Source organism: Clostridium sp. AF37-5 (assembly GCF_003477605.1).
Classification (GTDB): Bacteria; Bacillota; Clostridia; order Lachnospirales; family Lachnospiraceae; genus Eubacterium_F.
Map to the genome: position 1 here is coordinate 42292 of NZ_QUDR01000013.1, position 46551 is coordinate 88842.

62 protein-coding genes are annotated in these 46551 nt (G+C 40.6%); 5 read left to right on the forward strand and 57 right to left on the reverse strand.

All coding sequences use genetic code 11. The features are described from left to right. Nucleotides 1–202: 202 nt before the first annotated feature. From DW019_RS09285 to DW019_RS09320, 8 genes are all read right to left on the reverse strand, one after another. Nucleotides 203–1369 (reverse strand): restriction endonuclease subunit S, encoded by a 1167-nt coding sequence (locus tag DW019_RS09285; protein ID WP_182431082.1) that lies wholly within the window; start codon nt 1367–1369, stop codon nt 203–205. Between the two features lie 597 nt (nt 1370–1966). Next, nucleotides 1967–2935: a site-specific tyrosine recombinase/integron integrase gene (xerA, locus tag DW019_RS09290; RefSeq protein ID WP_118443195.1), complete on the reverse strand. Its 969-nt coding sequence runs from the start codon at nt 2933–2935 to the stop codon at nt 1967–1969. A 199-nt stretch (nt 2936–3134) separates the two neighbouring features. Then, a complete protein-coding gene (locus DW019_RS09295; protein ID WP_118443196.1) occupies nt 3135–4325 on the reverse strand; it encodes a restriction endonuclease subunit S in 1191 nt (396 codons plus the stop codon). A 42-nt stretch (nt 4326–4367) separates the two neighbouring features. Then, nucleotides 4368–5837 carry a class I SAM-dependent DNA methyltransferase gene (locus DW019_RS09300; RefSeq protein WP_117478733.1) on the reverse strand — a complete coding sequence of 490 codons (1470 nt, stop codon included), beginning with the start codon at nt 5835–5837 and terminating at the stop codon, nt 4368–4370. Nucleotides 5838–6750: 913 nt separating this feature from the next. Next, entirely contained in the window at nt 6751–7692 is a 942-nt protein-coding gene (locus DW019_RS09305) for a thiamine pyrophosphate-dependent enzyme (protein WP_117478732.1), read from the reverse strand. Nucleotides 7693–7704: 12 nt separating this feature from the next. After that, complete coding sequence (porA, locus tag DW019_RS09310; RefSeq protein ID WP_118443197.1) at nt 7705–8886, reverse strand: pyruvate ferredoxin oxidoreductase; 1182 nt, start codon at nt 8884–8886, stop codon at nt 7705–7707. Next, on the reverse strand, nt 8886–9191 hold the full coding sequence (locus tag DW019_RS09315; RefSeq protein WP_022377270.1) for a 4Fe-4S binding protein: 306 nt from the start codon (nt 9189–9191) through the stop codon (nt 8886–8888). The genes porA and DW019_RS09315 overlap by 1 nt, the downstream gene beginning before the upstream one ends. After that, the gene (locus tag DW019_RS09320; RefSeq protein ID WP_022377269.1) at nt 9188–9793 is read right to left on the reverse strand and encodes a 2-oxoacid:acceptor oxidoreductase family protein; all 606 of its coding nucleotides are present in this window, start codon (nt 9791–9793) and stop codon (nt 9188–9190) included. Before DW019_RS09320 ends, DW019_RS09315 begins: the two co-directional genes overlap by 4 nt. 246 nt (nt 9794–10039) lie before the next feature. Between DW019_RS09320 and DW019_RS09325 the strand changes: the two genes are divergently transcribed. Next, nucleotides 10040–11143 carry an HD-GYP domain-containing protein gene (locus DW019_RS09325; protein WP_242989384.1) on the forward strand — a complete coding sequence of 368 codons (1104 nt, stop codon included), beginning with the start codon at nt 10040–10042 and terminating at the stop codon, nt 11141–11143. A gap of 12 nt (nt 11144–11155) precedes the next feature. Here the strand turns inward: DW019_RS09325 and DW019_RS09330 are convergent, their stop codons facing one another. From DW019_RS09330 to DW019_RS09345, 4 genes are all read right to left on the reverse strand, one after another. After that, a complete protein-coding gene (locus DW019_RS09330) occupies nt 11156–11824 on the reverse strand; it encodes a peptidylprolyl isomerase (protein WP_118443198.1) in 669 nt (222 codons plus the stop codon). Nucleotides 11825–11942: 118 nt separating this feature from the next. Further along, a complete protein-coding gene (locus DW019_RS09335) occupies nt 11943–12242 on the reverse strand; it encodes a Dabb family protein (RefSeq protein ID WP_118443199.1) in 300 nt (99 codons plus the stop codon). Beyond that, on the reverse strand, nt 12239–13063 hold the full coding sequence (locus DW019_RS09340) for an RNA methyltransferase (RefSeq protein ID WP_118443200.1): 825 nt from the start codon (nt 13061–13063) through the stop codon (nt 12239–12241). The genes DW019_RS09335 and DW019_RS09340 overlap by 4 nt, the downstream gene beginning before the upstream one ends. 19 nt (nt 13064–13082) lie before the next feature. Continuing rightward, the gene (locus DW019_RS09345; protein WP_118443201.1) at nt 13083–13535 is read right to left on the reverse strand and encodes a lysozyme inhibitor LprI family protein; all 453 of its coding nucleotides are present in this window, start codon (nt 13533–13535) and stop codon (nt 13083–13085) included. 371 nt (nt 13536–13906) lie between these two features. Here DW019_RS09345 and DW019_RS09350 point away from each other — a divergent pair, with 371 nt between their 5' ends. Together DW019_RS09350 and DW019_RS09355 are read left to right on the forward strand one after the other, a co-directional pair. Next, a complete protein-coding gene (locus DW019_RS09350) occupies nt 13907–14620 on the forward strand; it encodes a LytTR family DNA-binding domain-containing protein (RefSeq protein ID WP_118443202.1) in 714 nt (237 codons plus the stop codon). Further along, nucleotides 14617–15951, forward strand: a complete 1335-nt coding sequence (locus DW019_RS09355; RefSeq protein WP_243024137.1) for a sensor histidine kinase — start codon at nt 14617–14619, stop codon at nt 15949–15951. The genes DW019_RS09350 and DW019_RS09355 overlap by 4 nt, the downstream gene beginning before the upstream one ends. Here DW019_RS09355 and DW019_RS09360 read toward each other — a convergent pair. The 5 genes from DW019_RS09360 to rplM form a co-directional block, all read right to left on the reverse strand. Beyond that, nucleotides 15918–16751, reverse strand: a complete 834-nt coding sequence (locus tag DW019_RS09360) for an AraC family transcriptional regulator (protein ID WP_182431083.1) — start codon at nt 16749–16751, stop codon at nt 15918–15920. The genes DW019_RS09355 and DW019_RS09360 overlap by 34 nt on opposite strands. Before the next feature lie 82 nt (nt 16752–16833). Continuing rightward, nucleotides 16834–17325 (reverse strand): NUDIX domain-containing protein, encoded by a 492-nt coding sequence (locus DW019_RS09365; RefSeq protein ID WP_022377260.1) that lies wholly within the window; start codon nt 17323–17325, stop codon nt 16834–16836. Nucleotides 17326–17410: 85 nt separating this feature from the next. After that, the gene (locus tag DW019_RS09370; protein ID WP_118443204.1) at nt 17411–18199 is read right to left on the reverse strand and encodes a hypothetical protein; all 789 of its coding nucleotides are present in this window, start codon (nt 18197–18199) and stop codon (nt 17411–17413) included. Nucleotides 18200–18587: 388 nt separating this feature from the next. Next, nucleotides 18588–18980 carry a 30S ribosomal protein S9 gene (gene rpsI, locus DW019_RS09375; protein ID WP_022377258.1) on the reverse strand — a complete coding sequence of 131 codons (393 nt, stop codon included), beginning with the start codon at nt 18978–18980 and terminating at the stop codon, nt 18588–18590. A 25-nt stretch (nt 18981–19005) separates the two neighbouring features. Beyond that, nucleotides 19006–19434 (reverse strand): 50S ribosomal protein L13, encoded by a 429-nt coding sequence (gene rplM / locus DW019_RS09380; protein WP_022377257.1) that lies wholly within the window; start codon nt 19432–19434, stop codon nt 19006–19008. Between the two features lie 329 nt (nt 19435–19763). Here rplM and DW019_RS09385 point away from each other — a divergent pair, with 329 nt between their 5' ends. After that, entirely contained in the window at nt 19764–20273 is a 510-nt protein-coding gene (locus DW019_RS09385) for an RNA polymerase sigma factor (protein WP_022377256.1), read from the forward strand. Nucleotides 20274–20290: 17 nt separating this feature from the next. Then, nucleotides 20291–22180 carry a beta-propeller domain-containing protein gene (locus DW019_RS09390; protein ID WP_118443205.1) on the forward strand — a complete coding sequence of 630 codons (1890 nt, stop codon included), beginning with the start codon at nt 20291–20293 and terminating at the stop codon, nt 22178–22180. Nucleotides 22181–22189: 9 nt separating this feature from the next. Here the strand turns inward: DW019_RS09390 and truA are convergent, their stop codons facing one another. The 40 genes from truA to DW019_RS15285 form a co-directional block, all read right to left on the reverse strand. Beyond that, nucleotides 22190–22951 carry a tRNA pseudouridine(38-40) synthase TruA gene (truA, locus tag DW019_RS09395; protein WP_118443206.1) on the reverse strand — a complete coding sequence of 254 codons (762 nt, stop codon included), beginning with the start codon at nt 22949–22951 and terminating at the stop codon, nt 22190–22192. A 9-nt stretch (nt 22952–22960) separates the two neighbouring features. After that, on the reverse strand, nt 22961–23767 hold the full coding sequence (locus DW019_RS09400; RefSeq protein WP_117478719.1) for an energy-coupling factor transporter transmembrane component T: 807 nt from the start codon (nt 23765–23767) through the stop codon (nt 22961–22963). A 17-nt stretch (nt 23768–23784) separates the two neighbouring features. Beyond that, nucleotides 23785–24627, reverse strand: coding sequence for an energy-coupling factor transporter ATPase (locus tag DW019_RS09405; protein WP_022377252.1), 843 nt, complete (start codon nt 24625–24627; stop codon nt 23785–23787). A 9-nt stretch (nt 24628–24636) separates the two neighbouring features. Next, on the reverse strand, nt 24637–25488 hold the full coding sequence (locus tag DW019_RS09410; protein WP_243024138.1) for an energy-coupling factor transporter ATPase: 852 nt from the start codon (nt 25486–25488) through the stop codon (nt 24637–24639). A gap of 76 nt (nt 25489–25564) precedes the next feature. Further along, the gene (locus tag DW019_RS09415; protein ID WP_022377250.1) at nt 25565–26101 is read right to left on the reverse strand and encodes a L17 family ribosomal protein; all 537 of its coding nucleotides are present in this window, start codon (nt 26099–26101) and stop codon (nt 25565–25567) included. Nucleotides 26102–26125: 24 nt separating this feature from the next. Next, a complete protein-coding gene (locus tag DW019_RS09420) occupies nt 26126–27091 on the reverse strand; it encodes a DNA-directed RNA polymerase subunit alpha (RefSeq protein ID WP_117478716.1) in 966 nt (321 codons plus the stop codon). Nucleotides 27092–27120: 29 nt separating this feature from the next. Beyond that, the gene (gene rpsD / locus DW019_RS09425; protein WP_022377248.1) at nt 27121–27714 is read right to left on the reverse strand and encodes a 30S ribosomal protein S4; all 594 of its coding nucleotides are present in this window, start codon (nt 27712–27714) and stop codon (nt 27121–27123) included. Nucleotides 27715–27739: 25 nt separating this feature from the next. Further along, nucleotides 27740–28135, reverse strand: a complete 396-nt coding sequence (gene rpsK, locus DW019_RS09430) for a 30S ribosomal protein S11 (RefSeq protein WP_022377247.1) — start codon at nt 28133–28135, stop codon at nt 27740–27742. A gap of 17 nt (nt 28136–28152) precedes the next feature. After that, nucleotides 28153–28521 (reverse strand): 30S ribosomal protein S13, encoded by a 369-nt coding sequence (rpsM, locus tag DW019_RS09435; protein ID WP_022377246.1) that lies wholly within the window; start codon nt 28519–28521, stop codon nt 28153–28155. 359 nt (nt 28522–28880) lie between these two features. Continuing rightward, a complete protein-coding gene (gene rpmJ / locus DW019_RS09440; protein WP_117478715.1) occupies nt 28881–28994 on the reverse strand; it encodes a 50S ribosomal protein L36 in 114 nt (37 codons plus the stop codon). A 93-nt stretch (nt 28995–29087) separates the two neighbouring features. Then, a complete protein-coding gene (gene infA, locus DW019_RS09445) occupies nt 29088–29306 on the reverse strand; it encodes a translation initiation factor IF-1 (RefSeq protein WP_022377245.1) in 219 nt (72 codons plus the stop codon). Between the two features lie 10 nt (nt 29307–29316). Beyond that, nucleotides 29317–30072, reverse strand: a complete 756-nt coding sequence (gene map / locus DW019_RS09450; RefSeq protein ID WP_118443208.1) for a type I methionyl aminopeptidase — start codon at nt 30070–30072, stop codon at nt 29317–29319. Between the two features lie 38 nt (nt 30073–30110). After that, on the reverse strand, nt 30111–30752 hold the full coding sequence (locus tag DW019_RS09455; RefSeq protein WP_022377243.1) for an adenylate kinase: 642 nt from the start codon (nt 30750–30752) through the stop codon (nt 30111–30113). 109 nt (nt 30753–30861) lie between these two features. Next, nucleotides 30862–32211, reverse strand: a complete 1350-nt coding sequence (gene secY, locus DW019_RS09460; RefSeq protein ID WP_022377242.1) for a preprotein translocase subunit SecY — start codon at nt 32209–32211, stop codon at nt 30862–30864. After that, entirely contained in the window at nt 32211–32651 is a 441-nt protein-coding gene (rplO, locus tag DW019_RS09465; protein ID WP_022377241.1) for a 50S ribosomal protein L15, read from the reverse strand. The genes secY and rplO overlap by 1 nt, the downstream gene beginning before the upstream one ends. Nucleotides 32652–32668: 17 nt before the next feature. After that, nucleotides 32669–32851, reverse strand: a complete 183-nt coding sequence (gene rpmD, locus DW019_RS09470) for a 50S ribosomal protein L30 (protein WP_022377240.1) — start codon at nt 32849–32851, stop codon at nt 32669–32671. 13 nt (nt 32852–32864) lie between these two features. Continuing rightward, complete coding sequence (gene rpsE / locus DW019_RS09475; RefSeq protein WP_022377239.1) at nt 32865–33374, reverse strand: 30S ribosomal protein S5; 510 nt, start codon at nt 33372–33374, stop codon at nt 32865–32867. Nucleotides 33375–33390: 16 nt separating this feature from the next. Further along, on the reverse strand, nt 33391–33759 hold the full coding sequence (gene rplR, locus DW019_RS09480; protein ID WP_022377238.1) for a 50S ribosomal protein L18: 369 nt from the start codon (nt 33757–33759) through the stop codon (nt 33391–33393). Between the two features lie 17 nt (nt 33760–33776). After that, entirely contained in the window at nt 33777–34319 is a 543-nt protein-coding gene (rplF, locus tag DW019_RS09485; protein WP_022377237.1) for a 50S ribosomal protein L6, read from the reverse strand. A gap of 44 nt (nt 34320–34363) precedes the next feature. Further along, the gene (gene rpsH / locus DW019_RS09490; RefSeq protein ID WP_022377236.1) at nt 34364–34765 is read right to left on the reverse strand and encodes a 30S ribosomal protein S8; all 402 of its coding nucleotides are present in this window, start codon (nt 34763–34765) and stop codon (nt 34364–34366) included. A 13-nt stretch (nt 34766–34778) separates the two neighbouring features. Continuing rightward, entirely contained in the window at nt 34779–34964 is a 186-nt protein-coding gene (locus tag DW019_RS09495) for a type Z 30S ribosomal protein S14 (protein WP_022377235.1), read from the reverse strand. A gap of 15 nt (nt 34965–34979) precedes the next feature. Further along, nucleotides 34980–35519 (reverse strand): 50S ribosomal protein L5, encoded by a 540-nt coding sequence (gene rplE / locus DW019_RS09500; RefSeq protein ID WP_022377234.1) that lies wholly within the window; start codon nt 35517–35519, stop codon nt 34980–34982. Nucleotides 35520–35542: 23 nt separating this feature from the next. Further along, complete coding sequence (rplX, locus tag DW019_RS09505; protein WP_022377233.1) at nt 35543–35851, reverse strand: 50S ribosomal protein L24; 309 nt, start codon at nt 35849–35851, stop codon at nt 35543–35545. Nucleotides 35852–35865: 14 nt separating this feature from the next. Beyond that, nucleotides 35866–36234: a 50S ribosomal protein L14 gene (gene rplN / locus DW019_RS09510; protein WP_022341223.1), complete on the reverse strand. Its 369-nt coding sequence runs from the start codon at nt 36232–36234 to the stop codon at nt 35866–35868. A gap of 26 nt (nt 36235–36260) precedes the next feature. After that, complete coding sequence (rpsQ, locus tag DW019_RS09515; protein WP_022377232.1) at nt 36261–36515, reverse strand: 30S ribosomal protein S17; 255 nt, start codon at nt 36513–36515, stop codon at nt 36261–36263. A 23-nt stretch (nt 36516–36538) separates the two neighbouring features. Further along, nucleotides 36539–36727 carry a 50S ribosomal protein L29 gene (gene rpmC, locus DW019_RS09520; RefSeq protein WP_118443217.1) on the reverse strand — a complete coding sequence of 63 codons (189 nt, stop codon included), beginning with the start codon at nt 36725–36727 and terminating at the stop codon, nt 36539–36541. Between the two features lie 7 nt (nt 36728–36734). After that, on the reverse strand, nt 36735–37172 hold the full coding sequence (gene rplP, locus DW019_RS09525; protein WP_022377230.1) for a 50S ribosomal protein L16: 438 nt from the start codon (nt 37170–37172) through the stop codon (nt 36735–36737). Continuing rightward, entirely contained in the window at nt 37172–37852 is a 681-nt protein-coding gene (gene rpsC, locus DW019_RS09530; RefSeq protein WP_022377229.1) for a 30S ribosomal protein S3, read from the reverse strand. Before rpsC ends, rplP begins: the two co-directional genes overlap by 1 nt. A 15-nt stretch (nt 37853–37867) precedes the next feature. Continuing rightward, complete coding sequence (gene rplV / locus DW019_RS09535; protein ID WP_022377228.1) at nt 37868–38254, reverse strand: 50S ribosomal protein L22; 387 nt, start codon at nt 38252–38254, stop codon at nt 37868–37870. 75 nt (nt 38255–38329) lie between these two features. Then, complete coding sequence (gene rpsS, locus DW019_RS09540) at nt 38330–38602, reverse strand: 30S ribosomal protein S19 (protein ID WP_022377227.1); 273 nt, start codon at nt 38600–38602, stop codon at nt 38330–38332. Between the two features lie 36 nt (nt 38603–38638). Beyond that, on the reverse strand, nt 38639–39484 hold the full coding sequence (rplB, locus tag DW019_RS09545) for a 50S ribosomal protein L2 (RefSeq protein ID WP_118443209.1): 846 nt from the start codon (nt 39482–39484) through the stop codon (nt 38639–38641). 19 nt (nt 39485–39503) lie between these two features. Then, nucleotides 39504–39803, reverse strand: a complete 300-nt coding sequence (gene rplW / locus DW019_RS09550) for a 50S ribosomal protein L23 (protein WP_022377225.1) — start codon at nt 39801–39803, stop codon at nt 39504–39506. Continuing rightward, the gene (rplD, locus tag DW019_RS09555; RefSeq protein ID WP_022377224.1) at nt 39803–40423 is read right to left on the reverse strand and encodes a 50S ribosomal protein L4; all 621 of its coding nucleotides are present in this window, start codon (nt 40421–40423) and stop codon (nt 39803–39805) included. The genes rplW and rplD overlap by 1 nt, the downstream gene beginning before the upstream one ends. A 25-nt stretch (nt 40424–40448) precedes the next feature. After that, nucleotides 40449–41078: a 50S ribosomal protein L3 gene (gene rplC, locus DW019_RS09560; protein WP_118443210.1), complete on the reverse strand. Its 630-nt coding sequence runs from the start codon at nt 41076–41078 to the stop codon at nt 40449–40451. 109 nt (nt 41079–41187) lie between these two features. Then, nucleotides 41188–41508 (reverse strand): 30S ribosomal protein S10, encoded by a 321-nt coding sequence (rpsJ, locus tag DW019_RS09565; RefSeq protein WP_022377222.1) that lies wholly within the window; start codon nt 41506–41508, stop codon nt 41188–41190. 833 nt (nt 41509–42341) lie between these two features. Then, nucleotides 42342–43130 carry a hypothetical protein gene (locus tag DW019_RS09575; RefSeq protein ID WP_118443212.1) on the reverse strand — a complete coding sequence of 263 codons (789 nt, stop codon included), beginning with the start codon at nt 43128–43130 and terminating at the stop codon, nt 42342–42344. 110 nt (nt 43131–43240) lie between these two features. Then, nucleotides 43241–44242 (reverse strand): leucine-rich repeat domain-containing protein, encoded by a 1002-nt coding sequence (locus tag DW019_RS09580; protein ID WP_118443213.1) that lies wholly within the window; start codon nt 44240–44242, stop codon nt 43241–43243. A gap of 97 nt (nt 44243–44339) precedes the next feature. Then, nucleotides 44340–45494: a leucine-rich repeat domain-containing protein gene (locus DW019_RS09585; RefSeq protein WP_118443214.1), complete on the reverse strand. Its 1155-nt coding sequence runs from the start codon at nt 45492–45494 to the stop codon at nt 44340–44342. Nucleotides 45495–45578: 84 nt separating this feature from the next. Beyond that, nucleotides 45579–46247 (reverse strand): ABC transporter ATP-binding protein, encoded by a 669-nt coding sequence (locus DW019_RS09590; protein WP_118443215.1) that lies wholly within the window; start codon nt 46245–46247, stop codon nt 45579–45581. A 1-nt stretch (nt 46248) separates the two neighbouring features. Beyond that, nucleotides 46249–46551 (reverse strand): hypothetical protein (locus DW019_RS15285; protein WP_207663926.1); only part of this gene is annotated, 303 nt, incomplete at its 5' end.

Sequence of the window (46551 nt, forward strand, 5' to 3'; positions counted from 1 at the left end):
TCTTTGCGTCTCGTGGGCACAAAGTTTTTCTACGGAATTACTGGAATCCAAAGGAACCGGCAGCGAACATTTGTCACAAACCCAATCCTTCCAAACTTAGTTTTTCATTGTATTTGAGAATATAGAACCGCTTACTTTCGCGCAAAAAAAACAATTTGTATTGCACCTATCAAATTATATGACTACAAATTTTGATTTGTACTTAAATATTTCCTGCTTTTTGCCGTAAAATGTTTAATTTTTGATGTAACTTTTGAAACATCAATTTTGATTTGTCGACTTGGCGAACGAAGTCGGCAAATTGGTTTTGTAAATCCATCGGCGGAACATGCACATAAATCTGTTTTAATTTGGTAACATTCACTCCCGCCATAATTGCACCAGAACTCACTAATTCAATCTGTCTTGTAACAAATCCGCTAAAATGTAGCTGACACACCATAAATGCAGGATTTAGTCTTTCACGATCCACACGAATTCTCAAAACATCTGAATGAATAATTCCATCTGGATAATCATTAGGAAAAAGTGCACATTTTCCAACATTTCCCTTTCGTGACATCGCAATATCTCCAGGAATGATTGTATATGAATTTAACTGCTCGGCCTTCTCTTCTGTTAAAAAATGTGTCGGCTCAGACAAAAACGCTGTGTTAATCTGTGGAATCTCCCATACAGCAATTCCAGATGTCGTATATTCATCCTTGCTTAATTGAGTACCAAATGGTCCACATTTTATATCATCTTTATCCGCACAAGCATCTACAAATTTACACTTATCCCATGAACATTCTGGATTTGCCAGATCCCCAAACATCTCGACAAATCGGGCTTTGATAAGGTCGTCAAGCAGCAAGAGTTCACTCTTTCTCCCAGCCAAACTGCCCATTATTTTATCTAATACCTTTACAATTTCCTTTTGTTTTTCTAGAGAGCACAACTCTATTTCAATCTCCGACAATGTAGCCTTATTTAAAGTTTTTCCCATTACAGCTTTATTACTTCCTTTATCCCAATCTCTGTACTTAAACAAATAAAAAATGTATTTAGGTAACATATCAACAACATGCTTGTCATGAAAAGCCATTATTGCTTCGTTAGAATACATATCCTCTGCTGTTATCGCAGTTTTTCCAATAGATAATTTAAAACTCATAACTACTGTATTTCGAGGAATTAATTTTATTCTACTTTCCTGAACAGCTTTTTCAGAAAGATGTTCTTTAGTATTTGAAATATACATTTCGGTTGTAGATAAATCTCCAATTGAGATCCACTTATAACCATTTGTATTCCAATAATCTACATTATCCCTTGATGGCGTTTTTCCCATCTGCAAATCAAATATATCTTTCAATTTATATTTCATCTTCCTCATGCCTCTACAGGCTACGAACAATATTCTTTACCGTTTTATCAAATTGTATTGTAAACAGAACATATGTTTGTTATAATATAATTGGTGCTACCTTTACGGTAGGCGGTTAGTCCTTTTGCAGAGGACTGTGACCTCTGATTACATAGAAATCTTTTTACAGAAATCTACCAAAGGAGGATTTTATTATGCTTACAACGGAACTTTTTATAGCCATCATCAGCTTATGTATCACTTGCTTTGCCCTTGGTTATACCGTTGGTTGTAAAAGCAATGATAAAGCACAAAAATAACCGCCCAGTCCAGTAAACTTTGGCGGTTATTTTTATAAAACCAAATTGATATTGGGCTAACCATCTATCGGTAGCACCTCTATGTTTATATTAGCATCTAACCGCTTTTATGTCAAACATGTATTCTGTTTTTTAACTTTTTTGATAACTACTCGTAGCACTGCAAACCTCAATTTGTCTCTTGCAGCTAAAGGAACTTCTCATTATTAATCTAAAAACAAGCGTGACCGCCAAACAGACAGATATTTGCGCGGTCACTGCTTATTAAATGCATCAGGCACACTGACTCATTTCTCATTTAGCCCATATATTTCTGATGTGATGTCTTCACATTGCTCTGATTTACCATCGCATATTGCATCGTTGTATCAATTTGCGAATGTCCCAAAATTTTCTGCACCTGTTCAATTGGCATTCCTTTGTCAATTGCTCTCGTTGCCATAGTCCGCCTAAATTTATGTGGGTGAATTCTTTCCAAATCAAGCCGGCGTCCGAGTTTGCGAAGTCGGATTTCTACACCACTTATTTTCAATCTATCATGCGGCGCATCAAGCGTCACAAATAATGCCTCATTTTGGTCGGTTCGCCTCTCTATGTATTCCTTCAAATGAACTTTCGCCTTTGCATCAAAATAAACTTTTCGCTCTTTGTCACCTTTTCCGTACACAACACATTCCCGCCCTTCCAAATCAATATCATCAATATTTAAATTAACAAGCTCTCCCACTCGAATCCCCGTTGAATACAGCAAATCGATAATTGCCAAATCGCGAATTTCTTCACAATTATCTCTTAGTTTTTCGATTCCTTCATCTGTTATTACATTTTTAACAACAGTCTTGGTTTTAATTTTATGTATCCTTCGCATCGGACTTTTCAGAACATAATCCTCTTCTTCCAACCACGAAAAAAAGCTGGATATATTTCTTCGGATATTGTCAATTGTTACATTAGAACAACAATTTAATCGCTGATAATCTGCCAAATACGCTCTTATTTCTTCTGTTGTTATTTTACGCACTTCTGTTTCAATGCAAGACAACATATGCTCCACCGTCACACGATAATATTGAATTGTCCGCTCTGAACACCCCTCAATCTTTTTTGCATCCAAAAACATCTGCAAAAATTCTTTGTTCTCAATTTTCTTGGTGTCTGCTTGATTTTCCGCAAATGTGTTAACCATTACTTCCTGCAGCTTTTTCATCTGCGGTATCGATAGATACTCCGACATCTCATTTAAAATTGTAACTACTTTCTCTTCCATATTGGTACCTCCTTATTTTGGTACCCACATCCATCCCCTGCACTTACAATTCATATTTAAAATTCCATGTTTTGCGCTTATATTATGCGCAAAATAAGCACGAAGGTCAAGTATCCAGAAAAAACAAATGTGCTAATATTACAAATAATATTAACACACTTGCATAATTCCAGAATTTAACTATTTTATTTTCTTATACTCAGCCAAAGTATTCCTGCATTAATGAATCAAACAATGTTTGCGTTTCATCCAATGCCTTTTGCACTGCAACTTTTGATTTGTCGACTTGGCGAACGAAGTCGGCAAATTGGTTTTGAAGTTCGATGGGTGGTAAAATTATCTTTAACCGCTCAACTTGCTGTTTAGTTATTGCCTCTCTTGTAGCTCCACTGCCCGCAATTTCCCAAAGTAATTTTTGATAATTGTCATCAATCAATAGTCTATTCAAAAATATTGGTTCAATACACTCTTTACATCTAATAATGCAAACATGCTGATTTACTCTTGCTGGCAATATTTGATTGGGCACAACACACGAACGAGCAACTGATGCCCCAGTTATATTCAGCAAAACATCACTTTCTTTTATAATAACATTATCAAGTTTGGCTGCCTGTTCATCCGAAATATGAGCCAAATCTTTATATTCAAATTTACCATTGTAAACATTCATACTTCGTATAAGAGCAATACCTTCCTCTTGATATGCTTCCCTACCTCCTTTAGGTGTTGCTCCAGAACCAATCTTCAATGTAAGTTGAGCTAATAAATTACTTTCCCATCCTTTTTCATTAAGCACAGGATTTCCAAAGAGTTCCACAAATCGGGCTTTGATAAGATCATCCAATAGCCGTAATTGCTGTTTCATTTCGTTGATAATTACATATAATTTATCAAGCTTATCGCATACAGAAATTTGTTCTTCCTTAACTATTTCATTCACTTCATATTGGGATATATAATGAGCAAGCTTTAAATTATGAATTCCCGTAGTTTTATTCTCAAACATCCTCGTTCCACCACGCCTATAATTTGCAAACAAAGAATAAAATACATATCTAGGATACCATATTTCCTGATTTTTAACTCGTAGTAATCCTGTAAAATTATTAAACAAATAAGTATTATCCTCACCCTCAAAATATATAACTCTTCCAACAGGAAACTTATCACTTCCACCTGATTTCTCAATAATAATGTCACCTTTTCGAAGAAACTTTTCTTCTATATTTTTTTTGGTTATTGTCCTAGTAACTACATTTTTATAATCAACCACTCCTTCATTGGTAAAATTAGTAGTTCTAAGAACTGGAATTCCCTCACCAGTCTGATCATCAATTCCCCATTCACCAGACAAAGCTTTACCTGTAATTTCAATTAATTTCGCCATCTCTTGTCCCTGCAAACCTCAATTTGTGAGGTCCTTTCTTTCTTATTTTGCAAGCATTTCGCGCAATTCTTTCGTTTCCTTCGCAATCTGCTCGTTCAACTGTTCAATCTCAGCAAGAATCTCCTCTGTCGGCGGATATTCCACTGGGATATACTCAATTTTCTTATATTTATTAATCGATAAATCATAATCATTGTCGGCAATTTCCTGCTTGTCAACCAAGAAGCTCTGCTCCGTTCTTTCGCGAGTTTCCTCGTTATCTTTATGATGGAATCTCTCAATAATATCCGGAATGTCATTTTCCTCAATTGGCTGACGCTTATCATCCAGCGAATGACCATCAGCCTTCATATCGTAAAACCAAACTTTTTCGGTACCCCCGGCATTTGTTTTCGTAAAAATCAAAATAGCGGTAGACACCCCTGCATACGGCTTAAATACACCGGATGGCATGGAAATAACACCTTCCAAGTATTGATTTTCCACCAATTCTTTACGTAGATTTTTATGAGCCTTTGAAGAACCAAACAAAACACCATCTGGCACAATGCAGGCACATCTGCCACCTACCCGAAGCAGACGAATAAACAGTGCAACAAACAACAATTCAGTCTTCGTTGTACTAGTAATTGCAGACAGTGATTCACTAATATTTTCCTTGTTTAATGTTCCCTTAAAAGGTGGGTTGGCAAGGACTAAATCGTAGGTATCTTTCACCATGTAATCTTTTGACACACTATCCTGCTTATTCAACTGTGGATTCGTAACCGAATGAAGCATCAGATTCATGCAGGACAAACGACACATAGTTTCATCCGTATCAAATCCCGTAAATGTTTCCGTTGCGTATTTTTTCCATTGCTCCTCGGTCATTTTATTTCCATAGTGAGTTCGTATGTATTCTGCCGAAGAAATCAAAAAACCTGCCGTACCACACGCTGGGTCACAAATTTTCATATCCGGTGTTGGCTGCATAAGATTTACCATCATATCACGAATATGCTTCGGTGTTCGAAATGCACCAAGCCGCCCCGCAGAATTTAATTTTCCAAGCATATGCTCGTATAAATCTCCCTGCATATCTAAACCTTTAATGTCATTTTCAAAGAGGTCATCTAAGCCAATAATAACTTTTTGTAATGCCAATGGTTCATTAATTTTGAATGTTGCATGTTTCAAATATCTTGAAAACGCGGAATTTTCATCCTGATTCAAATTGATTAGAAAAATAAAGACATGTTCAACAAAATGTTTGTGAAGTTCTCTAGCTTCCATCCCTTTAAAATTTCTCCACCGCAATGCCTGTTCTTCTTTAGAATCCCCAAAAATATGTTTCTGTGGTTCCCCTGAAAGCAATTCGGCAGTTTCAATATCTGCTTCATGCTCATCAAGTTGTTTTGCAAACATAAGATATGTTAACTGCTCAATAACTTCGGTCGGCTGTGATACTCCTCCCGCAATGACATCAAGCCATATCTGTTCAATTTTGTTTTTCACTACTGCTGGTAACATGTTTTCCTCCTCACGTGTTCTTTCGCTTTACTCGATTTTTATACTACTATATTAACGATTTTTAACAGTAACGTCAATTATTACTTCATTTTCGTCGCAAGCTACAGTTATCTCATATTATAAATAGAATCACACAAAGGATTGATTTTTATTCACATGTTTGATAAGATATTGTCAGTGCTACCCTATTCGGTAGGCGGTTCGCCTTCGTCGCAAGAGTATTAGCTTGCGTTTACATAGAAATCCTTTGCGGAAATCTCATGAGGAGGATTGTGCTTATGCTTACAACGGAACTCTTTATAGCCATAATCAGCTTATGTATTACTTGCTTTGCTCTTGGTTATACCGTTGGTTCCAAGAGCAATAATAAAACACAAGAGTAACCGCCTGGTCTGCAAACTTTGGCAGTTACTCTTGTAACCAAAAAATCAGGCTAACCGTCTATATGCGGTAGCACATTTTCTATCACTATATTAGCATCAAATTATATTTATGTCAAACATTCCTGCAAGACAATTCTCCCCCCAAAGCAACGCTTTTCCCAAACTTTCTGCCTTATGGTTGCTTTGCTTACAACTATTTTTCTATTTCATGCAACTCTTTCTTAAAAATCCAGAAAAAAGCGTTGTTTTTCTCGGAAAAATTGAGATAAATCCGACAAAATGGGGGTGAATATGCAACGTTTTTTGGCTTTGGAGCAAGTTAGCGTTGTTTTAGCAAGTTGCCAGCCCTTCTTCCGGCGAACATGCCTTGTAATGACCGCCAGAATCCTTCCTAAGCCGTGAGCGCCTATCTCTTCGCGATAGGCGCTCACGGGCTGCGCCCTATAATAATAAAAATACCGACACCTACACACTTTTGTGCAAGCACAAGTATGCAGGTGACGGTATTTTCCTTATTGCACGGCTTAAGCCTAACGTGCACATTTATACTGTAGGTCTTCCCAGCGGCGGTCTACTTCTGCCTGGAATTGCTCGATTAGGTGTTCGTTGCCTTTTTTGAAGAGGTGTTTGAAACGTCCCTGAACACGAAGGAAGTCTTCGATTGGGAGTTTCTTCTTTGGCTCATAGGAAAGAATCCATTTGCCATGGTCTACCTCAAAAAGCGGCCAGTAGCAGGTTTCTACGGCAAGTTTACAGATGTTCATGATATCTGCTGTGTCGTAACGCCAGCCACGTGGGCATGGTGTCATTACATTCAGAAAACTTGCGCCTTCTGTGTAGATGGCTTTTTCGGATTTACGATGCAAATCTTTAAAATCCGTTGTCATTGTTGTCTGTGCAACATAAGCAACGTCGTGGTCTGCAATGATGCTTGCCAAGTCTTTGCGGTTCTGCATTTTACCTACGGACTGCTTGCCAACCGGCGTTGTCGTTGTGTCCGCATACATAGGTGTTGCCGAAGAACGCTGGATACCGGTGTTCATATAGGCACCATTGTCATAGCAGACATAAACCATGTCATGTCCACGCTCCATCGCACCGGACAAGGACTGGAAACCGATGTCGTAAGTTCCGCCATCTCCACCAAATGTAATAAATTTAAATGTTTCGTCTTCCGGCAGTCTGCCGCGTTTTTTCAAGGCACGGTAAGCAGTCTCAACACCACTCAATGTGGCACCTGCATTTTCAAATGCATTATGTATGTAACTGTCCTCCCATGCGGTGTATGGATACATAAAAGAAGAAACTTCCAGACATCCGGTCGCATTACCAATGACTGCGTGGTCTCCCTCATGCAGAGCACGAAGTACGGCACGTACAGCGATTGTTGCACCACAGCCGGCACACATACGATGTCCCGGAGCCAATCTCTCTGGTTTTTCCATCATAGTTTTTAAACGATAATCACTCATACTATCCTCCGTTTATCCTCTCAGTCTGATATACTGGTACTGTTCTACTGTCTTGCCATTTTCAATCATATCCTCTAATTCCGCGAATACATCTTTTACATCTTTGATGGTAAAATCACGTCCGGCCAGACCGTATATGTAATTTACTGCTTCAATCATAACTTTATTTTTGAACAAGGCTGCCGGCACCTCACTGCCAAGCGGTCCGCCATTGCCATTGTAGCTCTCACAACGGTCCATAACGGCAACTGCTTTGCAATTTGCTAAAGCTTTTGCAATTTCCTCTGAAGGGAATGGACGGAATACACGAAGTTTGAGTACACCGACTTTTTTGCCTTCTGCCCGAAGTTCATCCACAGCCTCTTTCGCAGTTCCTGCTGCCGAACCCATAATCAACATAATGTAATCGGCATCTTTCGTTTTATATTCCTCAAAAAGCTCAAAACCACGTCCGGTCAGCTCTTTGTATTTTTTTGCAACTTCCTTAATAACTTCTTTTGAATTTTCAAGTGCCACTTCCTGATTTTTCTTTGCTTCCATCGCATAATTGGAAACAGAATACGGTCCTACCGCAATTGGTTTGCCGGGATTTAACAAAAATTCTTCCGGATGATACTCACCAACAAAATCTTTGACCGCTTCATCTTCCAAAAGCGTAATATTTTCCACAGCGTGGCTTGTAATAAATCCATCCTGACAAATCATAACCGGAAGATGTACTCTCGTATCTTCGGCAATCGGATATGCCTGAATAAAGTTGTCATACGCTTCCTGATTATTTTCTGCGTAAATCTGAATCCAGCCGGTATCTCTTGCGCCCATACCATCGGAGTGGTCGCAGTTAATGTTAATCGGACCGGATAATGTACGGTTTACCAACGCCATAACAAGTGGCAGACGGTTCGATGCAGCAAGAAGAAGTTCTTCCCACATAAGTGCGAGTCCTGCAGAAGAAGTAGCCGTCAAACTTCTCGCACCTGCTGCCTCGGCCCCAATCGTTGCACTCATGGAAGAATGTTCACTCTCCACCGGGATAAACTCGGTATCCATCTCACCATTTGCAATATAGGTAGAAACCATCTGTGGAATCTCCGTTGAAGGAGTAATTGGAAATGCCGGCATGACATCCGGATTAATCTGGCGGATTGCATACGATACCGCTTCATTTCCTGACATACGTTCTTTAATTGCCATTAGATATTTCCCTCCTTCATCTCAATTGCGCCAAATGGGCATACTTTAGCACAAATGCCGCAGCCCTTACAATGGTCATAGTCAAATTCGCCACGCTTTCCATCTTTAACCGGAATACTGCAGTCCGGGCAAACCGGGGTGCAGAGCAGGCATTGTTTACATTTATCTGCAACATAAATCGGGGTATTCGTGCGCCACTCACCGGTATTAAAAAGTTTTGAAGTGCCACCCGCAAAAACCATCAAGCCTTCTGTCAAATCCTGATGTGGTGTTTTTTCGTTGATTTTTGTAACATCTGTTCTCACGCCATTGCCTCCTTATCTTTCTGAATATCGATGGAAACAACGTCAAAGGCACGCTCCAACGCTTCCATATTACCGTCAATTACTTCTGGTTTTTTTGCAAATTTATGTTCATAAGAAGCTCTCATTTCATGAATAAAAGTCTCTTTTTCCATTACTTCACTGACCGCTACCGTAGCTGCTAACATCGGTGAATTCGGAAAATTCTTTCCTAATGTCTCCACGGAAATATGTCTGGCATCAATCGCATAAACACGACCTTTGTAGCCATTGAGTTTCGGAATCATGTCCTCTCTCTTTTTCGGTGTATTAATAATAATTGCACCGGTTTCCTTCAAACCGGCTGTCACATCAACCGAATCCAAAAGCGTCTCATCTACAACCACCACATAATCCGGGTGGTAAATGTTTGAATGTACGCGAATCACATCGGAACTGATGCGGTTGTACGCCGTAATCGGTGCTCCCATACGCTCCGGACCATATTCCGGAAATCCCTGCACGTTCTGACCCGTTTTGAACGCTACATCCGCAAGCAAAAGTGCTGCCGTCTTGGCACCTTGGCCGCCGCGGCCGTGCCATCTGATTTCGATACCGTTCTTCATCGTTCTCAAATCTCCTTCTATCCTTCATCCATTGGGTGCAAAATTTTCTCAATAACGTTTTGACCCAGCATATCCTATTATATCGTAGGAAAAACAAATGTAAAGCGAAAATGTTTAATTTTGTTCACTTTTGAAGTGAATTATTTTCATTATCTGTTTTTTTCAACTTTCTCCGGGCAAACAGTTGGAACAAGCCCCCATTTATGTTATACTACTAACAGAAACATTAAAGGAGATTGGATTTCATTGATTAAGCGATTTTATGTACCAACTTCCAAACTAGAAGAGGGCATGCAGATTGACCAGGTTATCAAAGACAGACTGGACCGTACACTCATTGCCCGTGGCTCTGCTTTGGATGCTTATTTGATTGAAGGCCTGAAAAAACGAGGCATACACGGAGTATACATAAAGACAGGTGAGGAAGACCCGGAGGAAAAACCGGAGGAAGAAACACTCACCCCTTTTGTACGCAATAAAATCGAAAAATACCGCACAGAAGATCCAAGAAAAGTTTATTTATCAGAGAGTGTTAAAAAACGCGTGTCCGAGGGAATCCAGTATTTATATAACAATTCAGACTCACCGGAATTCACAAACACTTCCGCAAAAATTACAAATGACTTAATTCACGCCATTGACCACAACGACGCTTTGGCGGTTGATATCAGTGCACTCAAAACAAGCGATGAATATACGTTTAAGCACAGTGTGGATGTCGCTACCATCTCCATGATTATTGCCAGAAACTTGGGCATGTCAAGCAAAGATGTTTATAATATCGGTATCGCCGGACTTTTACACGATATGGGAAAATCAAAAATCCCATCCGAAATTTTAAACAAGCCGGCTCGCTTAACCGATGAAGAATTTGCTATTATGAAACAGCACTCCGAGCTTGGCTATAACATATTAAAAGAGAAAAAAGAATTTCACGGTGCCATTTCGCTTGCCGTGCTGCAGCATCATGAAAAAATGAACGGAACCGGATATCCATTTGGATACGCTTCCGATAAAATTGTACCTTATGCAAAAATTCTGTCCATTGCGGACGTTTACGACGCTCTAGTAACCGAGCGTCCTTACAAAAAATCATTTTCCCAGCGCACCGCCGTGGAAATGATTATGTCAATGACCGCCGAGTTAGATATCACTGCCATGCGCAGTTTCATGGAGAGCGTCATTCTCTATCCGGTTGATACAACGGTTTCACTGAGCAATGGCGAACAGGCCCGCGTTGTCGAAAATAAACCAAATGCCGTCCTTCGTCCCACCGTCGTAGGACTAAAGAGCGGCATTGTTTACAATCTTTCGGAAGACTTAACCTGTGCTTCCATCGTTATTCAATAGACACGATTTTATTTAATCCACCATACGAATACTTTCAATGACCGGCTGGTCTGCTTTTTCAATCGTTCCGTTACCGTCAGTCGGAGTGGCATCTTCACAAATCTTATCGACAACTTTCATTCCCTTTGTCACTTTTCCAAAAGCAGCATACTCACCATCCAAATAGGTTGAATCCTGATGCATAATGAAGAACTGGGAACTTGCGCTGTCCGGGTCTGACGAACGCGCCATGGAAATCACACCTCTTTTATGAGATATGTTATTCTCTACTCCATTGGAAGAAAATTCACCTTTAATCGTCTCATCTGAACCACCGGTTCCGTTTCCTAACGGATCACCGCCCTGAATCATAAAACCGGACATAATGCGGTGAAATGTCAAACCATCATAAAACTTTTCATTCACCAATTTGATAAAGTTTGCAACCGTAATCGGTGCCGTATCACCGTCTAACTCCACCTCAATCATGCCATAATCTTTCACTTTGATTTTTGCGTGATGCTTTCCTTTTGTATCGGTTGTTTTTGATTCCGGCTTTCTTGTTGCCTCGGCTGTCTCCGTAGCTTTTGGTGCCTTTGTCGCCTTTGTCTCGCTCGTTGTGTCAGATTTTGAACCTCCACATGCACTAAGCCCCATTACAAGAACTGCCAATACAAGCAGAAAACTAAATTTCTTTTTCATGTTACTAAATTCTCCTTTCAAACGTCATTGTCCCCATTATAGCGAATCGATACCTTTTATGCAAGTTCGGAAAAGCATGTTATGTTCTTTTGCTTTTCCTTCTTACGTGTCGTCTTCTCTATTCACTGACGATATCGCCACATAACCGGTCAGTCACAATTTCCTTGCATTTTTCTCTATGTGCCACATGAAGTGGGTGGTTCATAAACTTCTTTAACGATTCCTCATCTGCAAATTCTGCATAAAAAACAAGGTCATAGCCACCGGCAAAATTGCGGTTTATCTCTGCATGCAAAAGCCCCTCTATATTTCCATTCATCGTAGCCACTGACTGCTGCATAAAACGAAGGGATTCCTCCTGTGTATGCTCCTCTTTCACTTTCTCCGTGAAATTCCAAAATAAAATATGTCTTATCATCGTTTTACCTCCTTATTTCCTAACTCCCAAAAAGCGACTGCACTCGCCGCGGCTACATTCAGCGAATCAACGCCATGTGCCATCGGTATTTTGATGGTGTAATCACTTTGTTTTATTGTCTGCGGCATGAGACCTTCTCCTTCGGTTCCTAAAATGATGGCAAGTTTTTCTTCTTCTTTCAGTTTCTCATCCGCAATTGAAACCGTATCCTCACACAGTGCCATTGCCGCCGTTTTATAGCCAAGTTTGTGCAGCCTGCTCACATAGGTTTCACCATCCGGCAGAAAACTCCACGGAATCTGAAACACGGTTCCCATACTTACTCGCACCGCACGGCGGTATAAGGGGTCGCTGCAATCCGGAGTAAGCAGGACAGCATCCATTGAAAGCGCTGCTGCCGAACGGAAAATCGCACCTACATTGGTTGGATTCACCACGTTTTCCAGAACTGCTATCCGTCTTGCCAGCCGGCACACACTTTCAATCGATGGAAGTTCTTTGCGATACATCGCACAAAGCATCCCTCTCGTGAGTTTAAAACCTGTAATTTTTGTCAACACATCAAACGGTGCTGTAAAAATTGGAATCTCCGGGTATTTTGCAATAAATTCCTGCCCCTGCTTTTCGATGTGCGCTTCTTCCATGAGAAATGATACCGGCTCATACCCAGCTGCCAGTGCTCTCTCAATGACAATCGGACTCTCCGCAATAAACATCCCCCTGCCATGCGCCGGGCGGTGTTTTAACTGCGCCTCTTTTTCACGCACATAAAAATCAAGTGCCTCATCTGAAAAATCCGCAATCTTAATTATGTTTGCCATCGTTTCTATGTGCTCCTTCTTATGCGTAAGTTCGAATCAGCCAGCGTAAACGCTTCTTGGTCTCTGTAATCAACACCATATTACGTGCCAACGGCTGTCCGCTTCCGCCAGCCCATTGTGCCGCTTCCTTGGCTGCTTCCTTTTCTTTTTTCTTTATCCAGCGAATCTGTTTTTTCTTTAACACTTTTTTCTGCTTTGCCGACAACCCTTTATAAAGCAGTTTGTATACACGATTGAGTTCTTTGTCCCAGATTTTGAATTCTTTGTAAGAATCTTGATTCATTTCAAGCTGCGGACCATCATACTTAAAGTTCTTTTTGCATTTGCGGTATATTTTATTGTAGCTTCGAATCAATGTCACCTGTCTTTTGCTCTGCCTTTTCACCGCCGCCGATGCAGGAACCGCCATAGAAACTGCAGCCGTTGTAATTAACATCGTAAATATCATAACATATGTGATTATTTTTTTCATAAGTCAAGCACTCTCCTTTTTCTATTGATATTTCTTCTTTTATCATAGAATGTTATGTGCGTGACGTCAAGGTCAAGTGTTCTCTGCATGCCAAACGGCAGCCTATTACAGACTGCCGTTTGCTTTCCCTCTCTGTTTGCCTTCGTCTTTCCCTTTCGTGTTTACCCTTGTGTTCACATATCCTCCTGTTATGTCTTTAGCCGTAACACAAATCTTACCCGAACTTTTTACAAATAGCAACCACTTTGGCACAAGCGGTAAAAAAATTACACAAACGGTAAAAATATTCTTTTATGCTTCTTTGTTTTTGTGTCAAAATATGCTACAATAAGGAAAATTTGTAAAACTTTTGGATTATAAGGAGATTAACTTTGAGAATTGCGATTGTGGATGATGATATACAAATGTGTGAACAGTTGCGCACTTTGTTAAATGAATTTCTCGGAGATTCTTCAGAAATATCGGATTATCGAAGTGGCGAAGAGTTTCTGAGTGCTTGGGAGACCGCGGATTTTGACCTTATTATTTTAGATATTTTTATGGACAAACTGACCGGCGTGGATGTTGCCCGTAAAATCAGGGAACGAGACAGCAATGTAAAAATTGTTTTCAGTACAACGAGCAATGAATTTGCCAGTGAAAGTTATGAGGTAAATGCCTGCTATTATCTGCGCAAACCATTTGGGCGCGACAAAGTAAAGGTTATGTTAGACCGGCTTAACCTCGCAGAAATTGAGAAGATGCGTACGGTAAAACTTCCCGATGGCACCAGTGCCATCCTGCGCAATATTATTTATGTTGATTTTTCTTCACACCGGGTCACCCTTCACTGCAAATACGACGTTGACACAATTGTGCGGACTTCTTTTTCCGAAATTGAATCGCTCTTATGTGCCTATCCGTATTTTTCCAGCCCGACAAAAGGTATGTTGATTAATTTTTATGAAGTTGCTTCCCAGACCAATGATGTTTTTGTCATGAGCGATGGAAAAAGTATCCCTATTAGCAGACGTAAATCCAAAGAAGTTTTAGATGCCTATTTTACGTTCCGGTTTGAAATGTTACGAAATGGAGGTGGCAAATGATGCTGTCTTTTTATCGATTGGCGGAAGTCGCCATTTATTCCCTGCTGAATTTTCTTCCTTTTCTTGCCCTGGCACTTTATCCGTTCCGGCACAGTCTTCGTTTTTCGATAAAAACAACGTTTTTTTTGATTGTTCTTGTGACAATTTTGCAGCTTTTTCTCGGTGCATGGGCTGCCTTTGCTCCCGGAAACAACACCGGAACCATCAGTGCAGTAAGCACCATCCTGTATGCTGCTTTTTATTTTCTTGCCATAAAAAAACACTTTGGCAAAACGTTTTTTACACTTTTAATGATTTCAAATCTTGCGAGCCTCGCTGTGATTTCATCAAAGACCATAGAAAATCTTTTCTTCCCTGACCTCGCCGTACAAAGTTACCGCTGGTCTTTTTCTCTCATGCTTGCTGTGGTAGAAATAATTCTTGCTATTCCTCTGTTTTTCTATATGAAAAAAATATATACACCGGCAGTAGAAAAGGAGCCATCCGGCTTTGAGTGGCGGTATTTGTGGGTAATTCCTGCCACCTTTTATGTGATGTGGTATTATGCGTTCTACGGAAATGCTTCCAAATCAAGTCTTGAAATTGCCCTGCGTCCGAAAAACACGATGTTTTTATTTATTATCAATGTCGGTGCCATTTTCATTTACTATGTCGTTACACGCCTGATTTTGGAGCAGACCAAAACCCTCCTGCTGACGGAACGCAACCATGAATTGACCATGCAGACGGTACAATACGAAAATTTGCAAGAGAAAATCACAGAGGTGCGCCGAGCCAAGCACGATGTCCGCCACCATATCACACTTATGCAGGAATACCTGAATACGAGAAACTATACTGCTCTAAGTGAGTATCTAAAACAGTACAGAATGAGTTTACCAGACGATACGCCGGTACAGTTCTGCGCAAATCCTGCCGCCAATGCCGTACTTGTATATTTTGCACAACAGGCCAAAGAGCAGGGTATTACCTATCTCGTAAAAACAGAAATTCCGGAAAAAATCAACATTCCGGAAACCGACATTTCGGTTCTCCTCGGCAACCTGTTGGAAAACGCTGTAGATGCCTGCAAATCGGAACAAACACCGGGCAAAAAAATCATCGTCCGCGCAAATACTGACGGCGGCTCACTCTGTATCACCGTAGATAACACTTTCACCGGAACGCTTGCACATACCCCAGATGGGAATCTTGTTTCCACCAAACATAAAGGACTTGGGCTTGGAACCCGCTCCGTAAAAAATATTGCGAATCAGCATGGCGGCATATGCCGGTTTGAAACGAAGGATGGGATGTTTTACGCTTCTGTGCTGTGCCAGATAGGGGAGTGAGGAGGGCTATCAACTTGAGGCACTTTTATATATCCCACTTTCTTGCTCTCATCAATATAATCAATCGTCCGCATATTATGAAATCTTTCTGCGAGTTTAATAAGAATGGCTTCCTCTGTATTTTTGTGTTCAATCTGTCGGATTATTTTTAATACGCCATTCGGCAACTCATTTGCCAAATTAGTATCATTTCCTTTTTCCTTCACATCACAAAACAATCCTGCCAGAACCGTATCACGCTCAGCACCTAATTCTGCTAACAGTATTGCAACATTTATAGGGTGTGTAACGTATTCCTCTCCCGAATATCTTCTTTTCCCATTATACGCCTTGCATGCCGTCAAATAAACATCATGTAATACCTTATCTTCAATTTCAATATCATTTTTTTCTATCGTTTCTTTTAATACCTCAAATAGCTTTTCTTTAGAGGTTCCTACCTCTGTTGTTTTCAAGAAAATCGGCTCCATATAACTACCTCCTAGACATTTAAATTGTAATTTCATTGCTCTAAGAAGTGATGGTGGGAAACCAAACTCTCTACGAAATGATTGTGTAAAAGCGCTATGTGACTTCCATCCGTATTTCACAGCTACATCAATGAGACGCATTCCGGAACTAATATCATCGCATGATTTAATCAGCCTCCTCCTGCAAATATAATCCATTACCGTTTGATTTGTATAGGATTTGAAAATACGAATAAAATGACATTCGGAATATCCTACTGCATCCGCCAACTGCTTTACACTCAAGTCCTCTTCAAGATGTTCTTCAATATACTGTATGATTTGATTCATAACCATCACCTTCCATTCCACGTGGTAGTTATACTATAAAACAAATTGCTAGCGTTTGCTGTTTCTAAATTGCTGTTTTCATCTAAAATTCTGGCATATTAACAAATACTATTTTTTCTCCATCAGCAATTCCTGCATATATATCATGATTTTTACAGCCAATTTCTAAATAATGTTTTACCACATACTTTGATGTAAATGGCATTTCTAAAGAATTCAATTCTGACAAGTCAAACCACCTGCTGATTCCTTCACTCGAATGAAAATTGACATCAACTTCATCTTTAAGGTCTGCAAAAAAATAATAATTCTGTCTGATTTCTCCGTTACATCTTCGTAATGTTACATACCGCAGTTCCAGATGAGATAAATCTTTTTCCGCAAGTTCTAATTCTTCATTTAATTCCCGCAACACGCATGCTTTTGCATCATTTAATTCTTCCGGTTCAAAATGTCCTCCAGCAGAGCCTATCCACATATCGTTAACAACTCTGCTGCCCTGTCGATACAAAAGCAGCGCCTTATCACCTTTAAAAATGTACAATGATGTCATATTTCTTAGTTTTGCCGTCACACTATCACCCTCCGGTTATTGTCTTTATTACTATTTTTAATTAAAGTAGCATACCAAGCATATTGAGTCAAGAATAAAACTACCTCTACACCAAATATTTTTCCACCAGTTCTTCAACAATCTGAGAATTCAAAACTGTCAACTCTGTTTCAAAAGTAAGTATCAGACGTTCTCCCAGATGAATTCCATTTCTCTGATAAGATTCTATTTTCTTTACAGCAGATTTGGCATACTCCGGTTTGTCCATCATACCTTCATGCTCCCAGTAAATTTCTTTCCGCGTTTTTTTCGATAAAAATGTAAAATCCGGGTATACCGTACCATATCCTTTCAAATATAGGGGTCTTTCATACTGATATAAAATGTTGTTTCTGTAGAAATAATCCGCAAGAATCTTCTCTGACTTTGACCTGACACGCTCACCTTTTTCTGTCACAATTTCAGCGGTTCCCTCGTAAAATTCTTTGCCATGATATTCGCTGTCATACCACCGAACAAGTTCTTTCTCCCATATTGGCTCAATCGGTGTAACCAATAACTGCCTTTGTGTATGCATCGATGTATAAATCTTTTCAATTTCATCATCGGAATAGTCCCTCGTTATCCTTTCTATCTGCCGAAGTCTTGCTTTAGCTTTTTTCAGCACACTCTGATTATACTTCTTTTGAGCAAGCAGCTTTGGCAGTTCGGAATCTATTTTTGAAATATAAGTTCCTTCATTATCTTCTACACAATGGTAATATCGAATCTTATTTTTGTCTTTCGATATCCGCAGATTTCCTTTCGGTACAGATTTCAATTCGTTCTCTACCTTGCTGCAAATCATTTCTAATTCTTTTTGCTCCTTTAATAACAATTTTTTCAATCCTTGCATTTATCCACCTCTTTCATATGACTTTATTTACAAAATACTTAAATCCAGTCAACTGATATATCTATTTTTGTTGACCTTTTCTCGCTTTTCTATTATTTTAGTCAACTATTTTATTAACTAAAATGACTTGTTTGGGAAAAAATATGATTCCAGTCAACCATTTTACATTCAAAAGTTGACCGCTATCGCAAATATGCAATTTTAAGTCACCAATTCCCCCAAAAATGGTTGACCGCCATCGCAAATACTCAAATTCCAGTCACCACATCCATCAAAAATGGTTGACCGTAATACAGAAAATTAGAATCTAAGTCACCTAAGACCAAAATATAGAAAAACACCGGGAACAATTCTGTTCCCGATGTTGTAATAATCTTGTTTCCAAAAACTAACGTTTGGAGAACTGTGGTGCACGACGAGCTTTCTTCAAGCCGTATTTCTTTCTTTCCTTCATACGTGAATCACGAGTAAGGAATCCGGCCTTTTTAAGAATCGGTCTGAAATCAGCATCTGCCTCATTCAAAGCACGAGCGATACCATGACGGATAGCGCCTGCCTGACCTGTGAAACCGCCACCTTTAACAGTAACTTTTACATCGTATTTGTCAGCAGTGTTTGTAGCTTCCAAAGGCTGACGAGCGATGATTTTCAAAGTCTCAAGACCAAAATAATCGTCAATATCTTTTTTATTAATTGTCACTTTACCGGTACCTGGTGTAAGGTATACACGAGCGATACTGGATTTTCTTCTTCCTGTTCCGTAAAATGTTGAACTAGCCAATGTTATCTCTCCTTTCTACACCTCATTAAATGTCCAATGTTTCCGGTTTCTGTGCTGCATGGTTGTGCTCCGGTCCTGCATATACGTGCAGTTTCTTAAGCATCTGGCGTCCCAAAGGTCCCTTTGGAAGCATACCCTTTACAGCGTGAGTAATTACAAATTCCGGTTTCTTCTGCATCATTTCTCTCAATGTAGCTTCTTTCATTCCGCCTACATATTCAGAGTGATGATAGTAAATCTTCTGATCCAGTTTCTTACCTGTAACCTGAATCTTCTCTGCATTTACTACGATTACATAATCGCCTGTGTCAATGTGCGGTGTGTAAGTTGGTTTGTTTTTACCTCTTAATACATTCGCAACTTCTGATGCAAGACGTCCCAAAGTTTTTCCTTCAGCGTCTACAACATACCATTTTCTTTCCACTGTGGATGGACTTGCCATAAAACTTTTCATCCTTGGAATCCTCCTTATTTAGTTCTTGCTTACTAGGTTTTGCAAAACAAAACTGGTTCGGCTGTTTTCCTTGTTACATGCGTATTCTCGTTACCGGGGCATGGAACGACAAAACACGCCATACTCGTATAGTATACGATACCAAAGTGCCTCTGTCAAGATTTTTTTCTTGACGCAGACCATTTCTTAAGGCCATAATAAAAACAGTATAAAAAAATGAAATAAATGCAACACTTTGACACCAAAATCAATCTAATTATTAGCTGTGAGGGATTTCACAGAGAACTGTATACAGTATATTCGCACAAATGTGCAGATTGGAGGCACCCGTGACAAAAACAGACTGGATTTTCGTACAGCAGGCAAAAAAGGGCGATTCCCATGCTTTTGCCAGACTTTACGAAATCTATTACAAAGACTTATACCATTTTGCCCTTTATTATACGAAGGACAGTATAACCGCCGAGGACGCCGTCAGTTCAGCCGTTTTAAAAGCATTTGAGCAATTACATAAACTGCGGAAAAACGATGCGTTCAAGAGCTGGCTGTTCCAGATTACGGCAAACGAATGTAAAAAATTATTAAAACAAAAATCCATTTATTTGAGCGATGCGTCATGGCAGGAACCGGCTGCCGCCGAAGATGGCTACCTGACACCGGAAATTCAGGACGAACTTTCACAGCTAAGTGAGCCGGAACGGCGCGTCATCACCTTATCCGTGTTTGGCGGCTATACCAGCAGAGAAATCGCGGGCATCCTAAAAAAACGGGAAGGCTCCATCCGTTCCATCAAAAGCCGGGCACTTGCAAAACTCCGCGAGAAAAATGCGGACTTATAAACATAAGGAGGTCAATTATGAGCGATAAAAATTTTGAAGAAAAACTCAAACAGCATTGGCGCGAAGAAGCGGATTCCATTCCGGTTCCGGATTCTCTGCACCCTGCAAAAATAGAAGAAATGATAGATAAAAAAATGGAAGTTCCTAAAAAACGCACCCACAAAAAATTGTATGCCGGCATTACTGCGGCAGCTGCTTGTCTTGCGCTTCTTATTGCCGGCACAGCTTATTACTTTAACACCGGACGGCAATCAGAAAAAGGAACCCCTGTTGCCAATTCGAAGCAAACCACCTCGGGCAGACACGAGTTTGTTGGCAATACCAGTTATTCAGAAATTTATGACCTGATTCAAAAATATCATGACAAGCAATCCATGTCCGATATTGCCGCAGAAGATTCAGCATCCACCGGAGCAAAATCCTCGACAGGAGCCGAAGACACAACAGCCACCCCCGACTATTCAGAAACGGATCTTCAGGTAAAAGATGTCATGGAAGGCGACATCGTCAAAACAGACGGTTCCTTTATCTATACCATGTTAAATAACAACAATTGTGCCAAAATCTGCATATATTCTGTGGAGGGAAAAACTATAGAATTAGTTAAGCAATTTACCCTAAAAAAAAGATGGGTAGAGGAATTGTATTTAGAAAACAGTAAATTAATTATACTTTCCTCAGACAGCATTGAAGATAATTCAAATGCCACTTGCGGCGTTGCTGATGATTGCATTACTTTGAATGAAACCACCTATATAGATATTTACGATGTCAGTACACCGCAAAATGCAAAAAAAATCAAAAGCCTGTCGCAAAGCGGAATTTATAAAACTTCCCGCTTTACAAATGGATATCTCTACACTTTTTCTGCCCACTTAATCATGGGTGAATGCAAAAGCGAAAAAAAGATATCTGAATATATACCTTCCGTAAACGGCAAAACAATGAAGGAAAATAAGATACAAAAAATTGTAGATGACCCTGTAAATAGTTATGTTGTCATGACAAGTGTAAATCTTGCCAAACCGGATAATTTCTCCGACACCGCGGCCGTGCTCTCAGATTACACCACATACTACATGAGCACATCCCATTTATACCTTGCCAACACCATTTACGAACAATTTTTATGGAACAGCAGCACAAAAACTGCCATCAGCAAATTTGAATACAAAGACGGCGCATTTTCCTACCAAACAACCAAAAAGGTAAAAGGTCAAATTAATGATTCCTATTATATGCATGAATATAAAGGAAATTTTGCTTTCGTCTACACTGACTGGAGGAACGAAACATCGACCAATGGTATCTGCATTTTAGACAAAAACATGAATACTCTTGGCAAAATCGATAATTTAGGTAACGACGAAACCATTTATGCATCGTATTACATTGGTTCCATGGCATACTTTGTCACCTACCGCCAGACAGATCCGGTATTTGCCGTCGACATCAGCAATCCGAAAAAGCCGGTTGTTAAAGCAAAATTAAAACTGCCGGGCTTCTCCTCTTACCTTCATTCCTTCGGCGAAAACCAACTGATTGGCGTTGGAATGGCAGGTGGTGATGATGACAAAGTAAAAATTTCTCTCTTTGCCTTAGGAGAAAATGGTTCCGTGACCGAACAGACAAAACTGCTCCTGCCAAAATATAGCGAAACGGAAGCAGGCAGTAACCACAAATCGGTTTTCATTGATGAGGAGAGAAAGCTTGTCGGCTTTGCCACGATAGCTGACACCACACTGCGCTACAAGCTCTATCATTTTGATGGAACTGAATTTAAACAGGTATTAAATGTTCCAATTAAGGAAATGTCAAACACACGAGGTATACGAATCGGCAATTACTTCTATATCGTTGACAATGCAAAAAAAATCCATGCTTACGATATGCAAACATGGAAATAAAATCTTTATTTAAGGTACTTCGCGGATTTCTACAAGTACCAATCCTTCCGGCGGGGCCGTAGGCCCCGCTTTTTTACGCTCTCCGGTAGAAAGTGCCTGTTTGACATCCGCTAAGCATCTCCTGCCCTCACCGATTTCAACCAGCGTGCCGGCAATAATCCGAACCATATTATATAAAAAGCCATTCCCGCGCACACGAATTCGAATCACTTCACCGCCATTGCACCCCATTGCCTTTTGCTTATCAAGGGATACCTCGTAAATAGTTCGAACTTTTGATTTCACCTGACTGCCCGCTGAACAAAAGGCTGAAAAATCATGCTCGCCAACAAGAAGTTCTGCCGCCTCTTTCATTGCCTCAAAATCCAAAGGATGATATACATGATACGAATACCGGCTGTATATGGGGAGATTGATTTTCGTATTTAAAATTGTATACTCATACGTTTTTTCTGTATTGCGGTATCTTGGATGATAATCCGATTCCACCTCATCTGACTTTTGCACCCGGATATCTTCCGGCAGATAATGATTGAGACCAATCGCAAATTTTTCCGCCGGAATCCGGCTGTTTGTGTCAAACACAGCGATATTTCCATACGCATGCACACCGGAATCCGTGCGGCTCGCTCCGATTATCTCAATGTCTTCTTTCAGCCATTTTCGCAATGCGTCTGTAAGCGTTCCCTCCACAGTCACCGCATTTTCCTGAATCTGCCACCCACAGTAATTTGTTCCATCATAAGAAACAATCAATCGTATTCTCCGCATTTTCTCCTCCTACCATGGAATAAAATGAGTAATGCCAATCACACAAACCAGATAACCGAGAAGAACCCCATACGAAATCCGGTCAACCGCCCGGTACTTAAGCGGTTTCATCTTTGTACGGCCTTCTCCGCCGTGATAACATCTTGCCTCCATTGCGTTGGCAAGTTCATAAGCACGTCTGGTCGCAGATACTAAAAGCGGCACTAGAATCGATACCATGGCACGCATACGCTGCCACAATCTGCCCTCTTCGAAATCCGCACCGCGTGCACTCTGTGCATTGATAATCCGGTTCGCCTCTTCGAGAAGAATCGGGATAAAACGCAGCGCCAAGGACATCATCATCGCAAAATCGTGAACCGGCACCTTTATCTTTTCTAACGGCTTTAACAATTTTTCTATCGCATCTGTCAACTGGTTTGGCGTCGTCGTATATGTCATCATTGAGGATCCAACAATCAAATAGCTCAAACGCATGGACATAAAGACAGCCTTTCGGATTCCCTGCCACGTAATGGTGATAAATTTCCAGTGAAATACCACATCGCCGCTTGTTCCAAACAAGTTAAACAATGCCGTCACAATAAGCAGAAACAGAATCGGCTTCATACCGCGTACAATGTAGCGGAGCGGGACTTTGGAAAGTACAATCACCGTTCCTAGAAATACGGTAACAACAGCATATCCAACAAAACCGCGAAACAAAAAAAGTGAAATCAAATAAGCAAGTACCCCGACCACTTTCACACGAGGGTCCAGACGGTGAATCACCGACTCTGCCGGATAAAATTGTCCGATTGTCATATCACGTAACATAATTCAATCCCCTTTTCTTATCTTGCCTGTAAAATACTGTCGACTGCTTCCTGCACAGTTATTGCATTGTGCGGCAGCGTAACACCACGCCTTGCCAGTCCTTCCATCACATATGTCACCTGCGGTGCCATCAATCCAATTTTCTCTAACTCTTTATAATGAGAAAATACTTCTCCCGGTGTTGCGTCAAACGCCACCGTTCCGTGATTCATCACAATAAGACGTTCTACATACCTCGCCACATCTTCCATGCTGTGGGACACTAAAATCACCGTCAGATTCCGCTCTTTGTGCAGTTTTGCAACCAAATCAAGAATCTCATCTCTTCCACTTGGATCAAGTCCTGCCGTCGGCTCATCTAAAATCAACACCTCCGGCTCCATTGCCAGAACACCGGCGATGGCTACACGGCGTTTTTGTCCGCCGGACAATTCAAGTGGTGATACATCTAATAAATCCTCACCAATACCTACCTGTTTGAGTGCCTGAAAAGAGTTCATATCGATTTTCAGTGAATCCATACCGATATTCTTTGGTCCAAATTTCACATCATCAATCACCGTACTCTCAAACAGCTGATACTCCGGATATTGAAATACAAGTCCAACTTTACTGCGAAGTTTCTTCTTGGAAAAGTCGCTGTCATTGATGTCCTTTCCATCGTAAAAGACCGCCCCGGAAGTCGGCTTCAAAAGGCCGTTCAAATGTTGGATAAGCGTTGATTTTCCGGAACCGGTATGACCGATCAGACCAATCATTTCGCCTTGTTCAATTTTTATATTCACATCGTGAAGCGCCACTTTTTCTCCGGCACTTCCATCCTCATATCGATGCTCCAATTCATGAATAATAATCGCCATCACAAGTTCCTACTTTCCCAATTGTTTTGCAATCACATCTACCAATTCGTCTGCGGACGTAATTCCAACAGGAATTGTCATCCCCCTCTTTTTCAACTCATGCGCCAAAAGTGTTACCTGCGGCACATCCAGATGATATTTCTGCAGTGTTTCCACCTCGGCAAAAATTTCTTTTGGCTTTCCTTCCATCACGATTTCGCCCTTATTCATCACAATTACCTTGTCTGCCTCGGTAACTTCTTCCATGTAGTGCGTAATCCACAAAATCGTAATATGTTCTTCCTTATTTAATGTCTTTACGGCGTCTAACACTTCTCTTCGCCCAACCGGGTCAAGCATTGCCGTCGACTCATCTAATACAATACATTTCGGATGCATTGCCAGAATACCGGCAATTGCTACCCGCTGTTTCTGTCCACCGGACAAATGATTCGGGGACGATTTTCTTTCGTGAAGCATCCCTACTTTTTTTAGGGATTCCTCGACACGCTCCCAGATTTTTTTAGTCGGTACACCGATATTCTCCGGTCCAAACCCAACATCTTCTTCGACAACATTCTGCACAATTTGGTTGTCCGGATTCTGGAACACCATGCCGGCCCTTTTTCTAATTTCCCAAACCATATCCTTTTCTGAAGTGTCAATGCCATCCACATACATCGTTCCTTCTTCCGGAACTAAAAGGGCATTGATATGTCTGGCAAGCGTGGATTTACCGGAGCCATTATGCCCCAGTATCGCAACAAACTCGCCCGTTTTCACTTCAAAGGAGACATCGTTGACAGCAGTTTCCACAGCTATCACATTATCTTCTCCATCCCGCCGGATGTAATCAAACTTAATATGCTCTGCACGAATCAATAGTTTGTCTCCTTTCAAATTTCTCCATATGCACAAAAGGGACTGTCCGAAGGCAGTCCCCATATTTGCAGTATCTTTATACTAACTCGATTACAACTTCCATTGCAGCATCACCTTTACGTGGTCCAATCTTAATGATTCTTGTATAACCACCGTTGCGGTCTGCATACTTAGGAGCAATCTCGTCAAACAGAAGATTTGTAATATCTACTTCTTTTGTTGCTTTTTTCTTACCGGCAGTTTCTGTAGGAACTTCGGTAATTGTGTAAAGCATCTTCTTCATCTGACGTCTTGCATGAAGTCTGGAAGGATTGTCTTTCTTGATTTCCTTGTCTACAGTATCGTAAACAGTTACTTTCTTTCCGTCAACCACTTCTTTGACTCTCTTGCCATCTTTATCTTTCTGAGCAACTTTTGCTTTTACAGTAACAGTTTCATAATTATCTTTCTCTTTTACTGCCATCGCAATAAGCTTTTCAGCAATTTTACGAATTTCTTTTGCTTTCGCTTCCGTTGTAACAATCTTGCCATGATACAACAAGTTGGTTACCTGATTTCTCAGCAAAGCTTTTCTCTGGCTGGATGTTCTTCCAAGTTTTCTGTAGCCTGCCATGATATTTCCTCCTTGTTAATACTATTATTCAGATTCACCTGTACTGAGAGACAATCCAAGTTCTTTCAACTTAGCAAGTACTTCCTCAAGGGATTTACGACCCAAGTTACGAACTTTCATCATATCCTCAGCAGTCTTATTCGTCAACTCTTCTACTGTGTTGATTCCTGCTCTCTTCAAGCAGTTGTAAGAACGTACAGACAATTCCAGTTCGTCAATGTTCATATCCATAACTTTCTGGGAATCATCTTCCTCTTTCTCGACAATTACTTCAGCCATTTTCGCTTTCTCGGAAAGGTCGATGAAAGAATTCAAATGCTCACTCAACACTTTAGCAGCAAGGCTGACAGCCTCATCCGGCTCCAATGTACCGTTTGTAAATACATCTAATGTCAGCTTATCAAAGTCAGTAATCTGACCCACACGAGTATTCTCAATTTTGATATTTACTCGCTCAATCGGTGTGTAAATAGAATCAATCGGAATTACATCAATTGGCATGTCATCCCTTTTATTTCTATCCGAACTTACATATCCACGACCACTTGTTACTGTCATTTCAATGTAAAGTTTGCTGTCGGCACCGCCGTTTAATGTAGCAATGACCTGGTCGGAATTAACAATTTCGATATCCGAGTCACACTTGATATCCGCTGCGGTCACAACACCCTCACCGGTTGCATCAATATACATCATCTTAGGAGTGTTCAAATCCTCGCTGTTATTCTTAATTGCAAGGTTTTTAATGTTCATTACAATTTCTGTAACGTCTTCTTTTACTCCCGGAATTCCGCTGAACTCATGTACCACACCATCAATCTTAATCTGGCTCACTGCGGAACCTGGTAAAGATGAAAGCATGATTCGTCTCAAAGAATTACCCAAAGTAGTTCCGTATCCTCTTTCAAGTGGTTCTACTACAAAACGTCCATATTTTTTATCTTCCGAAATTTCGGCAATTTCAATTCTAGGCTTTTCAAAATCAAACACTACTGGACCCTCCTTTTGGGTTTACTTAATTACTTAGAGTACAACTCGACAATAAGCACATCGTTTACCGGTACATCAATCTCTGCTCTTGTAGGGATTGCTTTAACAGTTCCCGACAGAGCCTCATGATCAGCCTCCAGCCAAGCAGGAACTAATCTAGCGCCTGTTACTTCAAGGATGTCTTTATATCTCTGAGCTCCTTTGAATTTCTCTTTAATCTCAATTACATCGCCAGCTTTCAACTGATAAGATGGGATGTTTACTGTTTTACCATTTACAAGTACATGTTTATGGTCAACAATCTGGCGGGCTTCTTTTCTTGTACGTCCGTATCCCAAACGGAACATAACGTTATCAAGTCTCAGCTCCAAAAGAATCATCAGGTTATCACCTGTTGTTCCATATTTCAACTTCTGTGCGCGCGCAAAATAGTTACGGAAAGGTTTCTCCAAAACTCCGTAGATGAATTTTGCTTTCTGTTTCTCACGCAGCTGCTGTCCATATTCACTTAATTTCTTTCCGGTTCTAGCATTTCTCTTGGATTTCTTGTCAATTCCCAAATATACTGGGTCAAGATCAAGAGATCTACATCTTTTCAGAACAGGTGTCATATCTCTAGCCATTCTAATTTCCTCCTAAAATTCTTGATTATACTCTTCTACGTTTTGGTGGTCTACAACCATTATGTGGAACCGGTGTAACATCCTGAATACTTGTTACTTCAATACCGCATGCCTGAATCGCACGGATCGCTGCTTCACGACCAGTACCCGGTCCTTTAACCATTACTTCTACTGATTTCAATCCATGAGGCAACGCAGCCTTTGCTGCTGTCTCTGCTGCCATCTGAGCTGCATATGGAGTGGATTTCTTAGAACCTCTGAATCCAAGTCCACCTGCGCTTGCCCAAGAGATAGCATTACCCTGCATATCTGTCAGTGTTACGATTGTATTATTAAAAGATGACTGAATATGTGCCTGTCCGCGGTCAATATTCTTTTTGACACGCTTTTTTGTCACTTTTTTTGCAGTTTGTTTAGCCACTGTCTTACCCTCCTATATTATTTCTTCTTGTTTGCTACTGTACGTTTAGGACCTTTTCTTGTTCTTGCGTTAGTCTTTGTCTTCTGACCACGAACCGGAAGTCCCTTTCTGTGACGAATACCTCTGTAGCATCCAATTTCCTGTAATCTCTTGATGTTAAGCGCAACTTCTCTACGAAGATCACCCTCAACAGTCTGTGTACGGTCGATGACATCACGAATCTTCGATACATCCTCATCTGTCAAATCTTTACAACGGATGTCCGGGTCAACATTTGCCTCAGCCAGAATTCTCTTAGAACTGGCAACACCGATGCCGTAAATATAGGTAAGACCTATTTCAACACGTTTTTCTCTTGGTAAATCTACACCACTGATACGAGCCATGTGTGCTTTGCACCTCCATTAATCTTTTTTTGTTTTTTTCTGGAAAATGTCATGCATTTTCCGTTTCCCGGATGCTTCTGCATCCTTCGCGTGCCTGTCCTTTGCAGACACCTTGCAGCCGCTTTAAATCACAACAACAATACAATGTAAGAACCTTTTTTATCTCTCTGCCAAACCTAAGCATTCTTAAAACAAAAAAGGAGAACAAAGTACTGCTTACCGTTGCAATATCACAACATCGATAACGAATGGGGCCAGCCATTCTATGACGGTTGATGTTGTAACACAGAAAGCAAGAACTGGAATTTATAAACACGAAAACAACCCAAAGAGATTTCTTTAGGTATTCGATATATTCCTTATCCCTGTCTTTGTTTGTGTTTTGGATTCTCACAGATTACTCTGATACGACCCTTTCTTTTAATGACTTTGCATTTTTCGCAAATCGGTTTTACTGATGATCTTACTTTCACAGTAATACCCTCCTTTCAAAAAAGTCCGCTTACAAGTATAACATATGATTTTTCAAATTGCAAGCGGTATTTACAAAAAATTGGACTAGCCAATTATTTGTCACGCCAAACAATTCTTCCCTTTGTTAAATCATATGGGGACAACTCAAGTGTTACTTTGTCGCCTGGAAGAATGCGGATGTAATTCATACGAAGTTTTCCGCTGATATGAGCCAATACTTTATGCCCATTTTCCAACTCTACCTGAAACATTGCGTTTGGTAATTTTTCAATAACTGTTCCCTCAATTTCAATAACGTCTGCTTTTGACATTCTTTACCTCCTAATTCAATGACAAAATCTCTGGTTCACCGTCTGTGACCAATATCGTATTCTCATAATGTGCTGCATTGGAACCATCCTGTGTCACGATAGTCCAGTCATCTTCTAACATCCATACATCATAACTGCCTGCATTAACCATCGGCTCTATCGCCAGTGTCATGCCTGCTTTTAACCGGATACCTCTTCCAAATCTCGGTTTAAAATTTGGAATTTCCGGTTCCTCATGCATCTCTGTTCCAATTCCATGTCCTACTAAATCGCGGACAACCGAAAATCCCTGACTCTCCACATACCTCTGAATTGCTGTGGAAATATCGTACAAACGATTTCCTGCTTTAGCAAAAGCAATTCCCCGAAAAAAACTTTCTTTTGTCACTTCAATCAATCGCTTTGCCTCAGCATCAATTGTTCCAACACCGTGAGTTCTTGCCGCATCGGACTGATACCCTTTGTAAATTACGCCGGCATCCAGACTCACAATATCTCCATCGAATAAATGATGTTCTTTCGATGGAATACCATGCACCACCTCATCATTAATTGACACACAGATTGAGGCAGGATACCCCTCGTATCCTTTAAAGGAAGGAATGCAGCCGGCATTACGGATAAGTTCTTCCCCTTTTCTGTCAATCTCAAGTGAAGTAATTCCCGGCGCAATGATTTCTGCCAGTTTTTCATGTACTTCGGCTAAGATTTTGCCTGCATCACGCATACACTGAATTTCCTCTTTCGACTTAATGGTTACTGCCATTGTCTGCCTCCATTTCTCTGCTTGCCTATGAAACCTTTTTAACCAAGAATTTTGGTAATCTCCGCGAATACATCCTCTAAGTCAATCGTTCCATCTACTTCTTTCAAAATACCCTCTTTGGTATAATAGTCAATCAATGGTTGAGTCTGTTCATGATAAACACGCAATCTCTGCTCTACGGTTTCCGGTTTGTCATCGTCGCGAAGAATCAATTCGCCACCGCATGCGTCACAAACACCTTCGACCTTTGTCGGATTATACTTAATATGATATGTGCCGCCACAGCTTACGCATGCACGTCTTCCCGACATACGGCGCACAATATTCTCATCCGGCACATCAACATCAATCGCATAATCCAGTTTCTCGCCAATTTTACTAAGTGCTTCTGTCAAAGCCTCAGCCTGCGGAATTGTTCTCGGAAATCCATCCAGAACATATCCCTTTTTTGCATCATCCTGAGCCAGTCTGTCAACAACAAGATCTACGACAAGCTCATCCGGAACTAAAAGTCCTTTGTCCATATATTCTTTTGCTTTTTGCCCCAATGGCGTATTTTCCTTGATATTAGCACGGAAAATATCACCGGTAGAAATATGAGGAACACCATATTTTTCAGAAATCATTTTCGCCTGGGTTCCTTTTCCGGCACCCGGAGCCCCTAACATAACAATTTTCATGACTTTATATCCTTTCCAATCATAGGCTAAAACGGCGCCAATTTGAATTTTTGTTATTCAATCAGCGCCGCTTAGCTGTAACGGTCATTCGACCGCGGTTACTTCATTATTAATTACCCAAGAAACCTTTGTAGTGGCGTACCAATACAAGAGATTCGATCTGCTTGATTGTCTCAATAACAACGCCGACTACGATGATGAGTGATGTTCCACTAAAGGATACATCCGCACCAAACGCACCTGAGAAAAAGATTGGCAACGCACATACGATAACCATTCCGATTGCTCCCAGGAAAATAATGCTGTTAAGTACTGTTGTCAAGTACTCTGTGGTAGGCTTACCAGGACGAATACCCGGAATGAAGCCACCCTGTTTTTTCATGTTATTGGAAATCTCCAATGGATTAAACGTTACAGATGTATAAAAATATGCAAAGAAAATTACCAATCCAATATAAATCAACAATCCCAATGTATATTTAAATTCTGCAAAGCTTCCAATTTTGCACCAGTCACTCTGGTTACAGAGTGTAAGGAACTTCTGGAAGAATGTTGCGTCCGGACCAGTCTTTGGCTGAATACCCGCAAAACTTGCAATAACAACCGGAAGAGACATCATAGAACTTGCAAAGATTACCGGGATAACGCCCGCCGTATTTACCTTCAAAGGAATGTGGCTGGACTGTCCACCGGATACTTTATGTCCCTGAATCTTTTTCGCATACTGTACCGGAATTCTTCTTTCACCATCCTGCAAAAATACGATGAATACAAACATGGCAACGATAATTGCAAGAATAATAACTGCAGCAATAATCTTGCTTGTTACATCCGTTGGTTTTGCAACATAGTTCTGATATAAGTTTGATAAATCATTTGGGATACGGGCAACGATGTTAATCAACAGGATAATGGAAATACCATTACCAACACCTTTTTCCGTAATCTGTTCTCCAAGCCACATCATAAATGCGGCACCTGCTGTCAAAGCGGCAACTGCGACAACAATTGCTGTTGTCATACTGCTCTGTGGATTATCCGTACCAAACAATCCCTGGTTTCTGAAACCAATTACGATTGCTGCACCTTCAATAACTGCGAGCGCAATTGAAAGGTAACGTGTGTACTCGTTAATCTTTTTACGTCCATCTTCTCCATCTTTCTGCATCTCTTCCAAACGCGGAATTGCGATTGTCAAAAGCTGTAAGATAATAGATGCAGTGATGTAAGGCGTGATGTTCAATGCAAAAATAGACATCCTTGAGAATGAACCACCTGTCATAACATCCAAAAATCCAAGGGACTGGTTGCTGCTAAACAAGTTCTGCATTACATCCGGCTTTGTACCGGGAATCGGAATATTACATCCGATTCTCACGATTACAAGACCAATCAACACATAAAGCAGTTTCATACGGATTTCTTTTGTTTTTAACGCATTTTGAATGGTTGTTAACATTAGATCACCTCTGCTTTTCCACCAGCAGCCTGAATTTTTTCAACAGCACTTGCGCTGTAAGCATTCACTTTAACATCAAGCTTTTTGGTTAATTCTCCATTTCCAAGAATCTTAACTCCATCTTTCGGATTGCTTACAATACCTTTTTCAACCAATGCAGCTACTGTTACTTCTGCACCGTCTTCAAAAGCATTCAGACGGTCTACACCAATTCCAATAATATTTTTGCTGTTGATGTTTGTAAACCCTCTCTTTGGCAATCTTCTATACAATGGCAACTGACCACCTTCAAAACCAGGTCTTGGAGCTCCTGAACGAGCTTTCTGTCCTTTATGACCTTTACCGGCAGTTTTACCATTTCCTGAACCATGACCACGGCCTCTGCGGAACTCATTGCTCTGCTTAGCGCCTTCGGCTGGCTTCAACTCTGATAAGTTCATTTTGTGCACCTCCTTGATTAGATTTCTTCAACCTTCACAAGATGTCTAATCTGCTGAATCTGACCACGTGTAGCAGCGTTATCAGGCATCTCAACTGTTTTGTTTAATTTTTTAAGGCCAAGAGCTTCTACCGTTTTTCTATGCTTTGGAATTGCACCGATGGTAGACTTGACTAATGTGATTTTCAATTTACCTGCCATTTGTTTGCACCTCCTAGCCCAAAACTTCGTCTACGGAAATTCCGCGAAGTTTTGCTACTTCTTCCGGAGTCTTTAACTCGTTCAAACCGGCAATTGTAGCAAGAACTACGTTCTGCTTATTACGGGAGCCGAGAGACTTCGTACGAATATTTTTAAATCCTGCAAGTTCCAAAACGGCACGAGCCGGACCACCGGCGATGATACCGGTACCTTCTGGAGACTTTTTCATCAATACGGATGCACTGCCGAACTTACCAATGAAGTCATGAGGAATACTCTTGTTCTCATCCAAAGGTACTTCGATGAGTTTCTTCATTGCGTCTTCTTTTCCTTTACGGATTGCTTCCGGGATTTCCATTGCTTTTCCCAAACCTGCACCAACGTGTCCGTTGTGGTCACCAACAACAACGAGAGCTGTGAATCGCATGTTACGTCCGCCCTTAACAACCTTGGTTACACGTTTAATTGATACTACATTATCTTCTAATTCAAACTGACTAGCATCAATAATTTCACGTTTCATGTGTTTTCCTCCTTGCTTAGAATTCCAGACCAGCTTCTCTTGCTGCTTCTGCCAATGCTTTTACTTTACCCTGATAAATATAACCGCCACGGTCAAATACAACAGTCTTAATACCGTTATCCAATGCTTTCTTAGCGATTACTTCGCCAAGCTTAGCTGCTGCTTCGGTATTGTTCGTCTTTGTAAGACCTTCTTTTACATCTGCCTGAACAGTAGATGCCGATACGATTGTATTACCAGCGACATCGTCAATAATCTGAGCATACATATGATTATTGCTACGGAATACAGCCAAACGTGGTTGTTCAGGAGTACCAGACAAACGGCTGCGGATTCTTCTGTGTTTGTTTACGCGAACTTCGCTTCTATTTTTCTTGCTAACCATTCTTACTTACTCCTTTCTTATTTCTTACCAGTCTTACCAACTTTACGTCTGATTACTTCATCCACATATTTGATACCTTTACCTTTATATGGTTCCGGTGCTCTCTTCTCACGGATTTCAGCCGCATACTGGCCAACTTTTTCTTTGTCAATTCCCTTTACAATAATAAGGTTCTGTCCGTCAACAGTTACTTCAATTCCTTCCGGATCTTCCATCTCAACCGGATGAGAGTATCCAAGAGAAAGTGTAAGTTTTTTACCCTGCTTAGCAGCACGGTAACCAACACCGTTTACTTCCAGTCTCTTCTCATAGCCTTCTGTAACACCGATAATCATGTTATTAATCAATGTACGAGTTAAACCATGAAGGGATTTCATCTTTTTCAAATCGTTCGGACGAGTAACTTTAACTTCTTCGCCCTCTTTTGTAATGGTCATCTCTGCAGGAAGGACTCTTTCGAGTGTTCCCTTAGGACCTTTTACCGTCACCTGATTATTTTCTGCAATATCCACAGTTACACCTGCGGGAATCGCGATAGGCATTCTTCCAATTCGTGACATGCCGGTACCTCCTAATTTTTATTTTATGGGGTTAATTGTTTCTATTACCAAACGAAAGCTAATACTTCGCCGCCAACGTTCTCTTTGCGTGCATCTTTGTCAGTAAGCACACCTTTGTTTGTGGAAATAATAGCAATACCAAGTCCGCCGAGAACCTTAGGTAATTCTTCTGCACCAGCGTAAATACGCAGACCTGGTTTGGAAATTCTCTTAAGACCGGAAATGATTTTTTCATTCTTGTCTTTGCCATATTTCATTGTAATATGAATAGATTTGAAATTATCAACATCTACTACTTCAAAGTTTTTAATGTATCCTTCCTTCAAAAGAATCTCAGCAATCGAAATCTTCATTTTGGAGGCAGGAACATCAACTGTATCATGTTTTGCAGTATTTGCATTACGGATTCTTGTAAGCATATCTGCAATTGGATCGCTCATTGTCATTTCGTTTTCCTCCTTACCAACTTGCTTTGCGCACGCCAGGAATCTGTCCTTTGTACGCCAACTCACGGAAGCAAATTCTGCAGATTCCGTATTTTCTCAGATATCCATGTGGACGACCACAAATCTTGCAACGGCTGTATTCTCTGGTAGAGAATTTTGCATTACGCTGCTGCTTAATCTTCATAGACTTCTTAGCCATGAAATAACCTCCTAACTATTTCTTAAACGGCATACCAAACTGTGCCAAGAGTTCACGTGCTTCTTCATCGGTATTTGCAGTAGTAACAAAGATGATATCCATACCACGAACTTTGTCTACTTTATCATACTCGATTTCCGGGAAGATCAGCTGCTCTTTGATACCAAGAGCATAGTTACCACGACCATCAAACGCGTTCGGGTTTACACCACGGAAGTCACGTACTCGTGGAAGTGCAAGGTTAATCAAACGATCTGCAAACTCATACATTTTTGCACCACGAAGAGTAACTTTACAGCCGATTGGCTGACCCTCACGCAGTTTGAAGTTTGCGACGGATTTCTTTGCTCTTGTAACAACCGCCTTCTGACCAGTGATAATCTCAAGATCACTAATTGCTGTATCTAACACTTTTGAATTTTCTTTTGCTTCGCCAACGCCCATATTGATTACAATCTTATCGAGCTTTGGTACCTGCATAACGTTTTTATACTCGAACTTTTTCATCATAGCATCTACGATTTCGTTCAAATATGTCTCTTTTAATCTTGCCATTCTAACAGTACCTCCTCTCTTTATTAATCAATCACAGCGCCTGTTTTTTTGGCATAGCGAACTTTTTCCTTACCATCCTCAACTTTGAAACCGATTCTGGTAACATCGCCATCAACAACGTACATTACGTTGGAAACATCGAAGAAAGCTTCTTCTTCAACGATTCCGCCCTTTGCATTTGACTGGTTAGGCTTAATATGCATCTTTACTTTGTTGATGCCCTCAACCTTAACTTTACCATCTTTTACTGCAAGGACTTTTCCTTCTTTTCCTTTATCTACACCGGCAATAACGCGAACGGTATCACCTTTTTTAATCTTTGATGTTGCCACTTGGGGACACCTCCTTATAATACTTCTGGTGCTAAGGAAACAATCTTCATGAATTGTTTGTCTCTTAACTCTCTAGCTACCGGTCCAAAAATACGAGTTCCTCTTGGAGTCTTGTCATCTTTGATGATTACTGCTGCGTTTTCATCAAAACGAATATAAGAACCATCCGGACGACGAATCTCCTTTACTGTTCTGACTACAACCGCTTTTACAACATCACCTTTTTTAACAACTCCGCCTGGTGTTGCATCTTTAACCGTAGCAACGATAATGTCACCTACAGCGGCATATCTTCTAACAGATCCACCGAGAACACGGATGCACAATAATTCCTTTGCGCCAGTGTTGTCAGCAACCTTTAATCTGGTCTCCTGCTGTACCATAATAAATACTCCTTTCTGGCCACAAATTATTTTGCCTTTTCGATAATCTCAACAAGTCTCCATCTCTTGTCTTTAGACAAAGGTCTTGTCTCCATAACCTTCACTCTATCACCAATGTTGCACTCGTTGTTCTCATCATGAGCCTTTAATTTATAAGTTCTTTTTACGATTTTTCCGTAAAGTGGGTGTTTTACGTTGTCAACTACTGCAACAACGATGGTTTTATCCATTTTATTACTTACGACCTTACCTGTACGGGTTTTTCTAAGATTTCTTTCCACAACAATATCCTCCTTTCCTCAGCTTAGTTTGCTTTTCTCTCTTTGGACATTGCTGTCTGAATACGAGCAATGTTTCTTCTAACTTCTTTGATTCTGCTGGTATTATCAAGTTGGTTTGTTGCATTCTGGAATCTTAAGTTAAACAGCTCTTTCTTAGCAGCCACTAACTCATCATTCAATTCAGCCATAGACATGCCTGCAATTCCATTCATAAATTCCTTAGTCTTCACTGCCCGCACCTCCTTCTAAATCTGCACGAGAAACGATTTTACATTTGATTGGCAGCTTATGCATAGCCAAGCGAAGCGCCTCTCTTGCGGTTTCTTCAGGCACACCGGAAATCTCAAACATAACTCTTCCCGGTTTAACAACTGCTACCCAGTACTCTAAAGCACCTTTACCTTTACCCATTCGAGTTTCAGCAGGTGTCTTTGTTACCGGCTTATCTGGGAAAATCTTAATCCAAACTTTACCACCACGTTTTGTGTAACGTGTCATTGCGATACGGGCTGCCTCGATCTGATTGGAACGAATCCAGTGTGGCTCTGTTGCCACAAGTCCGTATTCACCATACGTAATCTTATTTCCGCGAGTTGCTTTACCTCTCATGGAGCCACGGAACTGTTTACGACGTTTTACTCTTTTAGGCATTAACATTATTTATCGCTCCCTTCCTTTGAACTAGCCTTAGCTGGTTTTTTACCTTTGGTTGGAAGTACCTCACCATGGTAGATCCATGTCTTAACACCAATCTTACCATAAGTTGTATTTGCTTCTGCAAATCCATAATCAATATCAGCACGAAGTGTCTGCAACGGAATATTTCCTTCACTGTAGAACTCTGTACGAGCCATATCGGCACCGCCCAAACGTCCGGAGCAGGAAGTTTTGATTCCCTTTGCGCCAGCTTTCATAGCTCTTCCCATGCAGGATTTCATTGCACGACGGAAAGAAATACGATTCTCAAGCTGCTGTGCGATATTTTCTGCAACCAACTGTGCATCGTTATCCGGTCTTTTTACTTCTTTGATGTCAACAAGCACTTTCTTCGTAGAATATTTAGCAAGTTCACCTTTCAACTTCTCGATTTCAGCGCCGCCTTTACCGATAACAACACCTGGTTTTGCTGTGTATACCAAAACTTTTACGCGATCGTTTGTTCTTTCGATCTCAATTTTGGAAATACCGGCATGATACAATTTTTTCTTTAAAAATTCACGGATTTTATAATCTTCTACTAAGTTGTCGGAGAAATTCTCGTCATCTGCAAACCATCTGGATTCCCAGTCTTTGATAACGCCGACTCTTAAACCGTGTGGATTTACCTTCTGTCCCATCTTAATCTCCTTTCATTATCTTTCATTCAAGATGATGGTAATGTGGCACATTCTCTTCTCAATACGGTATGCCATACCACGAGCTCTTGGTCTGATTCTCTTCATTGTAGTTGCCTTGTTGGCAAAGCACTCATCAACGTAGAGATTTTCCGGGTCCATGCCATTGTTGTTCTCAGCATTTGCAATGGCAGAATTCAATAATTTCTTAATTACTGATGATGCATATCTTGGATTGTATTCCAAAATACCAAGTGCAGTCTGTACATCTTTGCCACGGATCGCATCCAATACGAATCCTGCTTTCTGAGCAGAAATTCTGGCATGTGACAGTTTAGCAGATGGTCTTGTATCTTTGTTCTGGTTTCTTTCTTTCTTAATCTGTGATCTATGTCCTTTAGCCACTTTTCAGAAACCTCCTTTCATACATTCATACATTGAAACTTTCATTTCTTAAAAACGTCCGTCATCCGCAACGTTTTAACCTCTCTTCTCGTCTTTTCCATGACCTCTGTAAGTTCTTGTGGAAACGAACTCACCAAGTTTGTGACCTACCATGTCTTCTGTCACATATACCGGTACATGTTTTCTTCCGTCATGGACTGCAATCGTGTGACCCACGAAGCTAGGGAAGATAGTGGAACGACGTGACCAGGTTTTAATTACTGTTTTATCTCCGGATTCGTTCATGGCATCAATTTTCTTTAACAGATGCGCATCAGCGAATGGTCCTTTTTTTAATGAACGTGACACTACGTTTTACCTCCTTTATTTCGGTTCTGCGCCAAATTACTTTGTAAGCGCTTTACCATCTCTACGACGGATAATCATCTTATTCGACTGTTTGTTTTTCTTTCTTGTCTTGTAACCAAGAGCAGGTTTGCCCCAAGGTGTACATGGTCCCGGACGACCAACAGGTGCTTTACCTTCACCACCACCGTGTGGATGGTCATTCGGGTTCATGACAGAACCACGAACTGTTGGGCGGATACCCATATGACGTTTACGTCCTGCTTTACCGATGTTTACAAGGTTATGCTCTGTATTTCCTACCTGACCGATGGAAGCACGGCACACGATTGGCACCATTCTCATCTCGCCGGATGGCATACGGATAATTGCATATTTGCCTTCTTTAGCCATGAGCTGTGCACTTACACCAGCAGCACGAACAAGCTGTCCGCCATGACCAGGGTACATCTCGATGTTGTGAATCTGTGTACCAACCGGCATATCTTTTAATTCCATGCAGTTTCCGACTTTAATTTCAGCTTCGGCACCGTTCATAACGGTCTGTCCTACTTTAAGTCCTACAGGAGCAAGAATGTATTTCTTTTCTCCATCTGCATAACAAATCAATGCAATGTTTGCTGTTCTGTTTGGATCGTACTCAATCGATTTAACGGTTGCCGGAATACCATCCTTATTTCTTTTAAAGTCGATAATTCTGTATTTTCTTCTAGAACCACCACCGTGATGTCTCACTGTGATTTTTCCCTGCGCATTACGTCCCGCATGCTTCTTCAAAGAAGTTGTCAGGGATTTCTCCGGAGTAGATGCTGTAATCTCTTCGAAATCGTAACCGCTCATGTTTCTTCTAGAAGGGGTATATGGGTTATAAGTTTTGATTCCCATTTGTTACACTCCTTTCGATTTAAAGTCCTTCAAAAATCTCAATATCAGCACTGTCCTCTGTCAATTGAACAATCGCTTTTTTCTTCTTTGCTGTCTTGCCAACTACCATACCACGTCTGCGTTTTTTACCATCCAAATTCATGGTGTTTACTTTCGCAACTTTGGTTCCAGGGAACATCTTTTCTACTGCCTCTTTAATCTGGGACTTTGTAGCTTCTGTATGAACATAAAATGTATATCTTTTATATTCCATACCAGCCATAGATTTCTCTGTGATAACCGGTTTATCAATAATGTCATAATATCTTAAATCTGCCATTATGCGTACACCTCCTCGATTGCTTTTACAGCGCTCTTGGTAATGACTACTGTGTCATACTTCAATACGTCGTAAACACTAATAGAATTGTTGTACACACCTCTTGCTGTCGGAATGTTTCTAACAGAAAGAATTGCGTTTGATGCATCACCATCAACTACTACCAACGCTTTTTCAGCTTTCAAATTACTAAGAATCTGCTTCATCTCTTTTGTCTTTGGAGCTTCCATATCAAGAGAATCTACAACGATAAGTTTTTCCTCATTTACTTTAGAAGATAAAACGGATTTCATCGCTGCTGCTTTTTCTTTTTTGTTCATTTTGAAAGAATAATCTCTCGGAACCGGTGCGAACACAACGCCGCCGCCTGTCCACTGTGGAGCACGGATGGAACCCTGTCTGGCATGACCAGTTCCTTTCTGTCTCCATGGTTTTCTACCACCGCCACGAACTTCAGAACGTGTCTTAGCTTTCTGTGTTCCCTGACGTTTATTAGCGAGCTGTAAAACAACTGCCATATGAACCAAATGCTCATTTACCGGAGCGGCAAATACGGAATCGTTCAAGTCGATTTTCTCTACTTCTTTGCCTTCCTTATTATAAACAGATACACTTGCCATCTGTGTCTTCCTCCTTTCCGAAAAGTTATGCCTTAACGGATTCTTTAATAATTACTGTTGATTTCTTCGGTCCCGGAACAGCTCCCTTAACCAGAATCAAATTATTTTCTGCATCTACGCGGACAATCTCAAGATTCTGAATGGTAACCTGTACTGCACCCATCTGACCAGGCATTTTCTTACCTTTGAATACTTTACTCGGATCAGATGCCGAACCGTTGGAACCAGCATGTCTATGGAATTTGGAACCGTGACCCATTGGTCCGCGAGACTGTCCATGACGCTTAATTGCACCCTGGAAACCTTTACCTTTTGTCTTCGCAGTAACGTCAATTTTGTCACCGGCTTCAAAGATGTCTGCTTTAATTTCCTGGCCCAACTCATACTCTGCAGCATTCTCGAATTTAAACTCTGCGAGAAATCTCTTATTCTCGATACCTGCTTTTTCTAAGTGTCCTTTTACCGGCTTGTTCACTAATTTCTCACGAACATCGCCATACGCTACCTGTACTGCTTCGTATCCATCGTTCTCAACTGTCTTAATCTGAGAAACATATACCGGACCAGCCTGAAGTACGGTAACCGGTGTCAACACACCGTCTTCGTTGAAAATCTGTGTCATTCCAACTTTTGTAGCTACAATAGCTTTCTTCATTTCTTCTTTCCTCCTATAAAATCTACAGCGGATTGATTTTCTCAAACCAATCATCCTAGATGGTTACTGTTTTGTCCTGAACCGTAGACCGCATCATAACCATAGGTTCTTATTTCATTTTGATGTCAATTGCAACGCCTGCAGGCATTTCCAAGCGGGAAAGTGCATCTACAGTCTTCTGTGAAGGTGTCAATACATCAATCAGTCTTTTGTGAGTTCTCTGCTCGAACTGCTCACGGGAATCTTTGTATTTGTGTACCGCTCTAAGAATGGTAACAACTTCTTTCTTGGTAGGAAGTGGCACAGGCCCACTCACCTTTGCTCCCGTTTTCTTTACAGTATCAATCAGCTTAGATGCTGCAAAGTCGATCAACTGATGATCGTATGCCTTCAGGATAATTCTCATTTTCTGACTTTTTTTACTTGCCATAAAAAATAGTCGCCTCCTTTTCGTACTTTATTTGGTAATAGTACGACAAGTGGTGACTGTACACTCATCCGTGTGTGTCATATCGGTTCATTCAAAAATCCTCCCTATGGAGGCTTGACTCACACGTTTATCTGCTCCTTGGCAGAAAATATGTTACTGTACAGTGACTTGCCGTCAGGGTTCCCGGCCGAATTTGCTGATCTCGGCCTCTTGACATTCGCTCCACGGAAAAACCCACCGGATGGTGGCAACCTCACGCTTCATCGCTATCATGTCACAGCAAATATTAGTCTACCATACCTTTTTCCATAATGCAAGCACTTTTTTCACGAAAACTACAAGCCATGCAAAAAAGGTAAAAACAAATTTTGTCGGGAGCTCGCTCACGTAAAAAAATTTGTTTTTTAGCTTTTTTATAGGGCGACAGCCCGTGACCGAGCCGAAGCAGAGCGGAGGCGAGGTTGCATGGCTTGTAGTTTTCCGGAGGAAGTGCACAATCCTCGGCGTTCCCCGCCAAATCCATGGCGTCCCACACCCCATGCAACGCTTTTCCCTCTTTTTTCCCCTAAGCGTTGTCTATTTCGCTCGTTTCACGCCTCTTATCTCTCTTATTTCGTCAAATTACGCCCCAAAAACAACTCTTTCTTCCATATTAATGCTCCAGCGTTGCTTTTGAAGCAACCTCTTTTCGTTCTCATGCAACTCTTTTTTACTTTTACACCAATTTAGGTTGCATAAGACAAGTTGCCAGCATTACTTCCATCTCTTTTACCCAGTAGCATCGCGCTCACCAGTGATGGCAACTTGCTTTTGGCAATTTTAGCAACGGCCCCTCACACCAAATATTCCTGAATATAACAATCCAACACCCTGGTGTTCAACGGTGCGCTTGAACTTTCATGGAGCAATAAAACATCCCTGCCAATCAGCAATTGGTTCATCTCAAAGGCATCCAGTTTTCGCAGAACCGCATTATAATAATCTTCATTATCCATCATTCCAAAATGCTCCAAATAATAAATCCTGCCGGTTCGCGAATTCATAACCGTAAAGTCCGGATAAAAGGTAACTCTCCGCCCATGCACCGTGAGTTCCAATGGCTTTTCATATTTATACACTACACCATAACGCCGTAGGTGGTCCGCTATAATTATCTCCGACTTCGAGCGCACACGCTCACCATTTGCCGTGAAGTATTCGCCAGTTACTTCCTCATCCATCGTTTTCGCAGCATAATCTTCATTTTCAAACATCTTAACTCTTTGTTCAATAGGAATAAAATCCGGAGTAAATAAAACTTGCTTACCTTCATGCATCTGAGAATACACATCTTCCAATTCAGAATCCGAGAAAAATTCAACTGCCTGTCTTCCAGCCTCAATCTTAGCATTTAATATAGGCAGTAACTTTTTATAATACCTGTCTTTTGCCAGCATCCTCAACTTATCTTTTTCGCTTTTTTTCACATATCCCCCATTAAGATAATATTGAAATGCCCCTCGCACTTTCCGACAGATAAAATTACCACCATTTGATATCGTAACACTCTTTTCAGCCTTCCTGCGTACCTGTTCCAAAAACCATATACGCTCTCTAGCAAGACTCTTTAATTCATTTTCCAAACATCCACATCCTTTCTACACCAAACTCTACCTAATAAAATACACTTTAACACACATTTCAGGCATTTACCAGAATTATATACAACAAAAATCAGCGTATAACGCTCGCATCAGAAAAATTTCACACGGTCCTCCCCTACAATAACCGTGCCGGTGCCTTTTGCAAGCCCATCCTCATATAAATACAATCCATTTTTGTAGACCTTTTCCACTCCATCCGGAATCACAAACTCATCGCCAATTAAGTATGCAAAATACATTATTTTACCATCCTTCGAATACAGCCATCCATTTTCATCACTTTTATAATTAGGATTTGCCTCTGCCACATCAAATCCCATTTCACCGCCATTTCTACTGTTTTCCCACACAACAGCATTTTTTGCAATATACTTCACGCTCGCCGATATTTGAATACGTCCTTCCTTATTGATTCGGATGCAATGCGTCCCAAGCCTTTCCAAATGTTCTGGCATATTATGAACATATTTATAAGAATCTCCCAGCGATTCCTCATCCAGCTGTTTCAAATTATCCGGCAGGGAACGCACAATGACACCGTTCAGACCATATTTTTTAACTTGCTGCAAACCACTCCCCAATTTTACTTTTACACACTCCCCTTTGTAAAAAGCATATTCATCAATAACTTCTATACTGTTCGCCAGGATTACTTCCGAATCGCTTCCATATTTCCCCATGCCGCGAAAAGCACTCTTTTCTACCATTTTTCGGCCTTCTGCAAGCGTCACCTTCAAAGGCCCGGCTCCCGAAAACGCATATTCATTTATCTTTACATCAGACGGAATTTCCAGTGTCGACGTCTTAAGTTTGTATATCATACACTTCTCTTTCTCACTCAGGGAAAACGCCTTCTTTCCAATCACCTTAACACTTTCGGGAAGAATAATTTTTCTTTCTGTCTGATAGCTTCCTTTGTAACGGATGAGTACACCATCTTTCACTTCAAATAAATCGCTGGTTTTATTTTTCTGTTCCTTTTGCTGAATCGAATCCGGCTTTTTCACCTGTGCTTCCTGCGAGGAGTTTCCACAGCCACAAACCGCCATAGCAGCAAATAATATAACAAACAATGTGTTTATTTTTTTCATACTGCAGTCCTTCCTATTTGTAATTAATTTTTGCCTCTATGTAGACAATACGATTAAGACAGCGAATAAGTTGCATAACAAATTTTATCAATGTTTATTATTTTGTTTTCGCCACCTTAACTTTCTTCGTATGCACTATTTCTCTTGTGTAATAATCATCCGTATCAATATTTTCTGTATCCTTTTTGAACTTCTTAGCAAAATTCGGACATACAAACTTTTTCATCTTCTTCCATGTTTTTGAACCTTTTTTACAATTTACTTTTTCTACAGAAATCATTTTTGCTCCCATGCCACTGTCACCGTATAATACCGTCTTTTTCCCCTTTACCGTAATGCATTTTATATTTCTGCAATGCTGACCGACATATACCGCCTTAACGCCCTCCGGAATCACCAATGGTTTTAATGTAGACAGCGAATCATCCAGGCAATGTTTTGGAATATCAATCGTTTTCAGATTCTTTGGAAATACAATATTTTTTAAGGTTTTGCATCCACGCAAAAAGCCCTCGTTATAGGTATTAAAATCACGCCATGTAAAAGAAGTTCCAACATAACCACAGAAAGCTCTTTCTTTTAAAAGCCCCTTATACTTATACGGCATAACAATCTTGGTAAGGTGGCTTTTTTTTATGATTTTGGGGTTACCATTTGCATCATAACCATCCGTAACATCCGTAGAAAATGCTTCTGAGCCAATCGTTGCTTTACTCATCTTTAGCGTAACTTTTTTTAGTGCTGCACATTTCATAAATGCACCACTCCCAATCCCCTTTACTTTTTTCGGAATCGTAATGTTCTGCAAGGACTCACATCCGTTAAATGCATTGGAACCAATATATGTTAATGCCTTCGGCAGAGTAACCTTCTTGATTTTTTTACAACCTTGAAATGACATCACACCGATTTTTTCTACTTTGGATGGTATCGTCAACTCTGTCACTTTTTCTGCATCTGCGGCAGAAAACAACTCTGCCTTTCCTTCCAATCGAAGAGTAGACGCACTGGCAAAATGGTAATTGTTTTCCTTCATAGTTCCCAATTGAACAATTGTATAACCATCAATACTTGATGGAAGAATCACTTGTGTCCCCGGTTGCTCCACTTTGGTAAGCGCTGCTGTCTTTTGGGTACTATTTATGATTTCATAATGATATTTCCCCGACACCTTTTCTGCGGCCTTTGTTCTTGATGTTGCTGCAACCATGCAGCAAATTCCTAATGCCGTTAATAATATTGTTTTTTTCATACTAACAAACCTCCTACTTGTAATTAATTCGCTGCCTCTATGTAAACAATACGATTGAGACAGCGAATAAGTTGCATTTTTTTATTATTCAGACAACACTTCTCCGTCTTTTATCTCAATCACCCTCTGACATCTGGCAGCCACACCATTATCATGCGTGACTATGATAACCGTATGCCCATTTCTATTTAACTCCTCAAACACATCCATGATGTCATCTGATGTATTGCTGTCGAGTGCCCCTGTAGGCTCATCTGCCAAAATATACTCTGGAGAATTAATAAGGGCTCTGGCAATCGCTACTCTTTGTTTCTGCCCGCCGGACAATTGATTGACCCGTTTATCTTTTAATTCCGCGATGTTTACCTTTTCCAAAACATCCATAATCTTTTTACTTTGCTCTCTTTTTTTCACCTTACCGAAAATAAGCGGAACCTGAAGATTTTCCTGCACGGTATATTCTTCTATCAAAGCAAAATCCTGCATAACCATTCCAATACTTTTGTTTCGAAACTCCGCCAATTGTTTTTCCGACATCTGTCCCACATCTTGGTTTCCAACGTGGTAACTGCCGCTCTCAAAACTATCAATCCCTGCCAAAACATGCAGCAAAGTGGATTTACCGGCACCGGATTTTCCAATAACCGCTACCAGTTCTCCATCCTGAACCTGAAAATCAATTCCTTTTAAAGCCTTATATTCATTTCCTTTTCCTTTATTATATATTTTCACTAAATTCTTAATCGAAATCATTTTATTCTCCTTTCCTATCCCGAAAAACTTCAACCGGCTGCTTTCTGCATAAAATAATATATGGAACAATCCAATGCACAAAACATAACACCACCAGCATAACCACCATAGAAACGACCGTTACCCAGTCTAACTTAATCAGTAAATATTCTGTTAAATTTAATTTTTGAACCGTCGCAAATAAAACAAAAAACATTACCACGGAGAAAAATGCGGTGAAAAAACTTTGTATTACCGAAAATGATACACACCGTCTCCACGGAAGCCCAAGCAGACTAAATATCGCATTGTGATATAAATCATC

Coding starts and splice junctions, on each gene's coding strand:
- DW019_RS09285 (WP_182431082.1), bottom strand. CDS start 1,369: ATGAAATATAAATTGAAAGATATATTTGATTTGCAGATGGGAAAAACG.
- xerA (WP_118443195.1), bottom strand. CDS start 2,935: ATGGAAGAGAAAGTAGTTACAATTTTAAATGAGATGTCGGAGTATCTA.
- DW019_RS09295 (WP_118443196.1), bottom strand. CDS start 4,325: ATGGCGAAATTAATTGAAATTACAGGTAAAGCTTTGTCTGGTGAATGG.
- DW019_RS09300 (WP_117478733.1), bottom strand. CDS start 5,837: ATGTTACCAGCAGTAGTGAAAAACAAAATTGAACAGATATGGCTTGAT.
- DW019_RS09305 (WP_117478732.1), bottom strand. CDS start 7,692: ATGAGTGATTATCGTTTAAAAACTATGATGGAAAAACCAGAGAGATTG.
- porA (WP_118443197.1), bottom strand. CDS start 8,886: ATGGCAATTAAAGAACGTATGTCAGGAAATGAAGCGGTATCGTATGCA.
- DW019_RS09320 (WP_022377269.1), bottom strand. CDS start 9,793: ATGAAGAACGGTATCGAAATCAGATGGCACGGCCGCGGCGGCCAAGGT.
- DW019_RS09330 (WP_118443198.1), bottom strand. CDS start 11,824: ATGAAAAAGAAATTTAGTTTTCTGCTTGTATTGGCAGTTCTTGTAATG.
- DW019_RS09335 (WP_118443199.1), bottom strand. CDS start 12,242: ATGATAAGACATATTTTATTTTGGAATTTCACGGAGAAAGTGAAAGAG.
- DW019_RS09340 (WP_118443200.1), bottom strand. CDS start 13,063: ATGGCAAACATAATTAAGATTGCGGATTTTTCAGATGAGGCACTTGAT.
- DW019_RS09345 (WP_118443201.1), bottom strand. CDS start 13,535: ATGAAAAAAATAATCACATATGTTATGATATTTACGATGTTAATTACA.
- DW019_RS09355 (WP_243024137.1), top strand. CDS start 14,617: ATGATGCTGTCTTTTTATCGATTGGCGGAAGTCGCCATTTATTCCCTG.
- DW019_RS09360 (WP_182431083.1), bottom strand. CDS start 16,751: ATGAATCAAATCATACAGTATATTGAAGAACATCTTGAAGAGGACTTG.
- DW019_RS09370 (WP_118443204.1), bottom strand. CDS start 18,199: ATGCAAGGATTGAAAAAATTGTTATTAAAGGAGCAAAAAGAATTAGAA.
- rplM (WP_022377257.1), bottom strand. CDS start 19,434: ATGAAAAGTTTTATGGCAAGTCCATCCACAGTGGAAAGAAAATGGTAT.
- DW019_RS09390 (WP_118443205.1), top strand. CDS start 20,291: ATGAGCGATAAAAATTTTGAAGAAAAACTCAAACAGCATTGGCGCGAA.
- truA (WP_118443206.1), bottom strand. CDS start 22,951: ATGCGGAGAATACGATTGATTGTTTCTTATGATGGAACAAATTACTGT.
- DW019_RS09400 (WP_117478719.1), bottom strand. CDS start 23,767: ATGTTACGTGATATGACAATCGGACAATTTTATCCGGCAGAGTCGGTG.
- DW019_RS09405 (WP_022377252.1), bottom strand. CDS start 24,627: ATGGCGATTATTATTCATGAATTGGAGCATCGATATGAGGATGGAAGT.
- DW019_RS09415 (WP_022377250.1), bottom strand. CDS start 26,101: ATGGCAGGCTACAGAAAACTTGGAAGAACATCCAGCCAGAGAAAAGCT.
- rpsD (WP_022377248.1), bottom strand. CDS start 27,714: ATGGCTAGAGATATGACACCTGTTCTGAAAAGATGTAGATCTCTTGAT.
- rpsM (WP_022377246.1), bottom strand. CDS start 28,521: ATGGCTCGTATCAGTGGTGTAGATTTACCAAGAGAAAAACGTGTTGAA.
- infA (WP_022377245.1), bottom strand. CDS start 29,306: ATGTCAAAAGCAGACGTTATTGAAATTGAGGGAACAGTTATTGAAAAA.
- map (WP_118443208.1), bottom strand. CDS start 30,072: ATGGCAGTAACCATTAAGTCGAAAGAGGAAATTCAGTGTATGCGTGAT.
- DW019_RS09455 (WP_022377243.1), bottom strand. CDS start 30,752: ATGAAAATTGTTATGTTAGGGGCTCCGGGTGCCGGAAAAGGAACCCAG.
- secY (WP_022377242.1), bottom strand. CDS start 32,211: ATGTTAACAACCATTCAAAATGCGTTAAAAACAAAAGAAATCCGTATG.
- rplO (WP_022377241.1), bottom strand. CDS start 32,651: ATGAACTTATCAGAGTTGAAGCCAGCCGAAGGCGCTAAGCAGAGCAAT.
- rpmD (WP_022377240.1), bottom strand. CDS start 32,851: ATGGCAGGTAAATTGAAAATCACATTAGTCAAGTCTACCATCGGTGCA.
- rpsE (WP_022377239.1), bottom strand. CDS start 33,374: ATGAAACGTGAAATTATTGATGCTAGTCAGTTTGAATTAGAAGATAAT.
- rplR (WP_022377238.1), bottom strand. CDS start 33,759: ATGGTTAGCAAGAAAAATAGAAGCGAAGTTCGCGTAAACAAACACAGA.
- rplF (WP_022377237.1), bottom strand. CDS start 34,319: ATGTCACGAATTGGAAGAATGCCTATCGCGATTCCCGCAGGTGTAACT.
- rpsH (WP_022377236.1), bottom strand. CDS start 34,765: ATGACAATGAGCGATCCAATTGCAGATATGCTTACAAGAATCCGTAAT.
- DW019_RS09495 (WP_022377235.1), bottom strand. CDS start 34,964: ATGGCTAAGAAGTCTATGAAGATTAAGCAGCAGCGTAATGCAAAATTC.
- rplE (WP_022377234.1), bottom strand. CDS start 35,519: ATGGCAAGATTAAAAGAGACATATTTGAACGAAATCGTAGATGCTATG.
- rplN (WP_022341223.1), bottom strand. CDS start 36,234: ATGGTACAGCAGGAGACCAGATTAAAGGTTGCTGACAACACTGGCGCA.
- rpmC (WP_118443217.1), bottom strand. CDS start 36,727: ATGAATGGAATTGCAGGCATGTCTATGGCTGAATTGAATGATGAGTTA.
- rplP (WP_022377230.1), bottom strand. CDS start 37,172: ATGTTAATGCCTAAAAGAGTAAAACGTCGTAAACAGTTCCGTGGCTCC.
- rpsC (WP_022377229.1), bottom strand. CDS start 37,852: ATGGGACAGAAGGTAAATCCACACGGTTTAAGAGTCGGCGTTATCAAA.
- rplB (WP_118443209.1), bottom strand. CDS start 39,484: ATGGGAATCAAAACTTATAACCCATATACCCCTTCTAGAAGAAACATG.
- rplW (WP_022377225.1), bottom strand. CDS start 39,803: ATGGCAGATTTAAGATATTATGACATTATTGATAAACCGGTTATCACA.
- rplD (WP_022377224.1), bottom strand. CDS start 40,423: ATGGCAAGTGTATCTGTTTATAATAAGGAAGGCAAAGAAGTAGAGAAA.
- rplC (WP_118443210.1), bottom strand. CDS start 41,078: ATGAAGAAAGCTATTGTAGCTACAAAAGTTGGAATGACACAGATTTTC.
- rpsJ (WP_022377222.1), bottom strand. CDS start 41,508: ATGGCAAGTAAAAAAAGTCAGAAAATGAGAATTATCCTGAAGGCATAC.
- DW019_RS09580 (WP_118443213.1), bottom strand. CDS start 44,242: ATGAAAAAAATAAACACATTGTTTGTTATATTATTTGCTGCTATGGCG.
- DW019_RS09585 (WP_118443214.1), bottom strand. CDS start 45,494: ATGAAAAAAACAATATTATTAACGGCATTAGGAATTTGCTGCATGGTT.
- DW019_RS09590 (WP_118443215.1), bottom strand. CDS start 46,247: ATGATTTCGATTAAGAATTTAGTGAAAATATATAATAAAGGAAAAGGA.